Raw genomic sequence first — 54,933 nt, 5'->3', positions numbered from 1 at the left:
TGAGGCCCACCGCATCCGTTCGCCGCGCATGCCCCGCTCGTGGTGGCATTCCCGGCGTGAGCCTACTATATTTGGGCCATGCCGATCCGCATGTTGCCCGACACGCTCGTCAACCGCATCGCCGCCGGCGAGGTGATCGAGCGGCCCGCCGCCGCCGTCAAGGAACTGGTGGAGAACGCCATCGATGCCGGGGCCACCCGCATCGACGTGGTGGTGCGCGACGGCGGCAAATCGCTCATCACCATCACCGACGACGGCTGCGGCATGGCGCCGGACGAGCTGGCGCTCGCCGTGGAGCGGCACGCCACCTCCAAACTGCCATCCGACGACCTGCTGGACATCCGCTCGCTGGGTTTCCGCGGGGAGGCGCTGCCCTCCATCGGGGCGGTCAGCCGCCTGACCCTGACCAGCCGCCCGCGCGGCGCCGACAGCGCCTGGGCGCTGACCGTGGACGCCGGCCTGAAGGGCGCGCCGCAGCCGGCCGCGCTGGCCCAGGGCACCCGCGTCGAGGTGCGCGACCTGTTCGCCGCCGTTCCCGCCCGGCTTAAGTTCCTGAAGGCCGCCCGGACCGAGTTCGATCACATCGGCGACTGCATCGAACGGCTCGCCATGGCCCACCCCGGCGTGGCCTTCACGCTGGACGGCGACAACCGCTCGACGCTGCGCCTGTCGGCGGCGCAGGGCGACCTGCTCGACGCCCGGCTGACCCGGCTGGGCGCCCTGATGGGCCGCGATTTCCAGGACAACGCCGTGCCGGTGCAGGCGGCGCGCGAGGGGGTGACGCTCGCCGGCTGGATCGGCCTGCCCACCCTGCACCGCCCTACGGCCCGCCACCAGCATCTGTTCGTCAACGGCCGCCCGGTGCGGGACAAGCTGATGGTCGGCGCGGTGCGGGCCGCCTACGCCGATTTCCTGCCGCGCGACCGCCACCCCATGCTGGCGCTGTTCCTCGACCTCGACCCGCAGGAGGTGGACGTGAACGTCCACCCCGCCAAGGCGGAGGTGCGCTTCCGCGACCAGGGGCTGGTGCGCGGGCTGATTGTCGGCGCGCTGAAGCACGCGCTGGCCGAGGCCGGACACCGCGCCTCGACCACCGTGGGGCTGGCGACGCTGGGCGCGCTGCGCCCGGAGAGCAGCGAAGTTGACGCGGACGGAACCATTCCGTCACCCTCTCCCTTGCCCCACCGCAGCCCGGGGCACCAGCCGGCGCAGTCCTGGGGCGGCGGCTACGGCTCCGTCGTGCCGCGCGGGCTGGCCGACCGGGCGACCGCCTTCCAGGCGCCCCATCAGGCACCGCTCCCCCCCTTGCAAGGCCGCCTCGCCGGCTGGCAGACCGCGCCCGCCGCGCGCCCGCCCGACTATTCGGCGCAGGCGGCAGCCGCTCCGCCGCTGGACAGCCACCCGCTGGGTGCGGCCCGCGCCCAGGTCCACAACACCTACATCGTCGCCCAGACCACCGAGGGCATCGTCATCGTCGACCAGCACGCCGCCCACGAGCGGCTGGTCTATGAGCGGATGAAGACCGCCCTTCTGGAGGGCGGCGTCAAGCGGCAGGCCCTCCTGATCCCGGAGCTGGTGGAGTTGGACGAGCCGTCCGCCAACCGCCTGCTGGGCCGCGCCGCGGAGTTGGCGGAACTAGGCCTGGCGGTGGAGGGCTTCGGTCCGGGCTGTGTCCTGGTGCGCGAAGTGCCGGCCCTGCTGGGGCAGAGCGACGTGAAGAGCCTCGTCCGCGACCTCGCCGAAGAGTTGGCGGAGTTGGGCGACGCCCTGTCCTTGAAGGAGCGGCTGGAGGACGTGTGCGGCACCATGGCCTGCCACGGCTCCGTCCGCGCCGGGCGCAGCTTGAGCGTGGAGGAGATGAACGCCCTGCTGCGCCAGATGGAAGCCACCCCCCACAGCGGCCAGTGCAACCACGGCCGCCCCACCTATGTGGAGCTGAAGCTGTCCGACATCGAGCGGCTGTTCGGGCGCCGGTGAGTGGCAGGCACGATTGATCGTCGCCTCGCTCAGCCCTGTCTCTTGCACCAGCCGCTCGCAGGTCCACCCGAGCTCCACCAGCATCCCGCGCCACCTGCCGCGTGCGGCACATCCGCACGTCCGGCTGATCCAGATGACACCGCCTTGTAGGCTTGTGCCTACATTACGAGTGGCGCACGCCGCCTTTATGTAGTATCGTAGCATCATCGTAGTGCATGGGGTGCATAGCATGGGCCGAATCATGTCCAGCAGAGAGTTCAATCAGAACCCAAGCGAAGCGAAGCGAGCAGCCGAGGATGGCCCGGTGATCGTCACCGATCGCGGCGAGCCGGCCTTCGTGCTTCTGCGTTACGACACCTATCAGCGCCTGTCGGGCGAACAGGGTGGCTCCATCGTCGAGCTGCTGCGCCAGGGCGACGCCGGGGCCGATTTCGACTTCGAGCCGCCGCGCATCGGCGACATCGCCCGACCGGCGGTGCTGGATTGATGTTCCTGCTCGACACCAATGCCATTTCCGAACTGCGGCGGCCGGCGCGGGCCAACCCCGGCCTTCTCGCCTGGGCGGGCGGCGTGCCGCCGGCCGACCTGTTCATCTCCGCCATCACCCTGTTCGAGATCGAGTTGGGCGCCGGGCAGGTCGGCCGCAGGGACGCCGCTCAAGGGGCGGTGCTGCGCAACTGGATCGACACCCAGGTGGTACCCGCCTTCAGGGGCCGTATCCTGCCGGTGAATGGTGAGGTGGCACAGCGCTGCGCGACGCTCCACGTTCCTGACCCTCGACCACAGGGCGACAGCCTGATCGCGGCCACCGCGCTGGTTCATCGCTTGACCGTGGTGACCCGCAACGTGCGTGATTTTGAGCCAATGGGTGTTCCGTTGCTCAATCCCTGGAGTACCAACTGACGCCCTTCCGCCTTTCCAGAAAACGCCCCTTAAGGCGTTGGCGCATAAAGCGAGGATCTGAGCCGGGCCGGTCTTGTTGTGGAAGTGCCGGAATTAGGTCAATCCTACTGTGGAAGCCGGGTCATGACCATTCAAGTCAACTCAGCCTTTTCAGCACGTTAATAGGATCAGTCTATCTGTGGCCTGGCATGAGTTGACCGGGCCCCATCGCTAGAAGGCCATTCCACACGCGCGGCGGCTCCTCTGCGCCACGGGGTGGATTCCAGGCACCGAGCGACGAGGTGTGGCGGGATCGGGACCGGCGGAACGGCTCCGACGGCGCGAGAGCGCGCGTCTCCCATCACTGTGGGTCGGCTGACGTCCATCCGCCGATATGCGCGTAAACGGAATCCCGCAGTTGCGCGATCTCACCGTTGAGCTTTGCCAAGGCGGCGGGTGACTCCCCGGAGGCGCGGAGCAAAGCATCGCCCAGGCAGCCGGCCTTGGAGCGCAGATCCGCTCCTTTCGCCGTCAGCGACACGATCACCTGCCTCTCGTTGGTCGGGTTGCGCGTGCGACGGATCAATTCCGCGGCCTCGAGGCGTTTGAGCAGAGGCGTCAGCGTGCTGGACTCAAGAGCAAGTTGCTGGGCGATGCCCCCCACCGTTTGCCCATCTTCCCGCCACAGGACGTTGAGGACGAGATACTGCGGATAGGTGAGACCAAGGGCGTCCAGCAGCGGCTTGTAGGCCCGCTGGATGGCGATGCCGGCCGAGTAGATCGCGAAGCAGAGCTGCTCCTCCAATGGCACCGGCGGGTTGTTCTCATCCGACATAGTTGGCTCCCTTCGCAGCGCATCTTCCGTCGACATATATCGCGATAAATTTCCCTGGACAAGAGGAGCCGCCGGCGATACACAAGGATATCGCGATAATAATTATCGCCAACTAATGGAGGCGAACATGAAAAGCACTCTTCAGGCCCTGATCCTGGCCGCGTCGGTCGTCACCCTGCCGCCGTCGGTTTTGCAGGCGCAGCCAACCAGCCATTCGGTCGATCAGGCGGCCGTTAAGAATGTCGTCCTTGTCCATGGCGCCTTTGCCGACGGATCGGGATGGCGGAAGGTCTATGAGGACCTGACCACCCGCGGATACCGGGTCACGATCGTCCAGAATCCGCTCACCTCTTTCGAAGACGATGTGGCGGCCACACAGCGCGCGCTCGACAGGCAGGATGGTCCCGCCGTTCTGGTCGGCCACAGCTGGGGCGGCACGGTCATCACCGAAGCCGGCGTCCATCCCAAGGTGCGCGGGCTGGTCTATGTGTCCGCCCTGTCGCCCGACGCCGGCGAGACCACGGCGCAGCAATATGACGGCTATACGACACCGCCCGAGTTCGTCATCGAGACGAGCGAGGACGGCTTCGGCTTCGTCAAGCCCGACAATTTCGCTGCCGGTTTTGCGGCGGACGCGACGAAGGCCGACGTCGATTTCCTGAAGGCGTCGCAGGTTCCGATCAATATGGCGAGCTTCGGCGTGAAGCTCCGGCATGCCGCCTGGCGGACCAAGCCCAGCTGGGCGGTAATCGCGACGCAGGACAAGGCGTTCGATCAGCGGATGCTCCAGGACATGGCGAAACGCATCGGCGCCAAGGTCACGAACGTCCCGGCCAGCCATGCCGTCTACTTCACGCAGCCGGAAATCGTCGCGACGGTGATCGACGAGGCGGCCCAACAGTCGGGCACGGTTTCGCCCTAGACGCCGGCTTCGTCGGATCACTCTCTTCGCTCACCCAAAGGTCCATGACATGAACCATCCCATCTCCGGCGGCTCCGAGGAGTTCGACCGACGCATCCGTGACAACCAGACGCAAAGACTCTCCAACCTCAAGCCTGCTTATGACTTCATCGTCTGCGGTGCCGGCGCGTCGGGATCCGTGATCGCGCGCCGCTTGGCTGACAATGCCGACTGCTCCGTGCTCCTCATCGAAGCGGGGGGCAGCGACGAGGATGAGGCGGTGCTGAATCCGGCATTGTGGCCCACGAATCTCGGCAGTCGACGCGACTGGGGCTTCCAGGCCGAACCGAACCCGCATCTGGACGGCCGCGCGCTTCCCATGTCCATGGGCAAGGGGCTCGGCGGCGGGTCGAGCATCAATGTCATGGTGTGGGCACGGGGCCATCGCGCCGACTGGGATTATTTTGCGGAACAATCCGGCGATGCCGGCTGGAGCCATGAGGCGGTTCTCGGCATCTACCGACGCATCGAAAACTGGCAGGGTGCGCCGGACCCGCATTACCGCGGCAGTTCCGGGCCGGTGTGGGTTCAGCCCGCACAGAACCCGAGCCCGATCGCCGACGCTCTGCTCAGCGCGGCCGGCTCCCTCGGCATCCCGCGCTACGACAGCCCCAATGGCAGGATGATGGAAACCGCGGGGGGCGTGGCCTATGCCGACACGCTCGTGCGGGACGGACGGCGCAACTCGCTCTACCGCGCCTACGTCCATCCTGTGGCCGACAGACCGAACCTCACGATCCTGACCGATGCGCTCGTGCGCCGCGTGCTCCTCGACGGGACGACGGCGACCGGCGTCGAGGTCGAGCGGGGCGGCGCGATTCTGTCGTTCACGGCAGGCTCGGAGGTCATCCTGTCCACCGGCGCCATCAACACGCCCAAGCTGCTCATGCTGTCCGGGATCGGCGACCGGAGCCAACTGGAACGGCACGGCATTCCGGTTGTACGTCACCTGCCCGGCGTCGGCAGCGGCCTGCAGGATCATGTGTCGTTCGGCTGCACCTGGGAGTATCGGCAGCCGATCGCTCCACGCGCCAGCGGCAGCGAGGCGACCCTCTACTGGAAAAGCCGTCACGAACTGGAGGCGCCGGACCTTCTGTTCTGCCAGGTCGAGTTCCCCGTTCCCAGCGAGCGCACGGCGGCGCGCGGCGTCCCCGATCACGGGTGGACGATGTTCGCAGGCCTGGCGCAGCCCCACAGCCGTGGCGAGGTGCGGCTGCAGTCGGCGGACCCGGCCGCGGCGCCCCTGGTCGATCCCAACATGCTGTCCGATCCGCGGGACCTGGAAACGGCACGGGCCTGCGTTCGGCTGTGCCGCGAGATCGGGAACGATGCGGCTTTCGCGCCCTATGTCCGGCGCGAGACCATCCCCGGGGTGGGAGCGGTGGTCGACGATCAGTTCCTCCGCGACGCGGCGGTAACCTATTGGCACCAATGCGGGACGGCTCGGATGGGCTTGGATGACCTGTCGGTCGTCGACGCGTCGCTGGCGGTTCACGGCATCGACCGGCTGCGCGTCGCGGACGGCTCGATCCTCCCGAGGGTGACGACGGGCAACACGCAAGCGCCGTGCGCGATCGTGGGCGAGCGAGCGGCTGACATCCTGCGACGGCGGCACAGCTTGTAGACGCCTTTCATCAAACCCCGGGCTGCGCTGGACAGCGCGCAGAATGCCGGTTCGGCGGCAGGCCAGGGCCGCCTTCGTCCGGCGCATGGGATGCGGCCTGCCGGTCTCCGGGGCGACACCGATCTCGCCGACCCACCGATCAACCAAAGCGGGCATGTTGGCGCATTCGCCGACTGAAGGCGGATACGGTTATCAAGAGCATCACGCTTTCCAGGATCCGAGCAGCACCTCCAGAAAGCGCGCCGCCATCGGTGAGAGGATGGCGCCGTGCCGTCGGACGACGCCGATCGTCCGGGAAATCCTCGGGTGGCTCAGCGGGATGGTCCGGATGATCGGGTGGCCGGAGGCGGGGGTGGCAAGCTTGGGCAGCACAGCGACGCCGAGACCCGCCTCCACGAGCCCGAGCGAACTGGCGAGATGCGTGATCTCGTAGGACCAGCTGAGCTTCAGGCCGTGCTGCGCCAGGGCGTTGTCGATCAGCGCCCGGTTGCCGCTGGTCCGGCCCACGGTGATGACCCGATGGGCGGTCAACTCCTCCCACGTGGCGGCTTCCTGGGAGGCCAGCGGATGATCGTGCCGGCAGGCGACGACGAACGGGTCCTCGGCCAGCGGCGTGAACTCGATGTCGGGGTGCGACGTGCCGATGAAGTTGATGCCGAAATCGGCCTCGCCGCGGGCCACCGCCTCCAGCCCCTCGTTGGCGCCGAGGTCGAGGATGCGGATGCGGATGCGCGGGAACGCGACGCTGAAGCGGCTGATCGCGTTCGGCAGGAAGTAGAACACCGCCGTCGGGACCGAGGCGATGGTGATCTGCCCGCCGCTCCGCGCCCCCAGGTCGCTGATCCCCAGCAGCGATGATTCGAACTCGTCCAGGAAGCGCCGGACCTTGGGGATGAAGTCGCGTCCGACCATGGTCAGGGCGACATGGCGGGTCGAGCGCTCGAACAGGGCGACGCCCAGCGTGTCCTCCAGCTTCTGGATGCGGCGGCTGAGCGCCGGCTGCGAAAGGTTCAGCAATTCAGCGGCGCGGTTGAAGCTGCCCAGTTCGGCCACGGCTACGAAGGCTTTCAGATCGACCAGTTCGAAATTCATGCCCGACTCCCCATGGCAGCGCTCATTGATGCGTGAAACGCAATAATATCCAGAATCATTGCATTTAACAAATACGGTTCGAGGTCGGAATATCGGTTCATCGGCTTTCTTCGCCGCGACGGCGAGACCAAGAGACAGCAAGCGCCATGAACCACCTGACCAGCCGCCAGATCGGCATTCCCTGCGTGATGATGCGCGGCGGGACCTCCCGCGGGCCCTTCTTCCTGGCCTCCGACCTGCCCGCCGCTCCGGCGGAGCGTGACGCCCTTCTGCTCTCCGTCATGGGGGCGGGGAACGACCTGGGGATCGACGGCATCGGCGGCGGCAATCCCTTGACCAGCAAGGTCGCAATCGTCGGTCCCGCCACGCTCGCCGGCGCGGATGTGGATTATCTGTTCGCCCAGGTTCGGGTGCAGGAGGGGATCGTCGACACCTCGCCCAACTGCGGCAACATGCTGGCCGCGGTCGCCCCCTTCGCCATCGAGGCCGGGCTGGTCCCAGCGACGGACGGCGTGACGGTGGTTCGCATCCACAACGTCAACACCGGCAAGCTGATCGAGGCGCGCGTCCAGACCCCGGACGCCCGCGTGACCTACGAGGGCGAGGCCGTCATCGACGGCGTGCCCGGCACCGCGGCGCCCATCCATCTCGCCTTCCTCGACGCGGCAGGCGCCAACACCGGCCGGCTGCTGCCCACCGGGGCGCCGCTCGACCGCATCGGCGGGGTCGATGGAATCGGCGGGATCGAGGTGTCCTGCATCGACGCCGCCATCCCGGTGATGCTGGTCCGCGCCGCCGACCTCGGCAAGACGGGGCACGAGCCGATGGACAGCTACCGGCTCGACCGGAGCTTCATGGCCCGGCTGGAGGCGTTGCGCGTTGAGGCCGGCCGCCGGATGGGCTTCGCCAACGCCGCCGGCATGGTGATCCCCAAGCCCGTCCTGCTGGCGCCGCCGACCCGCGGCGGCACGCTGGCCGTCCGCTATTTCATGCCGCACGACTGCCACCGGGCGATGGCCATCACCGGGGCCGTCGCCACCGCAACCGCCTGCACGATTCCGGGAACCGTGGCCTCCGCGCTGGCCGGACATTTGGCCCTGCCCGGCGACGTCACCTTCGAGCACCCGGCCGGCCGGCTGACCGTCCACCTCGATCCGGGAGCCGGTCGATCCGCCCCCACCGCCAGCATCCTGCGCACGTCACGACGCCTGTTCGAAGGAACCGTGTTCGCCCGGCCATTGGACCCGCCGCGGGCCGCCATGGCCGCCTGACCCACAACGCACCGAGGAGGAAACGCCATGCGCCTACAAACGGGAGAGCAAACCCCGGCGCCGACCACGCCCAAGGCCTTTTACAAAGCTCTCTATTTCCAGGTCGTCGTCGGCCTGACCCTGGGCATCCTGGCCGGTCATTTCTGGCCGGACCTCGGGGCCTCGCTGAAGCCGCTCGGCGACGGCTTCGTCAAGCTGGTCAAGATGATGATCGCGCCGGTCGTCTTCTGCACCATCGTCAGCGGCATCACCAGCCTCAACGACACCCGCGAGATCGGCAAGACGCTGGTCAAGTCGATGGCGCTGTTCTACGCGCTGACGGTTGCGGCGCTGCTCATCGGGCTGGCCGCGGTCATGATCATCGAGCCCGGCGTCGGCATGCACGTCTCGCCGTCGTCGCTCGACCCCGCGGTGGCGGCGCGCTACGCCAAGCAGGCGGCCCCGGTCGGCTTCACCGACTTCGTGCTGCACATCATCCCGCATTCCTTCTTCGGCGCCTTCGCCGAGGGCGAGGTGCTGCCGGTGCTGCTCATCTCCGTCCTGGTCGGCTTCGGGCTGACGCGGGTCGGCAAGGCCGGCGAACCGGTGGTCCAGGGCATCGAATCCTTCTCCCACGTGCTGTTTGCCGCCTTCGGCTTCATCATGAAGCTGGCCCCGATCGGCGCCTTCGGCGCGATGGCCTTCACCGTCGGCAAGTACGGCATCGACAGCATCGGTTCGCTCGGCCTGCTGATCCTCACCTTCTACGTCGCCTGCGGCGTTTTCCTGACGGTGGTCATCGGCACGCTGGCGCGGCTGCACGGCTTCAGCCTGTGGAAGGTGCTGCGCTACTTCCGCGAGGAACTGCTGATCGTGCTCGGCACCTCCTCCTCCGAACCGGTCCTGCCGCGCGTGCTGCAGAAGCTGGAGGCGCTGGGCTGCAAGAAGGGCGTCTCCGGCCTGGTGCTGCCCATGGGCTATTCCTTCAACCTGGACGGCACGGCGATCTACCTGACGCTGGCCTCCCTGTTCATCGCCCAGGCCTGCGACATCCACCTGTCGGGTGGCCAGATCTTCGCCATGCTCGGCGTCATGCTGCTGACCTCGAAGGGGGCGGCCGGCGTCACCGGCAGCGGCTTCGTCGCCCTGGTCGCCACGCTGACGGTGATGCCGGACCTTCCCGTGGCGGGCGTCGCCCTGCTCGTCGGCATCGACCGCTTCATGTCCGAGGCCCGCGCCCTGACCAGCATCATCAGCAACTGCGTCGCCAGCATCGTCGTCTCGATCTGGGAGGGCGCCTGCGACCGCGAGGTCCTGCAGCGGGAGCTGAACCAGAGCTACGCCAGCACCGAGCGGACCCTGGACGAGAAGGGCGACATCGCCGTCCTGCCGCTGACCGCCCCCGTCCAGCCGTCGCACTGATCCGGCGCAGGCCGCCCAACGCATCGAGGACGCCACCATGACCGCCTCCCCCATGACCGTTTCCGCCACAAGCGCGAAGGACTGGATCGGCCGGAGCGAGACCGTGTCCGACACCGTCACCCCGACCCCCTACGCCGCGCTGTCGGCCACGCTGGACCGGCCCGCCGAGCGCCCCGCCGCCGGCACCCCGCTCCCGCCGCTGTGGCACTGGCTGTACTTCCTGCCGCTGCACCGCCAGTCGGAGATCGGGCCGGACGGGCATGCCAAGCGCGGCGGCTTCCTGCCCCCGGTGCCGTTGCCCCGCCGGATGTGGGCCGGCAGCCAATTCGAGTTCCACAGCCCCCTGCGCGTCGGCGACGCCCTGACCCGGACCTCGACCATCCATGACGTGACCGAGAAATCCGGGCGCACCGGCCCGCTGGTCTTCGTCAAGGTCCGCCACGAGGTCCGCCGCGCCGGCGAGACCGCCGTCGCGCTGACCGAGTTCCACGACATCGTCTACCGCGAGGCGGCCAATCCGGACGATGCGCCGCCGGAACCGCAGCCGGCGCCGGCGGACGCGGCCTGGGAGACGCGCTGGGTTCCCGACGACGTGCTGCTGTTCCGCTACTCGGCGCTGACCTTCAACGGCCACCGCATCCACTACGACCGGCGCTACGTGACGGAGGTGGAGGGGTATCCGGGGCTGATCGTGCACGGCCCGCTGATCGCCACCCTGCTGCTCGACCTGCTGCGCCACCGGCTGCCGGAAGCCGAGGTCGCCTCCTTCCGCTTCAAGGCGGTGCGGCCGACCTTCGACATCAACCCCTTCTCGGTGTGCGGCAGGCCGCTGGCCGATGGCAAGACGGTCCACCTGTGGGCCAAGGACCATGAAGGCTGGCTGACCATGGACGCCACCGCGGTCCTGACGTGAGGACGCCCCCTATGAAACCGCTGTCTGGAATCACCGTCGTCACCCTGGAACACGCCATCGCCGCCCCCTTCGCGACGCGGCAGCTCGCCGACCTCGGCGCCCGCGTCATCAAGGTGGAGCGTCCCGGCGTCGGCGACTTCGCCCGCGGCTACGACGAGCGGGTGCGCGGCGTCGCCTCGCACTTCGTGTGGACCAACCGCTCGAAGGAAAGCCTGACGCTCGACGTCAAGCACCCGGAGGCGCAGGCGATCCTCAAGCGCCTGATCCGCGAGCAGGCCGACGTGGTGGTGCAGAACCTCGCGCCCGGCGCCGCGGCCCGCCTCGGCCTGTCCTACGAGGCGCTGTCCGCCGGGAAGCCGGGGATCATCGTCTGCGACATCTCCGGCTACGGCGACGACGGTCCCTACCGGGACAAGAAGGCCTACGACCTGCTGATCCAGGGCGAGTCCGGCTTCCTCTCGGTGACCGGCACGCCGGAGACGCCCGCCAAGGCCGGCCCGTCCATCGCCGACATCTCCGCCGGTATGTACGCCTATAGCAACATCCTGGCCGCGCTCCTGCAACGCCGGCAGACGGGGCGCGGCTGCCGCATCGACGTCTCCATGCTGGAATCGCTGGTGGAGTGGATGAGCTACCCGCTCTATTACGCCTTCGACGGCGCGCCGCCGCCGGCCCGCACCGGTGCCAGCCACGCCACCATCTACCCCTACGGCCCGTTTCCGGCCGGCGACGGCAAGACGGTGCTGCTCGGCCTGCAGAACGAGCGCGAATGGGCGGCCTTCTGCGAGACGGTGCTGCAACGCCCCGAGCTGGCGCGGGAGGAGCGCTTCTCCAGCAACTCCCGCCGCAACGCGGCGCGCGACGAGTTGCGCGGGATCATCGTGGCGGCCTTCGCCGGCCTGACCGCCGAGCAGGTGGTCGCCCGGCTGGAGCAGGCCGCCATCGCCAACGCCCAGGCCAACGCCATGCAGGACGTCTGGGACCACCCGCAACTGGCGGCCCGCGACCGATGGCGCACGGTGGAGACCCAGAACGGGCCGGTGCCGGCCCTGCTGCCGCCGGGCATGGCAAGCAACGGGGATGCGCGCATGGACCCGGTTCCGGCGCTCGGCCAGCACACCGACCGCATCCTTGCCGAGCTGGGCTACGCGCCCGGCGACATCGCACGGCTGCGCGACGCGAAGGCGGTCTGAGCCGCGCCGCGAACGGAACGACATTTTCTGGGAGGAGCAGCACCATGCCGTCCACGATCATCGACTCCGCCATCTTCGGCGACATCTTCAGCACCCCGGCCATGCGCGCCGTCTGGTCGGACGAGAACCGAACCCGCAAATACCTGGACATCGAGGCCGCACTCGCCCGCGTCCAGGGCCGCCTGGGCATCATCCCGCAGGAGGCCGCCGACGAGATCGTCGCCAACTGCTCCCTCGACAAGATCGACATGGCGACGCTGAAGGCGCAGACAGAGCGCATCGGCTACCCCGTGCTGGGCGTCGTCTCGCAGCTCAACGCGCTGTGCCGCGACCGGCTCGGCGAATATTGCCACTGGGGCGCCACCACGCAGGACATCACCGACACCGCCACGGTCCTGCAGATGCGCGAGGCGCTGGCCCTCGTGGACGAGGATCTCGCGGGCCTGTCGGCAGCCCTGGCGACCCTCGCCAAGCGCCACCGGGACACGCCGATGATCGGCCGCAGCAACCTGCAGCAGGCGGTGCCGGTGACCTTCGGCTACAAGATGGCCGGGCTGCTGTCGGCGGTCGAACGCCATCGGGAGCGGCTGGCGCAGCTCCGTCCGCGCGTGCTGATGGGCGAATTCGCCGGAGCGTCCGGCACGTTGGCCTCCCTGGAGCATGGCGCCATGGAGACCCAGGCCGGGCTGATGGAGGAGTTGGGCCTCGCCCAGCCGGTGATCGCCTGGCACACCATCCGCGACACCATCGCCGAGGTCGGCTGCTTCCTGGGCCTGGTCGGCGGCACGCTCGGCAAGCTGTCGATGGACGTGAAGCTGATGATGCAGACGGAGGTCGGCGAGGTCTACGAGCCCTTCGCCCATGGCCGCGGGTCGAGCAGCACCATGCCGCAGAAGCGCAACCCGATCTCCAGCTGCTACATCCACGCGTCGATCTCCGTGCTGCGCCAGCACACGGCGGCCCTGCTCGACGCGATGGTGGCCGACCACGAACGGTCGACCGGCCCGTGGGAGATCGAGTGGATCGTCCTGCCGGAGGCCTTCTGCCTGCTGGCCGGCGCCCTGAAACAGGCGCGGTTCGTGGTGAGCGGGCTGGAGGTGGACGCCGAACGGATGCGCGCGAACCTGGAGATGACCAACGGGCTGGTGGCGTCCGAGGCGGTGATGATGGGGCTCGGCCGCCACATCGGCCGCGAATACGCCCACGACCTGGTCTACGACCTCTGCCGCGAGGCGGTGCGCCAGAACCGGCCGCTGCTCGACCTGCTGGCCGAAACGCCGGAGATCAGCGCCTGCCTCAGCCGTGCCGAACTGGCCAGACTCTGCGATCCGGCCAATTACCTCGGACAGTCCGGGGTCATGGTCGATCGAGTGCTGGCCCGCATGAACGGCTGATCGGGCCGTTCAGGACAGGTCACGTGCGCCAAAAGCAGGTCTTCGGACCAGAAGCACTTCCCGGCCGTTCACCGTGTGGCCGAAGGGGATTGTGACCTGTTCCCCTGAAACTCCTCCACCCTTGAGTTGGAGTGTGTTGAGCAGGAAGGCGGACATGAGGCAGAACCGGGACGGCTTCATGCCGGATGCATGACCGGATCGCCGGCCGCCGATGAGGGGCCGTTCGCCTCTGCCTTTCATCGGCGGTATCCCTCTCTTCGATGCTGGCTCCGGCCTTTCATGTGTGGTTCGATCCCAACGGGGTCTGGTTTGCACGGGGGTCTGGTTTGCACGGGGGTCTGGTTTGCACGAAACGGCCGTCTCGCCAACCGTGGGCTTCAGACTCCGTCAGCGTCCCGGCAAGCCATTTCCATGGCAACTCGCATCCCTCGCAGTCAGGATGATGGACCGAGCCGGCCAAAACAGCTCAACGGGAGGGTGGCAAGGATGAACTACCGCAAGCTCGGCCGCAGTGGTGTGAAGGTGTCGCCGCTGTGCCTTGGCGCCATGATGTTCGGCGGCCCCACCGACGAGCCGACGGCGGTGCGCATCATCGCGCACGCCGCGGAGGCCGGGATCAACTTCATCGACACCGCCGACGTCTACAACGAAGGCCGGTCGGAGGAAGTCGTCGGCCGCGCCGTGAGGAGCGAGCGCGAGCGCTGGGTGGTGGCGACCAAGGTCGGCAATCCCACGGGACCGGGCCCGAACCAGCGGGGCCTCTCGCGGCGTCGGCTGACCGTGGCGTGCGACGCGAGCCTTCGGCGCCTGGGCACGGATTGGATCGACCTGTACTACCTGCATCGCGAGGACCCCGACACCCCACTGGAGGAGACCGTTGCCACGCTGGGCGACCTGATCCGCAGCGGCAAGATCCGCGCGTTCGGCGTGTCGAACTTCCGGTCCTGGCGCATCGCCGAGATCTGCCGCCTCTGCGACCATCTGGGCATTGACCGGCCGGTGGCCTGCCAGCCCTACTACAACGCCCTCAACCGCATGCCCGAGGTCGAGATCCTGCCCGCCTGCGGCCACTACGGTTTGGGCGTGGTCCCCTACAGCCCGCTCGCCCGCGGCGTGCTCACCGGTAAATATCGCCTTGGGGATGAGCCGCCCGCCGACACCCGCGCCGGCCGCAAGGACCGGCGCATGATGAACACGGAATGGCGCCCGGAAAGTCTGGAAATCGCCCAGGAGATCAAGAGCCATGCCGAGTCGCGCGGGATCACGGCTGGCCAATTCGCCGTTGCCTGGGTGCTCAACAACCGCCTTGTGACCGCTCCGATCGCCGGGCCGCGCACGGAAGAGCAATGGCGCGCTTACCTCGGCGCGCTGGATTACGCCTTCACCGCCGAGGACGAGGCGCTGATCGACCGGCTGGTGACGACCGGACATCCCTCGTCTCCCGGTTACAACGACCCCGCCTACCCCATCGAGGGGCGGCCCGTGCGAACCACCTCACCGGCCGGTCCTTAAGGCCACGCCGGAGAACCATCCTCCATTCCCGAAAGGACCGTTTCGGACAACCCATCGCCTTTGCGGCAGACTGAACCGCCCGACGACGGCCCCTGAGGCGTTTGCGCACACGGCGAAGACCCGATCGCCGCCTCGGCTTCCTCATCATCCCTCTCGTCAGGCTGTTGGGACGACCGCTCGAATCCGCTTGGTTTCCTCGCATGGGTTGCGGCAATTGGCCCGGGCCGGTGCGCTTGCCAACCGGAACCCTTTGAAAGCGGTTGCATAGCCCGAGGCTCTTCTTAAGATAGAGCACCCTATGGAAAGCTCCTACCCTGAGAGGATTCGTGAACCGCACCGCCGCATTAACGCTGATTGCCACAATCATCACTGCTAATTTTCCGGCACTGGCCCGCGATGAGCGCCTCATGTTCCCGGTGGGGGCTGCCCTCAACACAGCCGCAGCTCAGGATAAGTTGGACAGGGGCGTGAGGCTGTATTTCGGTGAGCAGAAGCACCCCAAGCCCGTCGCCAACCTCGGCGAATGGGCGACCAACAAGAAGACCAACGCCTTCAACAAGTCCGACCAGGAAGCCTGCGAGTGGGTCTTCCTCAGCGCCGTTCTGGAGCTTCAGGAGCGCGCCCGCAAACAGGGCGGCGATGCGGTGATCAACATCAAAAGCAACTACAAGAACACGGAAACAAACAGCACCACGGAATACATGTGCGGCGCTGGCAATATCATGGCCGGCGTGGCGCTCAAGGGAACCGTCGTCAAATTGGGTGCCAAGTAGAGCGGCCGTCATGGGCCTTGCGGCCGCAGCGATGCCTGGACGGATACGGAAGACGAGGAGCGAGCGATGCGGCGTCGGCTGTTGCTGGCCGTGGCCTTTGCAGCGGCGGCGCTGACCGGCGCCTGCACCGCTGATCCGCCGTCCCCATCGCCAGCCGTGACCGCTACGCCGGTGCTGACGGGCGAGGCAATGATCGCCGATGACGGCACGCCGATACCGCTTCACACGTGGCCGGCGGAGAGCGAGCTGCGCGCGGTGATCGTTGCCGTCCACGGCATGAACGATTACGGGCTTGCGTTCGACCGGCCGGCGCGGCTGTGGGCGGGGGCCGGCATCACCACCTACGCCGTCGACCAGCGTGGCTTCGGAAAGGCCATGGAGCGCGGTCATTGGTACGGCGGCGAGCGCATGGCCGACGATGTCGTCGCGCTGTCCAGGCTGGTGCGCGAGCGCCATCCCGGCGTGCCCGTCTATCTGCTTGGCGAAAGCATGGGCGGTGCGGTCGTCGTTCTGGCGGCGGCGCGGGCGGAGCGGGGACTGCTGTCCGGCATCGTTCTGTCCGCTCCGGCGGTCTGGGGCACCGGCTTTCGGGCGACGGTGACGCTGGATGCCGCCATGATCCTCGGCTCGCTGGTGCCGGACATGACGGTGCCGCCGCTTCGGGTGGCCACCCCCTCCACCGACGATCCCATGGTGCTGCGGCGCATGCGCGAGGACCCTCTGATCATCCATCGGACGCGCTTCCAGACGCTGGCCGGCATCGTCGACCTGATGCACGACGCCCGCTTCGAGGCGCGCAAGGTGAGCGTTCCGGTGCTTCTGATGCTGGGCGACCTGGATGTGCATGTGCCGCGCGACGGGGTGGCGGCATTGGCCAGGTCTCTGCCGCCGGACACGCGCATTGCGCTCTATCCCAAAGGGCGGCACCTGCTGATGCGCACGCTGGACGGCGACCGGGTGACTCAGGACGTGGCCGCATGGGTGTCCGACACACGGCGCGCCCTGCCAAGCGGCGCCGACGCGCGCGCCCAGGCATGCCCGGCCCTGATGACCAGGCAGCACCGCGGCTGCCCCCCGCCCCGGGCGGTGGCCGCCCCACGCCCTCCCAAGCCGGCCATCGACGGCAAGACCGGCAACCGCCTGCCCACGCCGGCCACCGCACCGCAGAATTGATGCAGGCCTCTATCCACAACGTGACCCTGTCATGATAGGGTCCCGACTCGCCCCCACGGCGTCCGGAAACGGCAGGACATGACTTTGAAGACCGGTATCCGCGCGCTTTTCCTGATTCTGGCGACGGTCGCCGTGCTCGGCGGCTGCAGCCGCCGGCAACCCATCTACAGGGTAACCGACCACCCCATCCCGGCGGCATCGCGCGACCTGCCCGCCGCGGCCCTCCAGCGGACGATCATGGAGGCGGCGACCGACCGCGGCTGGTCCGCGGAGTGGAAGGCGCCCGGTGAGATTCTGGCGACGAAGGCATGGAAGGACCACGAGGCGGTCGTTGAAATCCGGTATTCGCAGGAAAGTTACACCATCGATCACGTGTCCACGACCAACCTGCGGGAGCATGGTGAAACCGTTCATCACGCTTACAACAAGTTGGTGCGCGCGTTGGAAGACGAGATCGAACGGCGCCTGCGCCAAGCCAAACACTGAGCCCGGCCCGCACCATGACTGAGACCCTGCGTGTCGCCATCCGCGGCTGGTGTGCCTGGGCACCGGACCGCAGCACTCGGGCCGCGTGGCAGGCCTGGGCGGGTGCGTCCGCCATGCCCGACGACGCCCCGCCGCCGGCGCTCCCCATGATGCTGCGCCGTCGCACCTCGCCCATCGGGCAGAAGCTGATCGCCGCCGCGCTGGCCTGCGGCGACGCGGCGCACACGGCGCGCTACGTCCTCGCCTCCGGCCACGGGGAACTGGCGCGGACCGTCGGCATCATCGATTCGCTGCGGCAGGGCGAACTGCCATCGCCGGCCGAGTTCAGCTTGTCCGTTCATCACGGCCTGGTCGGGTTGCTGTCCATCCACACCGGCAATCGCCGCGGCCACACGGCGATTGCCGCCGGTCCCGACAGCTTCGGCTTCGGACTCCTGGAGGCCGCCGCCAGCGTGATCGAAACCCCCGCGGAGCCGGTGCTGCTGCTCTACGCCGACGCGCCGATGCCGGAGGACTACGCACCGTTCCGCACCGCCGCCGACGAAGCCCTGCCGCTGGCGGTTGCCCTGGTGCTCGGCCCCGCGGATGGAGAGGGCGAAGAACTCGCACTGCGGTGCGCGCCGTCGGACGGCGAGCCGCCTGCGGAGTCCACGGCGCTGGATTTCCTGCACTTCCTGCTGTCGGGAGCATCCCAGGCAACCTCGCGCGGGGCGCGGCTCGACTGGGTGTGGCACCGTGCCGACTAGCTGTCTGGACCGTCTGTGGCGGCGCGCGGCCACCGGCTTCGCCTTCGCCTTCCTGTTCGGTGGCGGCGCGATCCTGGCGCCCACCGTTTTCCCGCTGGTGGCGCTGACCAGCCCGGCGGGCGCGGTGCGGCGCCGGCGCTGCCAACACCTCGTCCATCTCATTTTCCGCTTCTACATCCGCATGCTGCGCGTGCTGCGCGTCATCGACCTGAAGGTCGAGGGCGCCGAGCGCCTGCGCGACGGGCGTGGCAAGCTGGTGGTGGCGAACCACCCCTCGCTGCTCGACGTGGTGCTTCTGATGGCGCTGATGCCGCGCGCCCAGTGCATCGTGAAGAAGGAGTTGTGGGAGAGCCGCTGGCTGGGCGGCATGGTGCGCGGCGCCGGCTACATCCGCAACGACCTCGACCCCGAGGCGCTGCTCGACGCCTGCCGCGCCGCGCTGGAAGCGGGTGACGGGATCATCATCTTCCCCGAAGGCACGCGCACCGTTCCCGGCGAGCCGATCCGCTTCCGCCGCGGATTCGCCAATCTGGCGACCCTGCTGGAAGCCGAGGTGCAACCGGTCACGATAACCTGCGATCCGCCCACGCTCATTAAGGGCGAAAAATGGTGGATGATCCCGCCGCGCCGACCGATTTTTCGCGTCATGGTAGGGGATCGTCTGGACGTTACGGGGTTGCTCGGCTATCAGTACCGCTCGCTGGCGGCCAGGAAGTTGGTGCGCAGCCTCGAGGATTATTTTGCGGAACGGTTGGCCGATGGAAAAGCTTGAACGTGAGTTGAAGACCTTGATTGTTGACGCGCTCAAGCTGGAAGACATTGCCCCAGAAGAGATTGACAGCGAGGAACCGCTCTTCAACGACGGGCTGGGCCTCGATTCCATCGACGCTTTGGAATTGGGTGTCGCGCTGCGCAAGGCTTACGGCATCAAGATCGAATCCGTGACCGACGACGTGAAGCAGCACTTCGCCAACGTGCGCTCCCTCGCCCGCTTCATTCAATCCCAGCGTGCGGAGTAAGGGCCATGCTGACGCCGGATGAGATTTACGCACGTCTGCAGAGCTATCTCGAAGACATGTTCGAGGTGCCGCCCGAGAAGATTTCCCGCGAGGCGCGGCTGTTCGAGGATCTCGACCTCGACAGCATCGACGCGGTCGACCTCGTGGTGAAGCTGCAGGAACTGACCGGCCGCAAGTTCAAGCCCGAGGAGTTCAAGAGCGTCCGCACGGTCGGCGATGTTCTCGACCGTGTGCATGCCCTCCTCCAGGAATAGGCCGATCCCCTTCGGCATCGCGGCCCTGGTCGTCGCCGGAGCCCTCTATCCCGTGCTGGTCTATGGCGGGCGGGCTCTGGTGCCGCCGCTGGCCTTCGTGGCGGTGGCCCTGGCGCTGATCGGCGCGCGCTTCGCCATTTGCTCCTCGCCTGCGGCGCGGGTCTGGCGCCTGCCGCTGGCGGTGGCGGCGGCCGTGGTCGGCGGGCTCGCCGCGCTCGATGGCGCGCTGGCGGCCAAGGCCTATCCGGTCGCGCTCAGCCTCGGCACCGCGGCGGTGTTCGGCGCCTCGCTGCTGCGCCCGCCCAGCCTCGTCGAGCGGTTCGCCCGCCTCCATGAGCCCGACCTGCCGCCGGCCGGTCAGGCCTACTGCCGCACCGTCACCGTGGTGTGGACGGTCTGGCTGGTGTCGAACGCCGCCGTCGCCGGCGCTCTGGCCCTGTGGGGCAGCGACGAGGCGTGGGCGCTGTGGACCGGGCTCGTCGCCTACATCGTCATGGGCCTGTTGTTCGGCGGCGAATTTCTGGTCCGCCGCTCCATGCGCCGGAGGCACGCCGGGGCATGACCGCCATCCCGCTTTCCCGTCTGTTCGCCGTGGGGCGGCCGGACGACGCGCCGGTTGCCGACGGCGTCACCTTCGCCCGCTTCCGCGCCGACGTGGCCGGCAACGCGGCACGGCTGAAGGGGTGCCGGCGCGGGCTTCTGGTCGCGGCGGACGGTTACTGGGGAGCGGTGGGGTTGTTGGCGCTGCTGCACGCCGGCGCCGAGGTGACGATACCGCCCAACGCCCAGCCGGGAACGCTGGCCGCCCTGACCGCGGACGGGGCCGTGCCGGTCGGCGGCGACCTGCGGCCGGGCTGGGAGAGCATGACGTTGTCGCCGCTCGACCCCGAGACGCCTTTGACCTTCTTCACCTCCGGCTCGACCGGCGAGCCGAAGCGGGTGGTTCGCACCCTCGGCATGCTGGAGGCTGAAGCGCTGGCGACCGAGGCCGTGCTCGGACGGCTCGCCGGGCCAACCGCTCGCGTGCACGCCACGGTCCCCCACCAGCACGTCTACGGTCTGAACTTCCGCCTGCTGTGGCCGCTGGTCACCGGCCGCCCCTTCGCCAGCGCCATGCACGAGTTGTGGGAGACCGCGCTGGCCGCGCTCGACGCGGGGTCCGTGCTGGTCACCAGCCCGGCGCACCTGACCCGGCTGGCCGGCATCGCGCCGCTGCCGCCGTCGCGGCGTCCGGCGCTGGTGCTGTCGGCCGGAGCCCCGCTTCCGGAGCCCGCTGCGCGCGAGGCGGCGGCCCTCTTAGGCACGCCGGTCACCGAGATCTTCGGCAGCACCGAAACCGGAGCCATCGCCCACCGCCGCCGCGAGGCCGGTGATCCGTCCTGGCGCCCGCTGCCCGGCGTCGTTGCCGGCCGCACCCCGGACGGTCGCCTGCGGGTCGGGGCGACGCATGTCGAGGGTGGGGAGCATGTCGGCTCGGACCTCGTGGAGATGGCCGAGGACGGCGGCTTCCGCGTCCTCGGCCGCGCCGACCGGATCGCGAAGGTGGAGGGCAAGCGCGTCAGCCTGCCCGAGGTGGAGGCGCAGCTGCGCCGGTCCCCCCTGGTGGCCGACGCCGCTGTTTTGACGCTGGAGCAGCTCTGTGCCGTCGTGGTGCCGAGCGCCGAGGGCGGGGCGCGCCTGGCGGACCTCGGCGCCTTCCGCTTCGGCCGCCTGCTGCGGCGGGAGTTGTCCGCCGTTCAGGAGCCCGCCGGCCTGCCGCGCCGCTGGCGTTTCGTGAGCCGTTTGCCGGATGGCGCGCTGGGCAAACGTCGGCATGCCGACATCGCCGCCCTGTTCGAGGAGAGCGCCCTGCCTGAGATCACCCTGCCTGAGATCGCCCTGCCTGAGATCGCCCTATCTGAGATCGCCACACATCGGCCGACCGCCCCCGACGTCCGCGCCGTCCGGCCGCTTGCCGACGGGGTGGAACTGGACCTCTTCATCCCTGGGGACCTTGCGCAGCTCGATGGTCATTTCCCCGGCATGCCGATCGTGCCGGGTGTCGCGCAGATCGATTGGGCGGTGATGTTCGCCAACACGCATCTCGGGCTCGGGATCGAGTCGGCGCAGTCGTTCCAGGTGAAGTTTCGGCGCGTCACCGTTCCGGACACGCTGGTGACGCTGGCGTTGCGCCACGCCCCGGCACGGCGGCGCCTGTCCTTCGAGTACCGCTGCGGGGACGCGACGCTGTCCTCCGGCTCCATCGGCGTGGAGGGGACCGCCCCATGATTTCGGCAGAGGTCAGCACCCGCGCGCAGTTCTACGACCTGGACCCCATGCAGGTGGTCTGGCACGGCAACTACGCCCGGTATCTTGAGCAGGCGCGCTGCGCGCTGCTCGACCGCATCGGCTACAACTATCCGGAGATGGCGTCGTCGGGATACGTGTTCCCCATCGTCGACCTCCACGTGAAGTACGTGCGGCCGATCCGCTTCGGCCAGTCGATCCGGATCACGGCCACGCTGGTCGAGTATGAGAACCGCATCCGCATCGACTACCGCATCCACGACGAGCCGAGCGGCGAATTGCTGACCAAGGCGCGCACCGTGCAGCTCGCGGTGAAGGAGGACGGGGCGGAGCTGTGCTTCGAATGCCCCGCGGTGTTCACGGACAAGGTGAGGGCTCTGCTGTGACGCGCATCGTCGTCTTCCTCCTGGCGCTGCTGGCCGCCTTCCCGGCACTGGCCGCCGAGACGTTGAGCGAGGGGCAGGTGCTGCGCGGCGCCTTCGTGCAGGAGCGTTTCCTCAAGGGCTTCCAGGCGCCGCTGAAGAGCGAGGGCCGCTTTGCCCTGGCGCCCGGCCGCGGGCTGATCTGGCACACCGAAACCCCCTTCGCCGTCACCACCGTCATGAGCCCCGCCGGTCTTGTTCAGGAGGTGAAGGGCAACGAGACCATGCGCCTGCCCGCCGCGCGCCTGCCCTTCATGTCGAAGCTCTACACCATGCTGGGCGGCGCGCTGACCGGAGACTGGAAGGCGCTGGAAGACATGTTCGCGGTGGAGCGCGGGGGCGGCGCCGACGCCTGGACCCTCCACCTGACGCCGCGCCGGGCCGACGACCCGACCATGCCGATCCGCGCCATCGACGTCCGCGGCGGGCGCTTCGTGGACGAGGTGGAGATCGTCAAGCCCGACGGCGACCGCGACCGCCTGACCTTCCGCGACCAAGTCCTGAAGGCGGAGCCGACGACGGCGGACGAGGCGGCGCTGCTGGCATCGGCGAGCCGTCCGTGAGACGGCTGGGGGCGCTGTTCTGGCTCGCGCTCGTCCTGCTGGCCAGCGGCTATCTCGCCCTGCGCCTCCACGACGGGCTGGGCTTCCGCACCGATCTGCTGGCCCTGCTGCCGCGCGAGGAGCAGGACCCCGTCCTGCAGCGCGCCAACGACGCGGTGACCAAGGCGCTGGGTCGCCGGGTGCTGGCGCTGGTCGGCCACGCCGACCGCGAAACCGCCCGCAAGGCGGCGACAGCGCTTGGCGACGCCCTCCTGGCCACGGGGCAGGTGGAACAGATCGGCGAGGGCATCGACGTCGACCGGCTGAAGCGGCTGGGGGCTCTCTACTTCCCCCATCGCCAAAGCCTGCTCAGCGATGGCGACCGGGCGCTGCTGGCGGCCGGCAAGGGGGAGGAGATCGCCACCCGCGCGCTTTCCCAGGCGTTCGGCTTCGCCGGGCTCGTGGACGCCGGGCTGCTGCGCACCGACCCGTTCCTGCTGCTGCCCTCCTTCCTCACCAACCTGCCCTTCCCGCTGTCGCGCCTCACCCCCGACGAGGGCATGCTCAGCGTCACCGAGGACGGCACGACCTGGGTGCTGGTCAGCGCCGTGCTCGCCGGCGAGCCGTTCGAATTGGACTTGCAGGACCGGCTGGTCGGCGCCTTCGACGCCGCCGTTCGGGACATGCCGGGCGTCACGGTGAAGCGGCTGGGCGCCGTGTTCTTCGCGCATGCCGGCTCCAAGACCGCGATCACCGAGGCGTCCACGCTCGGCACGCTGTCGTTGTCGGGCACCATGCTGCTGGTGGGGCTGGCGTTCCGCCGGCCGGGGCCGCTGCTGCACAATCTGCTGGCCCTGGGCGTCGGGATGACGGTCGGCCTGTGCGGCAGCCTGCTGCTGTTCGGCGAACTGCATGTGGCGGCGCTGCTGTTCGGGTCCAGCCTGATCGGGGTGGCCGTGGACTACAGCCTGCATTACAGCGCCAGCCTGTTCGACCCCTTGTCGGGAAGCCCGCGCGACCGGCTGCGCCACGTGCTGCCGGGCATCGCGCTGGGGCTGGTCACCACGTTGATCGGCTACGCGGCGCTGATGCTGGCACCCTTTCCGGGGCTCCGGCAGATCGCCGCCTTCTCGATCATCGGGTTGGTGGGCGCCTTCCTGACGGTGGTGCTGTGGCTGCCGGCGCTCGACCGGGCGGGACGGTTGACGCACGGCGCCTGGATGCTGCGCGCCGCGGCGGGCCTGTGGAGCTTCTGGGAGGCGCGGCGCTGGCGCGGCGTGCGCCTCGTTCTTGTGCTGGGCTGCGCGCTGGCCGGAGCGGTCGGGCTGGCGCGGCTGTCGGCGGACGACGACGTCCGGCGGTTGCAGGCGGTCTCGGCGGAGCTGAGGCACGAGCAGGACGAGATCCAACGGTTGATCGGCGCCACCACCGCCGCGCAGTTCCTGCTGGTGCAGGCCGCGGACGACGAGGCGGCGCTGCGGCTGCAGGAGAACCTCGCCGCCACGCTGGCCGGGCTGAAGGCGAAGGGAAGCATCGCCGGCTACCAGATGCCGGCCGCCTTCGTGCCGTCCGCCCGGACGCAGCGGGAAAACCGCGCGCTGGTCGCCAGGGCGCTCGACGGTCCGCTGCTGGCGGCGCAGCGCGCCAGCCTCGGCCTGCCGCCGGCCGATCCGAATGATAAGGGGCCGAACAGCAAGGCGCCGGAGGGGGTGCTGACTCTGGGCGATGCGCTGGCGGCGGACAGCGTGCCGTTCCTGCGCGACCTCGTGCTCGGGCCGGGGCTGCACGTGGTAGCCTTGCAGGGCCTGAACGATGCGGACGCCGTGCGCGCCGCGGTGGCCGGCACGGCCGGCGTCCGGCTGGTCAATCCGACGGCGGACTTCTCGGCGCTGCTCGCCAAGTACCGGCACCGGGCGCTGCTGCTGACCGGGCTGGCGGGGTTGCTGATGCTGCCCGTGCTGATGTGGCGCTACGGCTGGCGAGGGGGGCTGTGGGCGCTGCTGCCGCCCGCGGCGGCGCTCATCCTGGCGCCGGCGGCGGTGGGGCTGATGGGCCAGGACTTCACTTTCTTCCATGCCATGGCACTGGTGCTGATCCTGTCCATCGGCGTGGACTACGCCGTCTTCTGCGCGGAGAGCGGCGTGGAGCAGCAGCCGGTGACCATGCTGGCGGTGTGGCTGGCGACGCTGACGACCCTGCTGTCTTTTGGAATGCTGGCCTTCAGCGCCGTTCCGGCGGTGCACAGCTTCGGCGTGACCATGCTGGTCGGAATCTCCATTGCCTTTCTTTTCGCACCGCTGGCCGCGCGCGGCACACGCCATAATGAAACCACAAACAATGCGCGGCTACTCTGATTGGTGTATGCTCTACGTCAGATTCGCTTCTGGGAAATCGCCTCACGTCATGACCATGCATAAGGGGTGGGTCGCGCTCCTGTTCCTGCTCGGAGCGTGCGCCTCCGTGCCCGGCAGCGCCCCGGCGGACCCAAGCACGCCGCTGCTCGCCCCCGGCGAGCCGCTCGCCCTGCCGCGCCCCTCCGATCTCGGGCAGAGCGTCGAGGCGGCGCAGCTCATCACCGCCAGCCGCGACGGGCAGACCTTCGTCTTCGAGGGCCGGATCAGCGTCACGCCGGAGCGCTTCCTGCTGGTCGGGGTGGACAGCCTGGGCCGCCGCGCCATGACCGTCACCTGGAGCGATGCCGGGCTGGAGGTGGAGACCGCCCCCTGGCTGCCTCCGGCCCTGCGGCCGGGCAGCATGCTGGCCGACATCGTCGTGCTGTACTGGCCCGAGGCGGTCGTGCGGCAGGCGCTCGCCCCCGCGGGCGGCACGCTGAGCGCCGACGCGCACCGGCGCAGCGTGCGCATCGGCGGCAAGGAGGTGCTGCACGCCGAACGCAGCTGGGCCGACGGCGCGCCGTGGACCGGCACGCTGCGCTACGCCAACCTCGCCTGGGGCTACGAGATCGAGGTGCAGTCGATGGCGGCATCCACGGCGGCATCCACGGCGGCCTCCACGGCGGCGGCGCGATGAGCCGCCCGCTCGCACTTGCCGCCCTGGGCCTCGCCACCCCCATCGGAACCGGGGCGGGCGCGGTCGCCGACGCCTTGTTCGCCGGCACCCGCGACGGCCTGCGCCCACGCTCCGGCTTCGTGCCCGGCCGCGCGGTGCATGTCGGTTCGGTGGACGCGCCGCTGCCGCCGGTGCCGGCGGGGCTGGAGACCTACGACTGCCGCAACAACCGCCTGCTGTTGCTGGCCCTGGAGCAGATCCGCGACGCCGTCGAAACGGCGGCAGCACGCCACGGCCGGCACCGGATCGCCGTGATCATCGGCACCAGCACCTCGGGCATGGCCGAGGCGGAGGCCGGCTTCGCGGCGATGCGCCGCGACGGCGCGTGGACGGGTCCGTTCCATTACGACCAGCTTGCCACCGGCGGACCAGCGGAGTTCGCGGCGCGCGCGCTCGACCTGCCGGGGCCGGCCTACACGGTGGCGACGGCCTGCTCCTCCAGCGGCAAGGTGTTCGCATCCGCCCGGCGGCTGATCCGCGCCGGGTTGTGCGACGCCGCTGTCGTCGGTGGCGCCGACACGCTGTGCGGCACCACGCTCGGCGGCTTCAGCGCGCTGGAGGCGGTGTCGGCGGGCCTCTGCAACCCCTTCAGCGCCAATCGCGACGGCATCAACATCGGCGAGGCGGCGGCGGTCTTCCTGCTGACCGCGGAGGACGCCGCGGTGCGGCTGCTGGGCGTGGGCGAAAGCTCCGACGCGCACCATGTCAGCGCCCCCGACCCGGAGGGCCACGGCGCCCTCGCCGCCATGCGGGCGGCGCTGGACGACGCCGGGCTGACGCCGGCGGACATCGCCTACGTCAACCTGCACGGCACCGCGACGGCGCTGAACGATTCCATGGAGGGCAAGGCGGTGCACGCGCTGTTCGGCGGCGCGACCCCGTGCAGTTCCACCAAGGCGATGACCGGCCACACGCTGGGCGCCGCCGGGGCCTGCGAGGCGGCGTTCCTCTGGCTGACGCTGAACCCGGCCCACAACCCGGACGGCCGGCTGCCCCCGCATCTGTGGGACGGTGCGCCCGACCCGGAAATCCCGCCGCTGAACCTGATCGGCCCCGGCGCCACCTTCTCCGGCGGGCTTCCCGCCGGGCCGGCGGCGATGCTCAGCAACTCCTTCGCGTTCGGCGGCAGCAACGTGGCCCTGGTGCTGGGCCGGGGGGAATGGCGATGAGCGCGTGTCCGTGGCCCATCGAGGATCTGCTGCCGCACGCACGCCCGATGATCCTGCTGGACGAGGCGGTCGGACGGGTGGACGGCCGCTTCGTGTCGGCGCTGACCGTGCGGGAGGGGGCGCCCTTCGTGGTGGCGGGGCGCGGCGCCCCGGCCCATGTCGCCGTGGAGTGGATGGCGCAGACCTGCGGCGCCCAGGTCGGCGCCGAAGCCAGGGAGGCCGGCGGCGACGTCCGCCTCGGGCTGCTGCTGGGCACGCGCGACTTCCGCGCCTCCGTCCCCTGGTTCGCCGTCGGCGAGCGGCTGGAGGTGTCGGTGGCGCCGGTCTTCCGGGACGAGAACATCGGGTCTTTCGATTGTGTGGTGACGCGCGCGGGCACCGGGGAGGAGCTGGCGAAGGCGCAGCTCACCGTCTACCAGCCCGAGGACACGGCCGCGCTGCTCGCCAGTCAAGGGGTACAGGTCAAACCATGAAGAAGACGATCCTGGTCACCGGCGCCAGCAAGGGCATCGGCCGCGCGGTCGCGGAACGGCTGGCCGCCGACGGTTTCGCCGTGGTGGTGCATTACGGCCGCGACGCGGCCGGCGGCGAGGCGACGCTAGCCGACGTCCGCAAGGCCGGCGGCGAGGGCCGGCTGCTCGGCTTCGACATCGCTGACCGCGACGCCGCCCGCGCCGCGCTGGAGGCCGACATGGAGGCGCACGGCCCTTACTGGGGCGCCGTCCTGAACGCCGGCATCGCCCGCGACGCCGCCTTCCCGGCCATGGCGGACGACGATTGGGATTCGGTCCTCAACACCAACCTCGACGGCTTCTACAACGTGCTGAAGCCGCTGGTGATGCCGATGGTCTCGGCCCGCAGGGGCGGACGGATCGTGACGCTGTCGTCGGTGTCGGGGCTGATCGGCAACCGCGGGCAGGTCAACTACAGCGCCGCGAAGGCGGGCATCATCGGAGCCACCAAGGCGCTGGCGATCGAGCTGGCGAAGCGGAACATCACGGTGAACTGCGTGGCGCCCGGCATCATCGAGACGCAGATGACCGACGGGCTGCCCATGGAGGAAGCCCTGAAGCTGGTCCCCATGCGCCGCGCCGGCCAACCGGAGGAGGTGGCGGCGGTGGTGTCCTTCCTGTGCTCCGACGGGGCGGCGTACGTGACGCGGCAGGTGATCGCGGTGAACGGGGGTATGGTGTGATGCGCAGGGTTGTCGTCACGGGCATGGGCGGGGTGAGCGCGCTGGGCGAGGACTGGCCGACCATCCGCGCCCGCATGGCGAAGGGCGAAACCGCCGTCCGCACCATGGCGGAGTGGGACCGCTTCCACGGAATCAACACGCGCCTCGCCGCCCCGGTGACCGGCTTCTCGGTGGACGACCGCTACCCGCGCAAGAAAACGCGGACCATGGGGCCGGTCTCCCGGATGGCGGTCTACGCCACCGAGAAGGCGCTGAACGACGCGGCGCTGCTGAACGACCCGTTCGTCCGCGGCGGGCGCGTGGGCATCGCCTACGGATCGTCGTTCGGCAGCCCCGCCCCGGTGATCGCCTTCGCCGAGCTGATGACCCAGGGCGCGTCGAAGACGCTCAACGCCACCAGCTACATCCAGATGATGAGCCACACGGCGGCGGTGAACATCGGGCTGTACTACGGCGTGACCGGCCGCATCATCCCGACCAGCAGCGCCTGCACCTCCGGCAGCCAAGCCATCGGCTACGCCTACGAGGCGATCAAGTGGGGCAAGGCCGACGCCATGATCGCCGGTGGCGCCGAGGAGCTGGACGTGACCGAATCGGCGGTCTTCGACACGCTGTTCGCCACCTCCACCCGCAACGACCGCCCGCACACCAGCCCGCGCCCCTACGACCGCGACCGCGACGGGCTGGTGATCGGCGAAGGCGCCACCACCCTGGTCCTGGAGGAACGCGAGCGCGCTCTCGCCCGCGGCGCCAACATCCACGCGGAGATCGTCGGCTTCGCCTGCAACTCCGACGGCAACCACGTCACCCAGCCGCAGGCCGGGACCATGGAGATCGCCCTGCGCCTGGCCTTGGAGGACGCCGGGGTGTCGGCGGACGCCATCGGCTTCGTCAACGGCCACGGCACCGCCACCGAATGGGGCGACATCGCCGAGACCGCCGCGACCCACGCCGTCTTCGGCCCGCGCGCGCCCATCCATTCCCTGAAAAGCTATTTCGGCCATTCATTGGGCGCCTGCGGCGCCCTGGAGGCGTGGCTGGGCATCGAGATGATGCGCGAGGGCTGGTTCGCCCCCACCGCCAACCTGGAGAATGTGGACGAACGCTGCGCCGAGCTGGACTACATCATGGGCGAGGGCCGGCGGATCGACGCCGAATTCCTGATGTCCAACAATTTCGCCTTCGGCGGCATCAACACGTCGCTGGTGTTCCGGCGCGGGTAGGCGGGCAAGCCTACTCCGCCGCCTCGGCCTCCGCCGGGATCCCCGTCGCCAGGTTCGCCGCGCTCACGCCGGAGATCACCACCGCCTCGACGCCGGGACCGCTTTGGCAGCCGGCGCCGACCAGCATGAGCCCCGGCAGCGGCGTCTTGTTCGGCGGGCACCATTGGCCGCGGGCGGCGCCGTAGATGGCGCCATTGTCGGCGAGCGCGTAGCGGGTGAAGGTCGTCGGGCTGGCCGTCTGGCGGTAGAGGATGCGCCCCCGCAGTCCGGGAAGCACGCTCTCCGCCGCGCTGACCAGACGGTCGGCGAAGGCTTCCTTGCGCCGGCGGTTGGCGGCCTTGTCGGCGGCGAACCACTCCGCGGCCTCCGGTTCGGGCCGCAGGCAGAGCATGGTGACGGCGGCGTGGCCCTCCGGGGCCAGGGACGGATCGACCGCGCTCGGGTTGCCGATTCCGAAATGCAGGCCGTCCGCCCCGACGAACACGCGGGCCGGCAGGTCCGGGACGCCCTCAACCGCGAGGCTGACCAGCACCGCCGTGGGGCCGCGCTTCAGACCCTTCACACGCTGGGCGTAGCGCCTGGGCAGCAGGGCCGGATCCACCAGCCGCGTCAAGGTGCCGACCACGTCGGAATTGGCCAGCACCAGCGGCGCCCGATGCACCGTCCCGTCGGCGGTGGCGATGCCCGCGGCCCGGCCGTCCTCGGTCAGGATGCGTTCGGCGCGGGTGCGCAGATGGACGGCGCCGCCCTGCTCCCGCACCACCGCGCACAGCAGCTCCGCCAACCGCTGGGAGCCGCCGGCCGGGTACCAGCCGCCTTCCAGATAGTAGCCGAACAGCGGTGCCATCTCACGCACGGGCAGCAGCTCGGGGCGGTCGGTGACGTACTCGCTGATGGTGGTCAGCAGGGCCTTCAGCCGCGGGTCGCGCAGATGGGCGTCCAGCATCTCGGCGTAGGGACGGTGCATCCAATGCCACGCATCGGGCCGGCGGGCGGTCCAGGACCGCATCTCCTCCAGCGTGGCGGGCGGCATCGGCACGCCGCCGGTCTCGTCCACATCGGCGTAGAGATCGGCGTAGACGCGCCCCATCTCCGCGAAGAAGGCGGCGATCCCCGGAGCCTCTTGCGGGAACAGCGCCTGGAGGCGCGTCACCAGATCCGCCGGCTGGTCCGGCACATCCAGGCACAGTCCGTCCTGCACATAGCGGTGGCGGACCCGGCGCCAATCCATGCGCTGCGCCACACCCAGGCCGTCCAGCAGCCGCCGCAGCGGACCGCGCGGTCCCAGCCCGCTGAAATCCTGCACCCCGGCGTCGAAGACGTAGCGCCCCACCGAACCGTCCCGGCCGCGGACCTTGCGCAGCCAGGAGGAGCAGTAGCCCCCCGGCCGGTCGTGCGCCTCCACCACCAGCACCTTCAGCCCGCGCGCCGCCAGCGTCGCCGCCGCCGACAAGCCGCCGATCCCGGCGCCGACCACCACCGCATGGTGCTCGTGCTCCCCGGCCGGCCAATCGCCGAACGTCGGCATCGGCCACGCCGAGGACTGACCGGACGAGGAACGATGCGTCATGGAAGGAAAGCCGGGCCGTGCAGGACGAGGGTCGCATACTGTGTGCGCTCCGCCCTCCGCGACTCCATCTTAGGCTGTATCATTGCGTGGGGAGGTCTCACCGCTGTCCGGCCTTCGGGTCGGCCCAGAAGTCGAAGAAGTTGTACCATTGCAACGGGTCTCGCAGGCAATGGTGTTCCAGCCTTGCGGCATAGCGCGCGGCGAGCGCGGCGAGCGCCTCGTCCTTCCCGCGGCGGGGCAAATCGATGCGCTCGGCGAAGGGCTCGAAGGTGACGCGGTGGCCCTGTCCCTCGCGCAGGCAGAACAGGAGGTAGACCGGGCAGCCCATCAACGCCGCCAGCACGTAGGGTCCCTGCGAGAAGGCGGCTTCCCGGCCGAGGAACGGAACCCGGCTGACCCGGCCGTTGAACTCCACCGGAGTGCGGTCTCCGGCGATGGCGATCCACTCGCCACGCTCCACCCTCTCCTTGAGATCGATGGCGGTCTGCGGGCCGATGTCGGTGACCTGTATGGTGTGGTCCGCGGCGTCGGGACGGACGGAGCGGATCATCCGGTTGTAGCGGACGGCGTGCCGCGTGTGCAGCAGCACGTTGATGTCCTTCTCGAACCGGGTCCCCAGGCAGGCACGCGACAACTCCGCGTTGCCCAGATGCGAAACGATCAGCAGCGCCCCCCGCCCCTCCGCGGCGAGACGGCCCAGCGGCTCCGCGCCGTCGACGGCGATGGGACCGGTGCGCTCCGGGGCAGCCCAGGCGATGAAGGTGTCGAGCGCCTTGACGGCGAAGCTCATGTGGTGGCGCAGCCCGTCCCGCCAGGAAGGCGCGGGCCGGCCTTTCGCCGCGTTGGCTTGCGCCAGGAAGTCCAGCGAATGCCGCCGCCCCGCGGCGTTGGTCGCGTAGAAGTAGCTGACCACAGGCCACAGGAGCGCGATGCAGCCCGGCCGGCCGAGCAACCGGTAGACCAGCGTCACCAGCCTCATGCCCCACCAGGCGCCCCGCTCCCCCACGGTCGACCAGTGCGCCTCGGCTCCCGTTTTCGGCGGACGGTTGCGCAGCACCGCGGGCAGCCGCAGCAGCATGGTCAGCACGAGGCGCGTGTGCATGCGCGTCAGCAGCAGGTTGTCCCGCAGGAGATTGAAGTTGGAGGTGTTTCCCTCGGGATAGATCACCCGCACGGGGATGTGGATCAGCGGAACGCCGCGCCAGAACAGGCGGACGACGATCTCCGGGTCGAAGTCCATGCGGGTGCCGATCCGCTCGCTGTCCAGCACCGCCATGGTGGGGGCCAGCGGGTAGACGCGGAAGCCGCACATGCTGTCCTTCACCCGCAGCGACAGCGTCTCCACCCAAATCCACACATGGGTGGCCCAGCGCGCGATCAGCCGCGAGCGGGGGACGGAGTGGTCATAGACCGGCCGGCCGCTGACCAGCGCATCGGGATGCGCCGCCGCGGTGGACAGGAGGTCGGCGACGGCCGCAAGGTCATGCTGCCCGTCGGCGTCCACCTGCACCGCGTGGGTGAAGCCGCGCTCATGAGCGCGCCGGAGACCGGCCATGACGGCGCCGCCCTTGCCCCGGTTCACCTCAAGCCGCAGCACCTCGACTCCGTCCGCAGGGGCGTGCAGCGCCGCGATCGCGGTGCGGGCCGGCTCGCCGCTGCCGTCATCGATCAGGATGACCTCCAGCCCATGCCCCCGCAGCGCCGCGACGATTCCGCCGAGCGCCGTGTGGTGGTTGTGGCTGGGGATGATGGCGCAGGTCCGGATGCTCATGCCGTCTCCATGAGGCTTGCCGGTCGGAGAAGCGACCTCCTACCCCTGTTGCCGGCGCAACGTCAAGCGACCGAACTCAGCGGCGGGCGGCGATCTGGTCCAGCCTGGCCGCAATGTCGCGTTCGAGGTTGCCGACCCAGCGGTTGTAGGCCCGTTCCACCCCGTCGTTGCTGCGCTCCATGTTCTTGGCGCTGACATACTGGATGCGGTAGCTCCGGTTCGAGAACAGCACATCGGCCTCGGCCACCCACGGCCACTTGGTGTAGGTGGCGCGGACCTGTCCATCCGCAAGGTGCTGGAAACGCCAGCCGCGCCGGGCGCCGGCTTCGACGATGGCGAGTTCGATGGCGTTCAGCGGCAGGGCCTGCGCCCCAGGGGGCACAGGGTGCTCCTGGGTCGTCGTGATCGGCCGGGTCTGGCAGGCGGCCAGAAGGAGAATGGCGGCAGCCGCCAGAATATTGCGCACAGGCCGGTCCTTTTCGGTGTGGCGAAGCTGCGGCATACTTCCTTTTCGGGTGGTTTCCGTCAATGCCCATACTTAAGATTTTAGTTTTTCCCTCCCTTTTCTTCACGTATATGCTCGTCCAAGTGGCAACAGCGCGCGCGAACACGCATGCAAAGGCCGATTCACGAACCGAAGGAACCGCAGGGATGCGAAAGGCCGCGTTGGGGGCTCTGATGGCAGCAAGTTTGCTGGGCGCATGCTCGACCCATCAGGTGCCGATGACCTACAGTCCGGCCGCCGTCCAGAAACCGCCCTTGGCGAAGCCGGATGTCGAGGTGCTCACCGTCACCGACGCGCGCAAGTACACCGGCAAGCATCTGGGCGCCATCCGCGGCGGTTATGGCAACGCCTTGAAGACCATCGAAGCGTCAGGCCCCGTCAAGGACGTGGTCCACAAGGCTTTCGAGGACGCTCTCAACGCGCGCGGCCTTCTCGCCTCGACCGATGGCGGGAGCTACGGTCTGGACATCACGGTCGAGAAGCTCGATTGCAGTCAGTTGGTCCGCAAGGAGGCGCACGCGCGGTTCCGCGTCGCGGTTCTGAATAAGAACACGGGCCAGCCGGTCTACAGCAAAGTCGTGGAAGACAACCGCGAGGACACGGGAAACCCGTTCGCAACCGGCGTCTTCGGCTCGGTTGATGAGTTGAGCAAACTGGCCAACAACAGCATGCAGGCGGCCATTGACCAAGCCCTCGACAACCCCGCCTTCCTCACCGTTGTCAGAGCACGCTGAACGGCCGTGGAAACCGGCAGCAGCCATAAATGGCGCGGCCTCAGGCAACTGGTTGCATCTCAACTGACCAGGGCTTTTCCGCCCTCATGACAGACAGTCCCCTGGAATCGTTTGGTTCCAGGGGTTCTGATCAGGTCCCTGCTTCCCCGTCGCCGGGTTCGCCTTTCATCCTGGGCGAACCGAGCTCACCCGACTGTTCGGGAAAAAGGGTCCTGTTCTGCCATCATCACGCGCGCACACGACGAGTTTGCGACCGAGCCGTCCAGTCCATCCGGCCTCATGTTGGTGAGGTCACCGGAACCGGGGTGGGAATGCCGTAGGTCTGGGCGAGTTGGCTGAAGGAGTCGATGGTCGTCTGGTCGATGGGAATTCCGAGCGTCCTGCGGCGCTCCGCCTCCGCCCATTCGCGGTCGCCGGGCGCCATGACCGTTCGGCCCGGCACGGCCTGGGACCCGCGAAGAGCATCCAGATAGCGCGCCATGTTGTTCTCGAAGTCTTCCCGCGGCAGAAAGGCGTCCGGACGGATCGCCATCACGAAGGCGCCCATGCCGCGCGGCGTGCTCATATCCGGTCCCGGCATCGGCAGGATTTCGAAGCTCAGCTTCATGCCGGTCAGAACGGCGCTCAGGATCTCCACGAAGCCCGCAAGCCCGGCCCCCTTGAAGCCGAACTCCCCGCCCAGCGGCGCCAGCATCTCGGCCCGTTCGGGATCGGTGGTGTCGCGCCCCTCGGGGTCCGATGCGGTGGCTTCGGGAAGCGCAAGCCCGAGGCTGCGGTAGAGCTGGACGCGGTTGTAGGGGATGGCGCTGGTGGCCATGTCGAACAGCCACGGATCGCCGTCCTTCACCGGAACGGCGATGGCGATCGGGTTGGTGCCGTGGAAGCGCTCGGCGCCGTCGTGCAGCCTCATGAAGCTGTCGGAGTTGCAGAAGGCCATGCCGATGCAGCCCGCCTCCGCCGCGGCGAGGGCGAAGGCGCCGGCCGGACCGAAGTGGGAGTTGTTGCGGATGGCGACCGCGCCGATGCCGAACCGGCCGGCCAGCTCGACCGCCTTTTCCTGCGCGCGGTAGGCGCCGAGCGCGCCGTGGGCGTGGTCGGCGTCCAGCGTGGCGACAGCCCCGAACTCGGACAGGATGCGCGGGGCGGGCCGCGGGTTCACCCGTCCCTGGCTCATGGTGGCCACATAGTGCCCAAGCAGCCGCACACCATGGCTGTCGACCCCGAGCCTGGAGCCGTGCATCATCGCGCGGGTGGCCGCGTCCGCCGTCGCCTCGTCCGCTCCCGCGGCCACAAACACCGCGCGGCAGAAGGAGTCCAGGGCATCCGCGCCGTAGCGCGCGGTCGGCTGAGCCGGTCCGGTCACAGCGTCTGTCCCCCGTCGGCGACGAGCAGGCTGCCCGTCATGAAGCCGGATTCGTCGCTGGCCAGATACACCGCGGCGGCGGCCATCTCCTCGACGGTGCCCAGGCGGCCCATCGGCTGGCGGGCGATGAACTGCGCCCGCATCCCCTCCGGGTCGGCGCTCGACTGGATGCGCTCCTCCAGCGACGGCGAGTGGGTGGTGCCCGGGCACAGCGCGTTGCAGCGGACGCCGACGCCGATGAAATCGCGGGCCACGGCCTTGGTCAGGCCGATCACCGCCGCCTTGCTGGTCCCGTAGGCGGTGCGGTTGGCGACGCCGGTCAGGCTCGACGCCACCGAGGCGACGTTCACGATGGAGCCCCGGCGCCGCTCGATCATACCCGGAAGCACCGCGCGGATGGTGTGGAACATCGAAGTGACGTTCTGGTCCAGGCTGCGCGCCCAGTCCTCGTCGCTGCAATCCAGGATGGTGCCGTTGTGGACCCACCCGGCGTTGTTGACGAGGATGTCGAGCGGCCCGGCCTCGGCGACGACGCGCCGGACCGCCGCCGGATCGGTCACGTCGAGCGCGACCGGGGTGATCCGGGAATCGATGCGGGGCAGATCCTCCATCTTCGACAGCGTGCGGCTGGCCGCGACGACGCTGGCCCCCTCCCTGGCGAAGGCGAGCGCGATGGCCCGTCCCATGCCCTGTCCCGCGCCGGTCACCAGCGCGCGTTTTCCGTCTAGTCTGCCGGTCATCGTGTTTGGAACTCCACCGGTCGGCGCCACACGGGGCGCCGGATTGGACGCAAGGATTCGGTGTGCCCGCGGGCGGGGCGGGCGGCGTCTCCGCCACCCGCGCCCGCCGCGCCGCCATCATCCGAAGAGCAGGTTCGGGATCAGGAGGATCAGTTCGGGCACGAAGATCAGAAGCAGGGTCGTCAGCCCGATGGCGATCATCAGAGGCAGGGACTCCCGCACATAGGCGCCCACCGACACCCTCAGGATCGAGCAGACGGTGAACATCGCCGCCCCGACCGGAGGCGTGAAGTTGCCGATCGTCGCCGCGACGATGAAGACCACGCCGAAATGCACCGGATCGCCGCCCATCGCCCGCACGGCGGGCAGGAAGATCGGCGTCATCATGATGATGATGACCGTCGCGTCGATGAACAGGCCCGCCACCAGAACCAGGAGGACGATCAGGACCATCACCAGCTGGACGTTGTCGGTGAGGCTGGTCAGGGACGACGCGATGACTTCCGGAATGCGCTCGAAGACGATGCCGTAGCTGAAGATCGCCGACAGGCTGATGAGGAACATCGCGGAGCCGACGTCGGCAAGACTGATCTCCAGCGCCTCGATGAAGCTCTTCGTCTTGAGCCTGCGGTAGACCACGAAACCGATGAACAGCGCGTACAGCACCGCAAAGGCGCCGATCTCCGAGGGTGTGAAGATGCCCATGCGCAACCCGACGAGCAGGATGACCGGGAAAAGCAGCGCCCAGACGCCGCCCCTGAGAGCGCTGCCGACTTCGGCCAAGGACGCCCGTTTCGCCCGCTCGGGAGGGTACCCGCGCTTGTTGGAGGTGTACCAGACGGCGATGCTCATGGCGATGCCGAGCAGAAGCGCCGGGGCGAAGCCCGCCGCGAACATGCGTCCGATCGACACCTGGCCGATGGTCCCGTAGAGGATCATGCCGATGCCCGGCGGGATCAGCGGGGTGAGGAGCGAGGTGAAGGAGATCACGCCGGCGGTGAATCCGCGCGACATGCCCCGTTTCGTCATCTCCTCGCCGAGGATGCGCGACTGCATCGCCGCGTCCGCGATGGCTGATCCCGACACGCCGCCCATCAGCGCCGACAGGACAATGGAAATCTGGGCGAGCCCGCCCTTGAAGTGACCGGTGGCCACCGACGCCAGATTCAGCAGGCTTTCGGTGATGCCCGACCGGTTCATGTAGTTGCCCGCCATGATGAACAGGGGAACGGCGAGCAGGGCGAAGTTCTGGGTCTGGGAGACCGTCACCTGAAGCGGGATGGTGAAGGGCAGTTCCGGGTGCTGAAGGAAGAACAGCACCCCCGAGATGCCGATCGCGAAGGCGACGGGCATGCCGATGAGGAGGAAGACCGCGAAGGCCAGAACGACAAGCAGCATGGTCAGGCGACCTCCCCGCTGGCGGCGGCGGTGCACGGGACGCCGTCGGACCGCATCAGGGCCCGGATCTTGAGAATGGTGGTGATGAGCATGAGGGCTGCGCCGACGGCGATGCTGGCGGTGACCCAGGAATAGCTGACGCCGGGAATGCCGTTGAAGGTCCGGGACCGGCTGGTCCAGGCGAGCAAGGTGCCGCCGTAGATCGCATAGCAGAGGAACAGCGCGATCACCGCGTAGTTCACGAACAGCAGGGCCCGCTGGTACCGCTCGGACAGCTTCGCGGTCACCAGATCGAGGGACATGAGCATGTCCTTGCGCCAGGCGATGTCAGCGCACAGGAACACCGCCCAGGCGAAGAAGCAGGTCGCCAGATCGATGGTCCAGTTGAGCGGGTGCTGCATCATCCGCGCCACACCGCCGAGCAGAAGCAATCCCACCATCAGCATCAGGAACAAGCCGGCGAGGATCGCCTCCAGCTTCAGTACATAGTCGTAAAGAGTCTTCATAAGGCAGGCCTCGCCGGCTTCGGGTGACTTAGCGACCCATTTCCTTGTAGACAGCCGCGCGCACCTCGGTCAGGCCGAGCGCCTTGTAGGCGGCGTCACCGGCCTTGCGGAAGGCCTCCAGATCGACATTGTCGGTCACCTTCATGCCGCCCTTGACCAGCGCGGCCTTCTCGCTCTCGGCGGCGTCGGCGAGCACCTTCGAGACTTTCTGGCCGGCGGCGCTGCATTCCTCGACCAGAGCGGTCTGGTAGTCGGCGGGAAGCTTCTTGAACCAGGCCGCGCTCACGACCTCGAAGTTGATCAGCGTGATATGGCCGGTCTCGCTGACGTTCTTGATGACCTCCTGGAGGTTGGAGGGGCGGATGTTGGCGTAGGTCAGTTCCGCGCCGTCGACGGCCCGCTGCTGGAGGCCGGGGTAGATGTCGCCGAAGCTCATCGCCGTCGGGGCCGCGCCGATGGCGCGCACCGATTCCTGCCAGATGGGGGCCGGCGGGGTGCGGATGCGCAGGCCGGACAGGTCGCCCGGGTTGCGGACCGGCTTGTTGGCGAAGACATGGCGCTTGCCCTGCACGAAGTCGAAGCAGACGACCTGGAGACCGTGCTTGTCCGCCAGCTCCGTCTTCCACTTCTTGACGATGTCGAGCTTCGACAGCGCGAAGGCCTCGTCGAGCGTATCGACGAAGTATGGGCCGTTCAGGACCGCGATCTCGCGAACATAGTTGCCGAGGCGCGCCGCGTCGGTGTTCTGGCCGATGTTGGCGCCCTGGCGGATCTGCTCGATGATGTCTTCCTCGTTGCCGAGCTGGGCGCTGTGGAACACCTCGATCTTGAGGCCGCCGTTGGTCCGCTCTCCGACGCGTTTGGCCCACTCCTGGAACGCCGAATGATAGGCTTCGACCGGGCTGTGGACGTGGTTCATGCGCAGGATGTGCTTTTCCTGGGCCTGGGCCACGCCCATACCAGCGATCAGCGACAGCGCAGTGGCTCCGAGAAAAGCGCCAAGGCGCTTGGACATGTTGGTCACTTCCTACTCCCTAGAATTTCTTATCGGTTCGGAGATAAGGGGCACCCGTTGCCTTGAGCGCGGAGCCTGGTACTTCCCTTATACCATTGGTTTTCTGTTCGCCCCTGCGGAGCGGACAGACGATGCGCGGATGGTGAACGGCTCAGCCCACGCAACGTTCGGTTATCTTGCACACTTGTATCCAAGGATGCAAGGTGCTACGGATCATCCATAAAGCGTTTTGATTGGTGTCCAATCGAACCCGTGTTCGGGCGGGATTCCGCCGGGCGGGGGCGACCTGGCGGAAGGAAGGCGCAACCAATAATGTCAAAGTGTTCGTCCGGCTGTACCAGACATCGGTTCGGCTCCGTCCCCGTTCCGAACGGTGTTGGGCGCCGCCGCGACCTTGCGCGGGCCAGTACGAACCGGCGATAATCACGATTCTGGGCTCGGGACGGGCGATATCCGCTTACGCAGGAGCTGGGAGAATACGGTGAAGAACGAACGGCTGGTGTTGGAGCGCAACACACTGGACAGCGTGATCTACAAGGAACTGCGGAAGAGGATCATTTCGCTGTCGCTCCATCCCGGCTCGATGATCTACGAAAACGCCGTCGCCGACGAATACGGCGTCAGCCGGACACCGGTCCGTCAGGCCTTCTCCCGTCTGGCGAACGAAGGCTTGTTGAGCATCCTGCCGCAGCGCGGCGCTCAGGTTTCGCACCTGTCCGTGGCCAAGGTGAAGGAGGCCCAGTTCATCCGGGAAGCGCTGGAGGTGTCGGCGTTCGGTGAGGTGGCGCGCATCTGGAACAAAACCGCCGATCACAGCGCGGCGCAAAGCAAGGCGCTGTCGCTGATCGAGCAGCAAAGACAGGTCGTGCGGGAGAAGGACTATGTCGGTTTCACCGAACTGGATGTGGCGTTCCACGACACCGTCATCGGGGTGCTGGGGAACGCCATGCTGCTGGAAATGCTGAGCGACGTGAGGACGCATCTGACACGGGTGCGCTTCCTCGAGTTGCAGGAGGCCCATCATGAGGACGATGCGATCGCCGACCACGTCAAGCTGATGCGCTCCATCATGGCGAACGACGTCGCGGGAACCCAATCGCTGCTGCTGGCCCATCTGAAAATGATCGAGGCGATGCGCGACGACATCCTCAAGCGTCACGACATTCTCTTCGAATAGACGCCGTCCGGGAGCCCTGCCGGGGGCATCGCCGGACGCTTGATCCAAACATCGCTGACGGGCGCAGGCCCGAGCCGGTCGGACAACCGGCGGGAACGGGGCTGCTTGCCCTCCGCGAACCGACAGCAAGACCAACACCCCCGCACGTGGGGCACAATCGGGAGGAGACGAGATGAACAGACGGTCGATCCACAGCTACACCTGGATTCCGAAGTGGTCCACCGCGGACGGCGCCTACGCGGCCGAGCGCGCCGCGGCCTTCGGCTATGGCCAGTTGGTCGTGCCGATCCGCGACCATGACAGCATCGAACCGGCGGCCATCGCCGCTCTGTGCGAGCGGGCCGGAGTCCGCCCCGTCGCGACCTCGCCGCTTCAGGTGGACAACGACATTTCGAGCACCGACCCGGAGGTGCACCGCCGCGGGATCGAGCGGCATTGCGCGGCGCTCGCCCTGGCGCGCGACATGGGCGCCGACCGCATGGGCGGCATCCTCTACAGCGCCTTCGGCAAGGCGTCGAAGGTGCCGGGCGACGCCAACGTCCAGGCGGCGGCGGACGGCTTGCGGATCGTCGCCGAACGGGCCGCGTCCTACGGGATGCTGCTGGCGCTCGAAGTGGTCAACCGGTACGAGAGCAACCTGATCAACACGGCGGAACAGGCCGTCCGGATGGTCAAGCTGATCGGCGCCGACAACGTCCGCATCCATCTCGACACCTTCCACATGAACATCGAGGAGAACGACCTGCTGGGCGCGCTTGAGCTGGCGATGCCCTATCTCGGATATTTCGAGATCGACCAGAACCACCGGGGCCGCCTGACGGAGGGGTCCATCGACTTCGCCCCGATGCTGCGCCGCTTGAAGGCGGCCAACTATCAGGGGCTGATCGGCGTCGAAGCCTTCTCCTCCGCCGTGTCGCACCCGGACATCACCGCGGGCGTCGCGTCCTGGCGCAACCTGTTCGACCATGGCGACGACGTGGCGCGCGACGGGCAGCTGCTGCTCGATCAACACGGCCTCTAACGACGCCCGCCGCCACCGGCGCCCCCCGGCCAACGGGTCGCGGGTGTGCGCCGGGCGGCTCTGGTGATGAGACCCTGACCTCCCACCCAATGCACGCCCAGACCACAAGCCCCGTGCTAATGTCGGATCGGCTCAACAATGAAAGGGTCCAGGCCGGTCATGGCTCGACGATGGTCTTTCGCTGTGCTGACGATCCTTTGCGGGGTTTGGATCACCGGTGACGCGACGGCGGCCGACTCGGTTCCCCGGTCGGCACCCTCGGCGTCCGGCGCGGTTCCGACGGATTTCAGCACGGTGGCCTTGCAGCCGCCGATGACGTCCCTCTCGGCACAGCCGATCGGCAGCTACGCCAACGGCTGCATTCGCGGCGCGCAGACGCTGCCTCCGGAGGGCACCGGCTATCAGGCGGTCAACCTGTCGCGGAACCGCAACCACGGCCATCCCGACACCGTCGCGTTCGTCCAGGACCTTGCCCGCCGCGCACAGGCCGAGCGGCTCGGGAGGCTGGCCGTCGGCGACATTTCCAAGCCCTTCGGCGGACGCATGGAAAGCGGACACGCCAGCCACCAGATCGGCCTCGACGTCGACGTGTGGTTCGATCTCGACCAGCCGCCTCTCGCGCGGGACGCGCGGGAGCGAACGGATTTCCCGACCATGGTGAACCGGCAGACGCAGCGCGTTCTCCCGGAACGGTTCGGCCCCCGTCAGGCCCGCCTTCTGCGACTGGCGGCGACGAGCCCGAAGGTCGCGCGGGTGTTCGTGAACCCGGCGATCAAGCTGGCGCTGTGCCAGAGCGAGCACGGCGACCGCTCCTGGCTGAACACCGTTCGCCCCTGGGCCGGGCACGACTCGCACTTCCATGTGCGGATGAACTGCCCGGCCGGATCGACGGCCTGCGTTCCGCAAGCCCCCATTCCGCCGGGCGACGGCTGCGGCCAGGACCTTCTGAGCTGGTTCGAACCCCCGAAGGAAGCGCCGGGGTCCCGGCCACCCAAGGCCATCCCCGAGCCCCCGGCAGCCTGCCTGGAGGTTCTGGCGGGGCATTGAGCCTCCGCCGGCAAACGGATGTCGGCCCCTTTGCCCTTCGGGCCGGTTCTATTGATAGACGGCGTTTCTGACTTCGGCCGGAAACGCCCCAGCCATGCCCTCGAACGCGGTGTTCGTCAGAGCAACCACCGAGAGGCCGTTCCTGCGATCGATGAACCAGTGATGGCCGTAGGCGCCGCCCCACTGCAGCGTGCCGGCGGCCTGCGGCGTGCCCGTCGGCGCCGGATCGGCCAGCACCGCCCAGCCATAGCCGAAGCCCCAACCCGGCCCCTGCGTTTCGGCCCGCGTGCCGACATGGTCCCTGGCCATCAGTAAGACCGTTTCGGGTTTCAGGATCGGCGAACCGCCGGTGCGGATCGCTTCGAGAAACCGAAGAACGTCCGAAGCCGTCCCAGCCATGCCCGCCCCGCCCGATTGGTAGGAACTGGCGTCGAGAATTCGCGACGGTGCGAACGTCGCGGCAAGCCCCATCAGCGGGACGGTCAGCCCGTCCGTCATCGGCACCGGCTCCGGATCGCCGTCCGCATAGGCCTTGGCAAGCCGGGACGCATCGCGGACCGAGAAGTCGGTGTCGTCGATGCCGAGCGGTGCCGTGACCGTGTCGCGGACGATGTCGGAGAGGCTCCGCCCCTCGATCGCTTCCAGCACGCCGCCGAGCACATCGATGCCCAGTGAATAGCGCCACCCCGTGCCGGGGGCGAACGCCAATGGAGCGGCCGACAGGCGGGCGAGGTTCTCACCCAGTGAAAGGCCCGGCTGGTCGAGTCCGTCCGAGACGTTCAGCCTGTGATAGGGACCGTCCGCCGGTTCGAGGAACGCATAGCCCAGCCCCGATGTATGGGTCAGCAGTTGCCGGATGGTGATGTCCGGGGTCGAACCGTCCGGCAAGGCGGGGCGGAAGTCCGGCAGCCAGCGCGCGACCGGCGCGTCGAGATCCAGCCGCCCGTCCTCGACCAGCCGCATGGCGGCCGCGGTCACGAACGGTTTGGTGACGGAGGCGAGGCGGAAGATCGCGTCCTCGCGCATCACGGTGCCGGCCTCCCGGTCGGCATGGCCGGCGGCGCGGTGGTAGACGATCCTGCCATCCTTCGCGACCAGGACGACCGCGCCGACGATCCGCTTTTCGGACAGCGCCCGGTCGATCACCGGATCGAGGCGAGCCCCGATCACAGGGTCGATGGCCGGTTCGGCGAAGGCTGTGCCGGCAACGGTCAGCGCAGCGGCGACAAGAGGGATGCGCATGGCGGTGGAACCCCGTATATATGGAGCGATCACTCCTGAATAACGCAACCTGGGGACTATTTCCAGAGTGACCGTTGTGAAAAACAGCAACCCCGCGCCGCGGCCGCGCGGCCGGCCGCGCGCTTTCGACCGCGACGAGGCGCTGGCCAAAGCGGCGATAACCTTCTGGCGGCTGGGCTATGAAGGCGCCTCCATCGCCGATCTGACGGCGGCGATGGGCATCACGCCGCAAAGCCTCTACGCCGCGTTCGCGTCGAAGGCCGATCTCTACCGCGAGGCGCTGGACTGGTATCAGGCCACGGTCGGCGCCTCGACGGCGGCGGCCCTCGAAGAGGACGATGCGCTGGTTGCGCTGACGCGGGTCCTTCGGGAATCGGCGCGGGAATTCACCAAACGGGACCGCCCGCATGGCTGCATGGTGTCGACGGCCGTGCTGACCTGCGCGGCGGAGAACGAACCTGTGGCCCGTCATGTCGCCGGTTTGCGCACCGCGACGCTGGACCTCATCCGGGCGCGCATCGAGCGCGGCATGGCCGAGGGACAGGTGAAACGGGAAACCGATGCCGAGGCCCTCGCACGCTTCGTCGGCGCGATGATCCAGGGCATGTCCGTGCAGGCGCAGGACGGCGCGTCCGCCGAGGCGCTGTCATCACTCGCCGCCCATGCGATCGCCGAGATCGAGCGGCATCGCGCGTAGCGCTTCCGCCATGCCGACGCTACGCCAGTCGCGCGCCCGGCCCGATCCCAGGGCCGAGGGGGTTCGGCGGCGCGGGTGGCTCCCTACCGCTCCCACCGGCGGACGATGGCGTCGATGGTGCCGTCCCGCTTGAGCTTCTCGTAGGCCGCCTGCAAGCGCTCGGCCTTGTCCGCCCGCATCTTGGGGACGGATATGTAGCGCGGCACCATGGCCAGCGGCGTGGGCAGGATCTTGACCGACCCCGTCCGGCCCTCGCTGTCAGCCAAGTATCGAAGCACCTGCAAGTCGCCGGCGATGGCATCGACGCGGCCGAGAAGCAGGCGGCGGAAGGACACGACGTTGCTGCTGCTGCGGACCCGCTCGAACAGGGGGGATTTGTCGAACTCGGGGGTGTACTCGAAGCCGTCGACGACGCCGATCCGCAGACCCTGCAAATCGTCGATGCGCGCGTAGGTGATCTCCGAATTGCTGCGGACCATGAGCACGGTCGCGCCGACACGGTAGGGTCCGATCAGATGGCCACGCTCCAATCGGCGCGGCGACGTGAAGAACTGGAAGGCGACGTCCACCTCGTTCTCGTCGTGGGCGCGCACCACCTCCGGCCAGGCCATGGGGCGGTGAACCGGGTAGACGCCGATGTCCTTCAGCATGGCGTCGACGATCTCCGTGTCCATTCCCGTCCGCTTGCCGCGCTCGGTGAAGTTGTACGGCGGGAAATAGTCCTCGGACGCGACCGTCCAGTTTTCCGCGCGCGCCGGGGCCGAAGCCAGAACCAAGGCGACGACCAGCAACCGCGCCACCCCCGCCAAACACACGCGCACCGCCGTCCTCATCAACCTTCTCCGCTCACATCCCGACATCGCCTGTCGCCGGGCACCGCGTACAGGGCAATCCGGTCGTCCTCAATGGGAAAAGAGCGGGCGGGTGTGATATCGCACCGGAGACGGCGCTCAAGGGTTCCTGCCGGGTGAGTGTTGGGGGACCGGCTCCGCCCGCGAACAGGGGAACCGGTCCCACTCACCAGCCCGCGCCGGTCAGGCGGCGGCGCGCAGCCGCATCGCCCCGACCAGATCCTCGATGGTCACCACCGGCATGCCGTGGCGCTCGGCGAAGGCGACCAGTTCGGGCAGGCGGGCCATGGTGCCGTCCGGGTTCATCACCTCGCACAGCACCCCCGCCGGACGGCGCCCGGCCAGGGTGGTCAGCTCGATGGTCGCCTCGGTGTGGCCGCGCCGCGCTGCCAAGCCCCCGGCGTGCGCGCGGATCGGGAAAACGTGGCCCGGCCGGGCGAGGTCCTCCGGCCGGCAGCCGTCGGCGATGGCGGTGCGGATGGTGGTCACCCGGTCCGCCGCCGACACGCCCGTCGTCACGCCCTCCCGCGCTTCGATGGAGACGGTAAAGGCGGTGCCGAAGCGCGCCGTGTTGCTGCCGACCATGGGCGGCAGGTCGAGGCGGCGCGCGTCGGCGTCGGTCAGGATCAGGCAGACGATCCCCGACCCCTCGCGGATCAGCAGGGCCATCTGTTCGGCGGTGATGGTTTCGGCGGCGTAGATCACGTCGCCTTCGTTCTCGCGGTCCTCGTCATCCACGACGACGACGCCGCCACCCTGGCGGATGGCGTCCACGGCGCGGATCACCCGTTCCTCGGCGGTGCCGAAGCGGTCGAGAAGGCCGGTGGAGAGGTGGGTGCTGGCAAAGGTCTGATTCACGGTTCTCACTCCGGTTGGGGCGAGCCTGAATCAGGGCGCAAAGAGACATCCGGCGGCGCACGGGATGCCCCGCGCGGACCGCCGTCGCAGGCCAGCGCACGCGGACCACGCGTCACGCCATGCGCGACGTGCGGACCACGGTCGATGACCGGCTCGTCCTCTTCCATCCGGACTGTCACCGTCGGCTCCGGCCTTGAACCGGATCTGCTGACCTCCCGGCCTGACGGCCGGGAGCGCTCGCGGGCTCCCCCTCGTGCGAGGGGCTACCGCCGGTCGGGATTTTCACCCTGCCCTGAGAACAAGCGTCTGTTGCGCCGCCCCCGGCCCGCTGGGGGACGCTGAGGGACGGCACCGCCAGCGTCCCCCAGCGGACCGGGCAAAGTCAAGACCGCTTCGCCCCGCCGACCGGCCCCTCCGTCCGGCGCAGCAGATAGTCCAGCCCGCCCAGCCGGTACCAGCGGTAGCCGTAGGGCTCCAGCACCAGGCGATGCCGCCCGTCCTCCTCGGGGTCGTTGTGGTCCTCGGCCAGCAGGTTGACCAGCCGCGGCGATTCCCCCTGGCCATCGACCGCCAGCGCGACCTCGTGGGGACGGTCGTCGAGGTTGTGGACGACAAGCACCGAGTTGTTGCGCCAGTCGTAGCGGATCGCCAGCACGGCGTTCGATCCGGTGGGCAGAACCTGGAAGTCGCCCCAGCCGATTTCCGGGCATTCCTTGCGCATGCGGATGATGCGCTCGGTCCAGTTCAACAGGGACGACGGCTCGCGGCGCTGGTGGGCGGCGTTGATCCGCTCGTAGCCGTAGGCGCCGCCGCTGATGACCGGATGCACGGGGTCGTCCGCCTTGGTGAAGCCGCCCTGCGGCTCGTCCGACCACTGCATGGGGGTGCGGGCGCACTCGCGCTCCGGCAGGGACAGGTCGTCGCCCATGCCGATCTCGTCGCCGTAGCGCAGGACCGGCGTGCCGGGCAGAGTGAACAGCAGGCTGTAGGCCAGCTCCAGCCAGCGCCGGTCGCCGCGCAGCATCGGGGCAAGCCGCCGCCGGATGCCGCGGTCGTAGAGCTGCATGTCCTTGTCCGGCCCGAACGTGTCGAAGACGCGCTTGCGCTGCGCCTCGGTCAGGCGGCCGAGGTCCAGCTCGTCGTGGTTGCGCAGGAACAGGCCCCACTGGTTGGTGCTGGGGCGCGGCACCCGGGTGACGTCCAGCGCCTTGGCCAGCGGCCGCGTGTCCGCCGTCGCCAGCGCGTAGAACAGGGTCTGGTTGACCTGGAAATTGAAGACCATCTGCATGCGGTCGCCGTCGTCGCCGAAATACTCCTGGTCGACGGTCGGCAGCACGTTGGCCTCGGCCAGCAGAACGGCGTCGCCGCACCGCCACTGCACGAACTCCCGGAAGGTGCGCAGCATGTCGAACTGCTCCTTCGGCTTCTTCACGTCCGGCCCCTTGGTCGCGATGACGAAGGGCACGGCGTCCATGCGGAAGCCCGACACGCCCAGCTCGATCCAGAAGCCCATCACCTTCAGCAGTTCGGCCTGCACCTCCGGGTTGGCGGTGTTCAGGTCGGGCTGGAATTCGTAGAAGCGGTGGAAGTAGTAGGCGCGGGCCTCCTTGTCCCAGCTCCAAGTGGTCTTCTGCACGCCGGGAAAGACGACGCCCTGGTCGGCGTCGTCCGGCTTTTTGTCCGACCAGACGTACCAGTCCCGATAGGGGGACTCCGCATCCTTGCGCGCCGCCTGGAACCAGGGATGCTGGTCCGACGTGTGGTTGACCACGAGGTCGATGATGAGGCGGATGCCGCGCTGCTTGCAGGCGTGGCTGAACTCCACGAAGTCGCCCAGCGTGCCGTAGCGCGGATCGACGTTGTAGTAGTCGGCCACGTCGTAGCCGTGGTCGCGCATCGGCGACGGCTGGAACGGGCCCAGCCAGAGGCAGGTCACGCCCAGCCCCTGCAGATAGTCCAGCCGGCGCTGCAAGCCTTGGAAATCGCCGATCCCGTCGCCGTTGGCGTCCATGAAGGTGCCGACCGACAGGTTGTAGATGACCGCGTTCTTGTACCAGAGATCCTTGATCATGGCCCGCCCTGCCCTGGACGCGGCGCCCGCCGCCGCTCGTCCTAGGCCTTAACAGGGCCGACCGGCCGAGGTCCCGTCACTCCGCCGAGCCAACCGTAAGGGGGTGTCCTACGCCCTTAGGAAAAAGGTTAATGTATAGTTAAAGTCACAAGAAAGCCTTCAATCCTGCCCGCATGATGTCCCCCAAGACGCACAGAACCAGGGGAATCGTGCCATGAAGCGTGCCATGCGCCAGAATGCCGCCCGGAACGGGGCCGCCCAGAGCCCCGCCACCCAGACCACCACGACGCAGGCCGTCAGCTACAGCTATGGGAACAACGCCGGCACCCTGGCGGCGGCTCCCGCGGCGCCGGTTCCCACCAGCTTCGCCCCGGTGACCATCAACTACGCGGAGACGCGGGCGGATGGCGGGTTCGGATGGGACGTGAAGTACGATCTCGCCTTCGACGGCACGGCCTTCACCGTGCAGACCCGCATCCACCTGACCGGCGACGACGCCGGTTCGCTGAAACAGGTCTGGGAGCAGGGGATCGAGGGGATCTGGGGCGACAAGTACAGCCTGTCGGACGGCACCAACAGCTACGCCATCCGCTTCGACGTGCAATTCGTGGCGGCCGGAACCCAGCATTACGACGTGAACGTCAGCAACAGCTACGGGCGCTGCGACATGCTGAACTGGTGCACCCAGACCGACTGGGGCCCCGATTACCAGGACGAGCTGGCGGCCCACGAGTTTGGGCACATGATCGGCGCCTTCGACGAATATGCGGGCGGAGCCACCTACGGCAACTTCGCCGCCACCGGCACCATCATGTCGGACCTGACCCCGACGCTGCGTCCCAACTACATGAACTCCATCGACTATTACGCCGAGCAGTTCACCGGCAAGACCTTCCAGATCGTCGAGATCCCGAAGAACCTGACGCTGACCGGCAACACCTGGGCCGACAGCCTCTATGGCGGGGCGGGCAACGACACGCTGAGCGGGCTGAGCGGCAACGACCAGCTGTTCGGCGGTGCCGGCAACGACCTGCTGTGGGGCGACGCCGGAAACGACACGCTGCGTGGGCAGGCCGGGAACGACGCGCTGCATGGCGGCGCGGGCGCCGACCTGCTGATGGGGGATGAGGGGAACGACACGCTGTGGGGCGATGCCGGCAACGACACGCTGTGGGGCGGCGCCGGGGCGGACCTGTTCGTCTTCACGCGCGGCGGCGGCCAGGACCGCATCGCCGACTTCAGCCGCGCGCAGAACGACCGCATCCAGATCGCCTCCAACATGACCTACCGCCTGGGATCGGACGGCACGGGGAGCGCGGTGCTCGACTTCGGCGGCGGTGACCGGCTGACCTTGGCCGGGGTCGCCCCGATCCAGGTCGCATCGTCCCTCTTCACCTACGGCTGAGGCGACGCGTAACGCAGGAACTGGACGCGGGTGTCGCCGTAGCGGCGCTCGTCCAGCGCCGCGAAGCCGGGCGGCAGGGGCAGCGGATCGCGCCCGGCGACCTCGACCACCAGGACGGCGCCGGGAGCCAACCAGCCGGCCTTGGCCAGCCCGGCCAGCGCCCGCGGCGCCAGATCCTGGCCGTAGGGCGGGTCGAGGAAGGCCAGCGTGCAGGGGCGGCCCGGCGGAGGCGGCGGGCGGGTGGCGTCGGCGCGCAGGACCGCGGCGTTCGCCCCCTCCCCCAGCGCCGCGACGTTGGCCCGCACGGCGTCCAGGGCGGCGCGGCCCATGTCGAGGAAGCTGGCGTGGGCGGCCCCGCGGGACAGCGACTCCAGCCCCAGGGCGCCGGTTCCGCAGAAGGCGTCCACGACGACGGCGCCCTCCAGCAGGTCGGCCCCGTCCGGCCCCCAGTCGGCGTGGGACAGGATGTTGAACAGGGATTCGCGGGTGCGGTCGGTGGTCGGCCGCGTGTCGCTCCCCCCCGGGGCGGCCAGCCGCCGCCCGCGGTGCTTACCGCCGACGATCCGCACGGGTCCGCTCCGGCCCCCGGCCGCCGCCCTCGGACGACGCGCCGCCGCGCGGCTTCGGCCCCGGCTTTCCACCACCGCCGGGCTTTCCGCCCTTCAGCGTCAGCGTGCCGGGCTTGCCCGCCGGCTTGCCGTCCGGTCTGTTGGAAGCGGGCTTGCTGGAGGCGGCTTTGCCGGAAGCGGGCTTGGCGGACGCGTAGCCGCCCGAGGCCGGCTTGGCCGGGCCGCGCCGGTCGGACGCGGCCTTCGGCTCCGCCTTGGCCCAGCCGGCCTTGGCGTCGCGCGGCTTGGAGGCCTTCGCCGGGGCGGCGGAACGTCCCTTGGCGCCTTCGGCACCGGCGCTCTCATTTCTGGCGACGGCCTTGGCGGCAGCGGTCCTGCCGGCACCCTTGGCCTTGCCCTCCTCCGCCGGATCGGCGCCGGTGAAGAAGCGGGACACCTGCTCGCGCACGACGCGCTTCGGCACCTCCTCGACGGCGCTCTCCTCCAGCTTGCCGAGCTGGAAGGGGCCGTAGGCGACGCGGATCAGCCGGTTCACCTGGAGGTCCAGCGCCTCCATCACCTTGCGGATCTCGCGGTTCTTGCCTTCCTTCAGGCTGACGGTCAGCCAGGCGTTGCGGCCCTGGATGCGGTCCAGAACGGCTTCGATGGGACCGTACTTGACCCCGTCGATGGTCGGCCCCTTCGCCAGTTCGGCCAGCTTCACTTCGTTCACCTCGCCGAACACGCGCACGCGGTAGCGGCGGGTCCAGCCGGTGGCCGGCAGTTCCAGGAAGCGGGCCAGCTCGCCGTCGTTGGTCAGCAGCAGCAGACCTTCGGTCGTCAGGTCGAGCCGACCGACCGAGATGACGCGGGGCATGTCCGGCGGCAGCCGTTCGAAGACGGTGGTGCGTCCCTTCTCGTCGCGGGCGGTGGTGACCAGCCCGGACGGCTTGTAATAGCGCCACAGCCGCGCCGGCTCCGGCTCGGGGATGACCTTGCCGTCCACCTGCACGACGTCGCCGGACCGCACGACGCAGGCCGGGCTGTCCAGGGTCGTGCCGTTGACGGCCACGCGGCCGTCGGTGATCCAGCGCTCGGCGTCGCGGCGCGAGCACAGGCCCGCGCGCGCCAGCCGCTTGGCGATGCGCTCACCGGCATCGGGCTCGCCCGCGTCCGCATCGGCGGCGCCGGGCATGGCTTTTGAAGGGTCGAAATCGGGGGTGTCCATGGGCACGGACCATAGGGCTTGCAAGCCCCGCCCGCAACCCACGGCACGGTGTCCCCGCCGTTATTCTTCGAGGCGGAAGCCGACCTTCATCACCACCTGGAAGTGGGCGACCTTCCCACCGCTGACATGGCCGCGGATCTCCCCCACCTCGAACCAGTCGACGTTCTTCAGCGTCTTGGACGCCCGCTCGATGCCGTTGCGGATGGCGTCGTCGATGGTGGTCTCGGCGGTGCCGACGATTTCCACCTTCTTGTAGACATGGTTGCTCATGAACTGTCCTCCCTGTTCCGTCCGATGCTTAACAACGCCGGAGGGCGTTCCGCAGCTTGACGAAAACAGGGACCGCCGGGCAGGGTGCCCCGCATGAGCCGCCCCCCCTCCCCCATGGACATCGCCTTCGACGAGGCCGAAGCCGCCGCTTCCCGCGGGGAGGTGCCGGTGGGCGCCGTGGTGGTCGATCCGGTGACCGGGGCCGTGCTGGCCCGCGCCGGCAACCGGACCGAGGAGTTGAAGGACCCGACCGCCCACGCCGAGGTGCTGGCGATCCGCGCCGCCTGCGCGGCCTTGGGCGAGCCGCGCCTGCCGGGGCTGGACCTCTATGTGACGCTGGAGCCTTGCGCGCTGTGCGCCGCGGCGATCAGCTTCGCGCGCCTGCGGCGGGTCTATTTCGGCGCCTACGACCCGAAGGGCGGCGGGGTGGAGCATGGCCCCCGCTTCTACCACCAACCGACCTGCCACCACGCCCCGGACGTCTACGGCGGCATCGACGAGACGCGGGCGGGGGACATGCTGCGGGGGTTCTTCAGGGGGCGGCGTTAGTCTCTTTCAGACTCTCGTTCAGGATGGCCGCTATCACACGGCGGATCGCCTCGCGGATGTGTTTCAGATAAGCACGGTCTGCGGTCACAAGGATCGCGCCGACTGAAGAATTCCGTCGCGCATGTAAGGCGACAGGCCACGCTCCGTCACCACATCAACGGCAGCGGCGGTTCGTTCCTCCAAAGCGTGCTTCAATTCGATCAGGTCGAACAAATCCCGCCCTGGCTCCAACTCCACGAGAAGGTCCAGGTCGCTGCCGGGCCGTGCTCTCCCCGTGGCACGGGAGCCGAAGACGCGCAGGTTGCCGGCCACAAAGCGGGAAGCCAGAGCCTTGATGTCTTCGGCTGACACGCCAGCCGGCAGTTGGAGCGCCGTCAGCGCCCCAGCGCCCGCCAACCGATGTCGCGGCGGCAGAAGCCGTCCGGCCAGTCCAGCGCGTCCACGCCCTGGTAGGCGCGCTTCTGAGCCTCGGCCACGGTCGGGGCCTTGGCGGTCACGCCCAGCACGCGCCCGCCGGTGGACAGCACCCGCCCACCGTCCGCCAGCTTCGTGCCGGCGTGGAAGACGGTCACGCCCTCCACCGCGTTGGCGGCGTCGAAGCCCTTGATCTCGGTGTTCTTCACGTAATCGCCGGGATAGCCGTTCGCCGCCATGACGACGCACAGCGCCGTCTCGTCGTGCCAGCGCAGGTCGATGTTCTTCAACTGGCCGTCCGCCGCCGCGATCAGCGCGGCCAGCGCGTCGGACTTCAGACGCATCATCAGCGTCTGGCATTCCGGGTCGCCGAAGCGGACGTTGAACTCCAGCGTCTTCGGCACCGGATTTCCATCCGCGTCCTTGCCGATCATCAGGCCGGCGAACAGCACGCCCTTGAAGGGACGCCCCTCCGCCGCCATGCCCTTGACGGTCGGCTCGACGATCTCGCGCATCACGCGGGCCTGGAGGTCCGGGGTCAGCGCCGGGGCCGGGGAATAGGCGCCCATGCCGCCGGTGTTCGGGCCGGTGTCGCCGTCGCCCACCGCCTTGTGGTCCTGGGCCGAGGCCAGCGGCAGCGCCGACTCGCCGTCGCACAGAGCGAAGAAGCTGACCTCCTCGCCGTCCAGGAACTCCTCGACCACCACCTCGGCCCCGGCGGCGCCGAAGCGGCCCTCGACCAGGGCTTCGTCGATGGCGGCGAAGGCCTCCTCCTGGGTGCGGGCGACGGTCACCCCCTTGCCGGCGGCGAGGCCGTCGGCCTTGACCACGATGGGGGCGCCGTTCTTGCGGACGAAATCCTTGGCGGCCTCGACATCCTTGAAGCGGCCATAGGCGGCGGTCGGTACGCCGTACTTGGCCAGGATGTCCTTCATGAAGCCCTTGGAGCCCTCCAGCTCCGCAGCCGCGGCGCTGGGGCCGAAGGCCTTGATGCCGATGGCGGTCAGCTTGTCGACGAGGCCGAGCACCAGCGGCCCTTCCGGCCCGACGACCACGAAGTCGATGGCCTTGTCCTGGGCGAAGCGGACCAGGGCGTCCACGTCCTCCGCGCCGATGGCGACGCATTCGGCCACGTCCGCGATGCCCGCGTTGCCCGGCGCGCAGTAGAGCGTGTCGCACAGCGGCGAGTTCTGAATGGCCCAGCACAGCGCATGCTCGCGCCCACCCGACCCGACCACCAGGACTTTCATGGCACCTCGTCCTTCCACGCTTGTTGCCGACACCGCGCCTTGTATCATGGTGCCGCAATGACTCAAGACCTTGATATGACCTCTCCGCTGATCGCCCCCGAGCCGCGCCCCGGCTCGAACCTGCCGGAATTCTCGGTGGGCGACCTCGCCCGTCGCCTGAAGCGCAGCATCGAGGAGGAGTTCGGCTTCGTCCGCGTGCGCGGCGAGATCTCCCAGCCCAAGCGCCACAGCTCCGGCCACTGCTACCTCCGCCTGAAGGACGACACGGCGGTGATCGAGGCGGTGTGCTGGCGCGGCACCGCGTCGAAGCTGGCCGTCCAGCCGGCGGAGGGGCTGGAGGTCATCGTCACCGGACGCATGACGACCTACCCCGGTCGCTCGCAATACCAGCTCATCATCGAGTCGATGGAGCTGGCCGGCGAGGGCGCCCTGCTGAAGATGCTGGAGGAGCGCAAGAAGCGCCTCGCGGCGGAAGGGCTGTTCGACGCCGGGCGCAAGAAGCCCATCCCCTTCCTGCCCGACGTGATCGGCGTCGTCACCTCCCCCACCGGAGCGGTCATCCGCGACATCCTGCACCGGCTGCACGACCGTTTCCCGCGCCGGGTCCTGCTCTGGCCGGTCGCCGTGCAGGGCGAGCGGGCGGCGGCGGAGGTCACCGCGGCGATCGAGGGCTTCAACCGCATCCCCCCCGGCGGCCCGGTGCCGCGCCCCGACCTGCTGATCGTGGCGCGCGGCGGCGGCTCGCTGGAGGACCTGATGGCCTTCAACGAGGAGAACGTCGTCCGCGCGGCGGCGGCCAGCCGCATCCCGCTGATCTCGGCGGTCGGGCACGAGACGGATACCACACTGATCGACTTCGCGTCCGACCGCCGCGCCCCCACCCCCACCGCGGCGGCGGAGATGGCCGTGCCTGTGCGGGCGGAACTGCTCGCCCAGGTGCTGGACGACGAGCGGCGCATGGTCGGCGCCACCACCCGCATGCTGGCCGAGCGGCGGACGCGGGTGGAGGGGCTGGCCCGCGGCCTCGGCGACCCGCGCGCTCTGCTGGAAAGCCACGCCCAGCGGCTGGACGACCGGGCGGAGCGGCTGGCGCTCGCCGCCGTCTCGCTCCTCGACCGCCGCCGCACCCGCCTGAACGAACTGGGTGCCGCGCTGCGCCACCCGCGCGAGAAGCTGGCGGGAGCCGGGCAGCGGCTGGCCGCGGACTCCCGAGCGCGCGACGGAGCGCCGCGCCACGCCGGCGTCGCCGCGCGGGGGCAGCAAGAGAGGGGGAGAGGGCGGCCGCGGCGCG

General features: G+C 69.0%; 56 protein-coding genes and 1 riboswitch (1 of these 57 only partly in view). Of the genes, 37 read left to right on the top strand and 19 right to left on the bottom strand.

The annotated features are described in order from the left end of the window. From GBZ26_RS01125 to GBZ26_RS01110, 4 genes are all read left to right on the top strand, one after another. Positions 1-3, top strand: partial view of a hypothetical protein gene (locus GBZ26_RS01125; protein ID WP_174437214.1) — the 3' portion only. It extends 840 nt beyond the left edge of the window; 3 of the gene's 843 nt are visible here — the last part of the coding sequence; the start codon falls outside the window, past its left edge; it ends in the stop codon at positions 1-3. Between the two features lie 75 nt (positions 4-78). Beyond that, the gene (gene mutL, locus GBZ26_RS01120) at positions 79-1,977 is read left to right on the top strand and encodes a DNA mismatch repair endonuclease MutL (RefSeq protein ID WP_174437213.1); all 1,899 of its coding nucleotides are present in this window, start codon (positions 79-81) and stop codon (positions 1,975-1,977) included. A 229-nt stretch (positions 1,978-2,206) separates the two neighbouring features. After that, entirely contained in the window at positions 2,207-2,464 is a 258-nt protein-coding gene (locus tag GBZ26_RS01115) for a type II toxin-antitoxin system prevent-host-death family antitoxin (RefSeq protein ID WP_174437212.1), read from the top strand. Further along, complete coding sequence (locus tag GBZ26_RS01110; RefSeq protein WP_174437211.1) at positions 2,464-2,880, top strand: type II toxin-antitoxin system VapC family toxin; 417 nt, start codon at positions 2,464-2,466, stop codon at positions 2,878-2,880. The genes GBZ26_RS01115 and GBZ26_RS01110 overlap by 1 nt, the downstream gene beginning before the upstream one ends. Positions 2,881-3,220: 340 nt before the next feature. On the opposite strand, the gene GBZ26_RS01105 is transcribed toward GBZ26_RS01110, so the two are convergent. After that, positions 3,221-3,694 carry a MarR family winged helix-turn-helix transcriptional regulator gene (locus tag GBZ26_RS01105; protein ID WP_174437210.1) on the bottom strand — a complete coding sequence of 158 codons (474 nt, stop codon included), beginning with the start codon at positions 3,692-3,694 and terminating at the stop codon, positions 3,221-3,223. A gap of 115 nt (positions 3,695-3,809) precedes the next feature. Here GBZ26_RS01105 and GBZ26_RS01100 point away from each other — a divergent pair, with 115 nt between their 5' ends. Further along, the gene (locus GBZ26_RS01100) at positions 3,810-4,616 is read left to right on the top strand and encodes an alpha/beta fold hydrolase (RefSeq protein ID WP_174437209.1); all 807 of its coding nucleotides are present in this window, start codon (positions 3,810-3,812) and stop codon (positions 4,614-4,616) included. A 49-nt stretch (positions 4,617-4,665) separates the two neighbouring features. Beyond that, positions 4,666-6,279: a GMC family oxidoreductase gene (locus GBZ26_RS01095; protein ID WP_174437208.1), complete on the top strand. Its 1,614-nt coding sequence runs from the start codon at positions 4,666-4,668 to the stop codon at positions 6,277-6,279. Between the two features lie 201 nt (positions 6,280-6,480). Here the strand turns inward: GBZ26_RS01095 and GBZ26_RS01090 are convergent, their stop codons facing one another. Further along, on the bottom strand, positions 6,481-7,371 hold the full coding sequence (locus tag GBZ26_RS01090) for a LysR family transcriptional regulator (RefSeq protein ID WP_174437207.1): 891 nt from the start codon (positions 7,369-7,371) through the stop codon (positions 6,481-6,483). Between the two features lie 146 nt (positions 7,372-7,517). On the opposite strand from GBZ26_RS01090, the gene GBZ26_RS01085 reads away from it, so the two are divergent. From GBZ26_RS01085 to GBZ26_RS00975, 23 genes are all read left to right on the top strand, one after another. Further along, positions 7,518-8,642: a 4-oxalomesaconate tautomerase gene (locus GBZ26_RS01085; protein WP_174437206.1), complete on the top strand. Its 1,125-nt coding sequence runs from the start codon at positions 7,518-7,520 to the stop codon at positions 8,640-8,642. Positions 8,643-8,669: 27 nt separating this feature from the next. Then, positions 8,670-10,043: a C4-dicarboxylate transporter DctA gene (gene dctA / locus GBZ26_RS01080; RefSeq protein ID WP_174437205.1), complete on the top strand. Its 1,374-nt coding sequence runs from the start codon at positions 8,670-8,672 to the stop codon at positions 10,041-10,043. Positions 10,044-10,080: 37 nt separating this feature from the next. After that, the gene (locus GBZ26_RS01075) at positions 10,081-10,956 is read left to right on the top strand and encodes an HTD2 family dehydratase (protein ID WP_174437204.1); all 876 of its coding nucleotides are present in this window, start codon (positions 10,081-10,083) and stop codon (positions 10,954-10,956) included. Between the two features lie 11 nt (positions 10,957-10,967). Continuing rightward, positions 10,968-12,149, top strand: coding sequence for a CaiB/BaiF CoA transferase family protein (locus tag GBZ26_RS01070; protein WP_174437203.1), 1,182 nt, complete (start codon positions 10,968-10,970; stop codon positions 12,147-12,149). Between the two features lie 44 nt (positions 12,150-12,193). Continuing rightward, on the top strand, positions 12,194-13,543 hold the full coding sequence (pcaB, locus tag GBZ26_RS01065) for a 3-carboxy-cis,cis-muconate cycloisomerase (protein ID WP_174437202.1): 1,350 nt from the start codon (positions 12,194-12,196) through the stop codon (positions 13,541-13,543). A 486-nt stretch (positions 13,544-14,029) separates the two neighbouring features. After that, the gene (locus GBZ26_RS01060; RefSeq protein WP_174437201.1) at positions 14,030-15,055 is read left to right on the top strand and encodes an aldo/keto reductase; all 1,026 of its coding nucleotides are present in this window, start codon (positions 14,030-14,032) and stop codon (positions 15,053-15,055) included. Positions 15,056-15,381: 326 nt separating this feature from the next. Then, on the top strand, positions 15,382-15,828 hold the full coding sequence (locus GBZ26_RS01055) for an excinuclease ABC subunit A (RefSeq protein WP_174437200.1): 447 nt from the start codon (positions 15,382-15,384) through the stop codon (positions 15,826-15,828). 66 nt (positions 15,829-15,894) lie between these two features. Continuing rightward, entirely contained in the window at positions 15,895-17,001 is a 1,107-nt protein-coding gene (locus tag GBZ26_RS01050; protein WP_174437199.1) for an alpha/beta fold hydrolase, read from the top strand. Positions 17,002-17,079: 78 nt separating this feature from the next. Continuing rightward, entirely contained in the window at positions 17,080-17,487 is a 408-nt protein-coding gene (locus GBZ26_RS01045; RefSeq protein WP_174437198.1) for a hypothetical protein, read from the top strand. A gap of 14 nt (positions 17,488-17,501) precedes the next feature. Then, complete coding sequence (locus GBZ26_RS01040) at positions 17,502-18,233, top strand: beta-ketoacyl synthase chain length factor (RefSeq protein ID WP_174437197.1); 732 nt, start codon at positions 17,502-17,504, stop codon at positions 18,231-18,233. Continuing rightward, entirely contained in the window at positions 18,223-19,005 is a 783-nt protein-coding gene (locus GBZ26_RS01035) for a 1-acyl-sn-glycerol-3-phosphate acyltransferase (protein WP_174437196.1), read from the top strand. Before GBZ26_RS01040 ends, GBZ26_RS01035 begins: the two co-directional genes overlap by 11 nt. Beyond that, the gene (locus GBZ26_RS01030) at positions 18,992-19,252 is read left to right on the top strand and encodes a phosphopantetheine-binding protein (RefSeq protein ID WP_014239598.1); all 261 of its coding nucleotides are present in this window, start codon (positions 18,992-18,994) and stop codon (positions 19,250-19,252) included. The genes GBZ26_RS01035 and GBZ26_RS01030 overlap by 14 nt, the downstream gene beginning before the upstream one ends. A 5-nt stretch (positions 19,253-19,257) precedes the next feature. Beyond that, positions 19,258-19,506 carry an acyl carrier protein gene (locus GBZ26_RS01025; RefSeq protein WP_104675341.1) on the top strand — a complete coding sequence of 83 codons (249 nt, stop codon included), beginning with the start codon at positions 19,258-19,260 and terminating at the stop codon, positions 19,504-19,506. Continuing rightward, positions 19,487-20,068, top strand: coding sequence for a COG4648 family protein (locus GBZ26_RS01020; protein ID WP_174437195.1), 582 nt, complete (start codon positions 19,487-19,489; stop codon positions 20,066-20,068). The genes GBZ26_RS01025 and GBZ26_RS01020 overlap by 20 nt, the downstream gene beginning before the upstream one ends. Then, on the top strand, positions 20,065-21,774 hold the full coding sequence (locus GBZ26_RS01015; protein WP_174437194.1) for an ApeI family dehydratase: 1,710 nt from the start codon (positions 20,065-20,067) through the stop codon (positions 21,772-21,774). Before GBZ26_RS01020 ends, GBZ26_RS01015 begins: the two co-directional genes overlap by 4 nt. After that, the gene (locus GBZ26_RS01010) at positions 21,771-22,178 is read left to right on the top strand and encodes an acyl-CoA thioesterase (RefSeq protein ID WP_038529199.1); all 408 of its coding nucleotides are present in this window, start codon (positions 21,771-21,773) and stop codon (positions 22,176-22,178) included. Before GBZ26_RS01015 ends, GBZ26_RS01010 begins: the two co-directional genes overlap by 4 nt. Next, positions 22,175-22,777 (top strand): LolA-related protein, encoded by a 603-nt coding sequence (locus GBZ26_RS01005; RefSeq protein WP_174437193.1) that lies wholly within the window; start codon positions 22,175-22,177, stop codon positions 22,775-22,777. The genes GBZ26_RS01010 and GBZ26_RS01005 overlap by 4 nt, the downstream gene beginning before the upstream one ends. Then, a complete protein-coding gene (locus GBZ26_RS01000; protein ID WP_174437192.1) occupies positions 22,774-25,110 on the top strand; it encodes an MMPL family transporter in 2,337 nt (778 codons plus the stop codon). The genes GBZ26_RS01005 and GBZ26_RS01000 overlap by 4 nt, the downstream gene beginning before the upstream one ends. 49 nt (positions 25,111-25,159) lie before the next feature. Continuing rightward, entirely contained in the window at positions 25,160-25,786 is a 627-nt protein-coding gene (locus GBZ26_RS00995; protein WP_174437191.1) for a DUF3261 domain-containing protein, read from the top strand. Beyond that, on the top strand, positions 25,783-26,994 hold the full coding sequence (locus tag GBZ26_RS00990; RefSeq protein WP_174437190.1) for a beta-ketoacyl-[acyl-carrier-protein] synthase family protein: 1,212 nt from the start codon (positions 25,783-25,785) through the stop codon (positions 26,992-26,994). Before GBZ26_RS00995 ends, GBZ26_RS00990 begins: the two co-directional genes overlap by 4 nt. Then, the gene (locus GBZ26_RS00985) at positions 26,991-27,467 is read left to right on the top strand and encodes a hotdog family protein (protein ID WP_174437189.1); all 477 of its coding nucleotides are present in this window, start codon (positions 26,991-26,993) and stop codon (positions 27,465-27,467) included. Before GBZ26_RS00990 ends, GBZ26_RS00985 begins: the two co-directional genes overlap by 4 nt. Then, the gene (locus GBZ26_RS00980; RefSeq protein WP_174437188.1) at positions 27,464-28,189 is read left to right on the top strand and encodes a 3-ketoacyl-ACP reductase FabG2; all 726 of its coding nucleotides are present in this window, start codon (positions 27,464-27,466) and stop codon (positions 28,187-28,189) included. Before GBZ26_RS00985 ends, GBZ26_RS00980 begins: the two co-directional genes overlap by 4 nt. Then, the gene (locus tag GBZ26_RS00975) at positions 28,189-29,412 is read left to right on the top strand and encodes a beta-ketoacyl-ACP synthase (RefSeq protein WP_174437187.1); all 1,224 of its coding nucleotides are present in this window, start codon (positions 28,189-28,191) and stop codon (positions 29,410-29,412) included. Before GBZ26_RS00980 ends, GBZ26_RS00975 begins: the two co-directional genes overlap by 1 nt. Before the next feature lie 10 nt (positions 29,413-29,422). On the opposite strand, the gene GBZ26_RS00970 is transcribed toward GBZ26_RS00975, so the two are convergent. The 3 genes from GBZ26_RS00970 to GBZ26_RS00960 all read right to left on the bottom strand — a co-directional run bounded on the left by GBZ26_RS00970 (position 29,423) and on the right by GBZ26_RS00960 (position 33,255). After that, positions 29,423-30,940 (bottom strand): phytoene desaturase family protein, encoded by a 1,518-nt coding sequence (locus GBZ26_RS00970; protein ID WP_174437186.1) that lies wholly within the window; start codon positions 30,938-30,940, stop codon positions 29,423-29,425. Positions 30,941-31,079: 139 nt separating this feature from the next. After that, entirely contained in the window at positions 31,080-32,753 is a 1,674-nt protein-coding gene (locus tag GBZ26_RS00965) for a glycosyltransferase family 2 protein (protein ID WP_174437185.1), read from the bottom strand. 76 nt (positions 32,754-32,829) lie between these two features. After that, positions 32,830-33,255 carry a hypothetical protein gene (locus GBZ26_RS00960; protein ID WP_174437184.1) on the bottom strand — a complete coding sequence of 142 codons (426 nt, stop codon included), beginning with the start codon at positions 33,253-33,255 and terminating at the stop codon, positions 32,830-32,832. A gap of 149 nt (positions 33,256-33,404) precedes the next feature. Here GBZ26_RS00960 and GBZ26_RS00955 point away from each other — a divergent pair, with 149 nt between their 5' ends. Then, positions 33,405-33,992, top strand: coding sequence for a YajG family lipoprotein (locus GBZ26_RS00955; RefSeq protein WP_174437183.1), 588 nt, complete (start codon positions 33,405-33,407; stop codon positions 33,990-33,992). Positions 33,993-34,269: 277 nt separating this feature from the next. Here GBZ26_RS00955 and GBZ26_RS00950 read toward each other — a convergent pair whose 3' ends face one another. From GBZ26_RS00950 to GBZ26_RS00930, 5 genes are all read right to left on the bottom strand, one after another. Then, the gene (locus GBZ26_RS00950) at positions 34,270-35,355 is read right to left on the bottom strand and encodes an Ldh family oxidoreductase (protein ID WP_174437182.1); all 1,086 of its coding nucleotides are present in this window, start codon (positions 35,353-35,355) and stop codon (positions 34,270-34,272) included. Continuing rightward, a complete protein-coding gene (locus tag GBZ26_RS00945; protein WP_174437181.1) occupies positions 35,352-36,095 on the bottom strand; it encodes an SDR family oxidoreductase in 744 nt (247 codons plus the stop codon). Before GBZ26_RS00945 ends, GBZ26_RS00950 begins: the two co-directional genes overlap by 4 nt. A 117-nt stretch (positions 36,096-36,212) precedes the next feature. Then, on the bottom strand, positions 36,213-37,493 hold the full coding sequence (locus tag GBZ26_RS00940) for a TRAP transporter large permease (RefSeq protein ID WP_174437180.1): 1,281 nt from the start codon (positions 37,491-37,493) through the stop codon (positions 36,213-36,215). Positions 37,494-37,495: 2 nt separating this feature from the next. Continuing rightward, positions 37,496-37,999 carry a TRAP transporter small permease gene (locus GBZ26_RS00935; protein ID WP_174437179.1) on the bottom strand — a complete coding sequence of 168 codons (504 nt, stop codon included), beginning with the start codon at positions 37,997-37,999 and terminating at the stop codon, positions 37,496-37,498. Between the two features lie 28 nt (positions 38,000-38,027). Then, a complete protein-coding gene (locus GBZ26_RS00930) occupies positions 38,028-39,014 on the bottom strand; it encodes a C4-dicarboxylate TRAP transporter substrate-binding protein (RefSeq protein WP_174437178.1) in 987 nt (328 codons plus the stop codon). 481 nt (positions 39,015-39,495) lie between these two features. On the opposite strand from GBZ26_RS00930, the gene GBZ26_RS00925 reads away from it, so the two are divergent. The 3 genes from GBZ26_RS00925 (at position 39,496) to mepA (ending at position 42,259) form a co-directional block, all read left to right on the top strand. After that, positions 39,496-40,191 carry a GntR family transcriptional regulator gene (locus GBZ26_RS00925; RefSeq protein ID WP_174437177.1) on the top strand — a complete coding sequence of 232 codons (696 nt, stop codon included), beginning with the start codon at positions 39,496-39,498 and terminating at the stop codon, positions 40,189-40,191. Positions 40,192-40,363: 172 nt separating this feature from the next. Next, entirely contained in the window at positions 40,364-41,212 is an 849-nt protein-coding gene (locus GBZ26_RS00920) for a sugar phosphate isomerase/epimerase family protein (RefSeq protein ID WP_174437176.1), read from the top strand. A 312-nt stretch (positions 41,213-41,524) separates the two neighbouring features. Continuing rightward, positions 41,525-42,259, top strand: coding sequence for a penicillin-insensitive murein endopeptidase (gene mepA, locus GBZ26_RS00915; RefSeq protein ID WP_174437175.1), 735 nt, complete (start codon positions 41,525-41,527; stop codon positions 42,257-42,259). Between the two features lie 48 nt (positions 42,260-42,307). Here mepA and GBZ26_RS00910 read toward each other — a convergent pair whose 3' ends face one another. Further along, positions 42,308-43,501, bottom strand: a complete 1,194-nt coding sequence (locus GBZ26_RS00910) for a serine hydrolase domain-containing protein (protein ID WP_174437174.1) — start codon at positions 43,499-43,501, stop codon at positions 42,308-42,310. A 67-nt stretch (positions 43,502-43,568) separates the two neighbouring features. On the opposite strand from GBZ26_RS00910, the gene GBZ26_RS00905 reads away from it, so the two are divergent. Beyond that, positions 43,569-44,198, top strand: coding sequence for a TetR family transcriptional regulator C-terminal domain-containing protein (locus GBZ26_RS00905; protein WP_174437173.1), 630 nt, complete (start codon positions 43,569-43,571; stop codon positions 44,196-44,198). A gap of 83 nt (positions 44,199-44,281) precedes the next feature. Here GBZ26_RS00905 and GBZ26_RS00900 read toward each other — a convergent pair whose 3' ends face one another. The 3 genes from GBZ26_RS00900 to GBZ26_RS00890 all read right to left on the bottom strand — a co-directional run bounded on the left by GBZ26_RS00900 (position 44,282) and on the right by GBZ26_RS00890 (position 47,978). Beyond that, the gene (locus GBZ26_RS00900; RefSeq protein ID WP_174437172.1) at positions 44,282-45,031 is read right to left on the bottom strand and encodes a substrate-binding periplasmic protein; all 750 of its coding nucleotides are present in this window, start codon (positions 45,029-45,031) and stop codon (positions 44,282-44,284) included. 201 nt (positions 45,032-45,232) lie between these two features. Next, positions 45,233-45,907, bottom strand: coding sequence for a 3,4-dihydroxy-2-butanone-4-phosphate synthase (gene ribB, locus GBZ26_RS00895; protein ID WP_174437171.1), 675 nt, complete (start codon positions 45,905-45,907; stop codon positions 45,233-45,235). A gap of 151 nt (positions 45,908-46,058) precedes the next feature. Continuing rightward, positions 46,059-46,211: riboswitch (FMN riboswitch) on the bottom strand. A 78-nt stretch (positions 46,212-46,289) separates the two neighbouring features. Further along, on the bottom strand, positions 46,290-47,978 hold the full coding sequence (locus tag GBZ26_RS00890) for an alpha-amylase family protein (RefSeq protein ID WP_174437170.1): 1,689 nt from the start codon (positions 47,976-47,978) through the stop codon (positions 46,290-46,292). A gap of 214 nt (positions 47,979-48,192) precedes the next feature. Between GBZ26_RS00890 and GBZ26_RS00885 the strand changes: the two genes are divergently transcribed. Continuing rightward, the gene (locus GBZ26_RS00885) at positions 48,193-49,383 is read left to right on the top strand and encodes a calcium-binding protein (RefSeq protein ID WP_174437169.1); all 1,191 of its coding nucleotides are present in this window, start codon (positions 48,193-48,195) and stop codon (positions 49,381-49,383) included. On the opposite strand, the gene rsmD is transcribed toward GBZ26_RS00885, so the two are convergent. The 3 genes from rsmD to GBZ26_RS00870 are packed head-to-tail and all read right to left on the bottom strand — an operon-like array spanning position 49,374 to position 51,429. Continuing rightward, positions 49,374-49,952, bottom strand: coding sequence for a 16S rRNA (guanine(966)-N(2))-methyltransferase RsmD (gene rsmD, locus GBZ26_RS00880; RefSeq protein ID WP_174437168.1), 579 nt, complete (start codon positions 49,950-49,952; stop codon positions 49,374-49,376). The genes GBZ26_RS00885 and rsmD overlap by 10 nt on opposite strands. Continuing rightward, complete coding sequence (locus GBZ26_RS30820; protein WP_343207179.1) at positions 49,933-51,159, bottom strand: pseudouridine synthase; 1,227 nt, start codon at positions 51,157-51,159, stop codon at positions 49,933-49,935. The genes rsmD and GBZ26_RS30820 overlap by 20 nt, the downstream gene beginning before the upstream one ends. A gap of 60 nt (positions 51,160-51,219) precedes the next feature. Then, positions 51,220-51,429: a dodecin gene (locus tag GBZ26_RS00870; protein ID WP_014239544.1), complete on the bottom strand. Its 210-nt coding sequence runs from the start codon at positions 51,427-51,429 to the stop codon at positions 51,220-51,222. Positions 51,430-51,543: 114 nt separating this feature from the next. On the opposite strand from GBZ26_RS00870, the gene GBZ26_RS00865 reads away from it, so the two are divergent. Continuing rightward, positions 51,544-51,978: a nucleoside deaminase gene (locus GBZ26_RS00865; RefSeq protein ID WP_174437219.1), complete on the top strand. Its 435-nt coding sequence runs from the start codon at positions 51,544-51,546 to the stop codon at positions 51,976-51,978. Positions 51,979-52,062: 84 nt separating this feature from the next. Here the strand turns inward: GBZ26_RS00865 and GBZ26_RS00860 are convergent, their stop codons facing one another. Both GBZ26_RS00860 and purD read right to left on the bottom strand, forming a co-directional pair. Next, the gene (locus GBZ26_RS00860; RefSeq protein WP_211104517.1) at positions 52,063-52,329 is read right to left on the bottom strand and encodes a nucleotidyltransferase family protein; all 267 of its coding nucleotides are present in this window, start codon (positions 52,327-52,329) and stop codon (positions 52,063-52,065) included. Positions 52,330-52,352: 23 nt separating this feature from the next. Further along, the gene (purD, locus tag GBZ26_RS00855; protein ID WP_174437167.1) at positions 52,353-53,642 is read right to left on the bottom strand and encodes a phosphoribosylamine--glycine ligase; all 1,290 of its coding nucleotides are present in this window, start codon (positions 53,640-53,642) and stop codon (positions 52,353-52,355) included. Positions 53,643-53,717: 75 nt separating this feature from the next. Here purD and xseA point away from each other — a divergent pair. Beyond that, a partial coding sequence (gene xseA / locus GBZ26_RS00850) for an exodeoxyribonuclease VII large subunit (RefSeq protein WP_247884743.1) occupies positions 53,718-54,933 on the top strand: 1,216 nt, incomplete at its 3' end.

The organism is Azospirillum formosense (genome assembly GCF_013340925.1).
In the GTDB taxonomy this organism is placed as follows: Bacteria; Pseudomonadota; Alphaproteobacteria; order Azospirillales; family Azospirillaceae; genus Azospirillum; species Azospirillum formosense.
The sequence above is the reverse complement of the archived record's forward strand: the minus strand, read 5'-3'. Positions and strand labels throughout refer to the sequence as shown.

Excerpts from the sequence above, each read along its gene's own strand:
- GBZ26_RS01105 (WP_174437210.1), bottom strand. The coding sequence starts at position 3,694 with ATGTCGGATGAGAACAACCCGCCGGTGCCATTGGAGGAGCAGCTCTGC.
- GBZ26_RS00975 (WP_174437187.1), top strand. The coding sequence starts at position 28,189 with ATGCGCAGGGTTGTCGTCACGGGCATGGGCGGGGTGAGCGCGCTGGGC.
- GBZ26_RS00985 (WP_174437189.1), top strand. The coding sequence starts at position 26,991 with ATGAGCGCGTGTCCGTGGCCCATCGAGGATCTGCTGCCGCACGCACGC.
- GBZ26_RS30820 (WP_343207179.1), bottom strand. The coding sequence starts at position 51,159 with ATGGACACCCCCGATTTCGACCCTTCAAAAGCCATGCCCGGCGCCGCC.
- pcaB (WP_174437202.1), top strand. The coding sequence starts at position 12,194 with ATGCCGTCCACGATCATCGACTCCGCCATCTTCGGCGACATCTTCAGC.
- GBZ26_RS01090 (WP_174437207.1), bottom strand. The coding sequence starts at position 7,371 with ATGAATTTCGAACTGGTCGATCTGAAAGCCTTCGTAGCCGTGGCCGAA.
- GBZ26_RS00885 (WP_174437169.1), top strand. The coding sequence starts at position 48,193 with ATGAAGCGTGCCATGCGCCAGAATGCCGCCCGGAACGGGGCCGCCCAG.
- GBZ26_RS00995 (WP_174437191.1), top strand. The coding sequence starts at position 25,160 with ATGACCATGCATAAGGGGTGGGTCGCGCTCCTGTTCCTGCTCGGAGCG.
- GBZ26_RS00930 (WP_174437178.1), bottom strand. The coding sequence starts at position 39,014 with ATGTCCAAGCGCCTTGGCGCTTTTCTCGGAGCCACTGCGCTGTCGCTG.
- GBZ26_RS00960 (WP_174437184.1), bottom strand. The coding sequence starts at position 33,255 with ATGCCGCAGCTTCGCCACACCGAAAAGGACCGGCCTGTGCGCAATATT.
- GBZ26_RS00910 (WP_174437174.1), bottom strand. The coding sequence starts at position 43,501 with ATGCGCATCCCTCTTGTCGCCGCTGCGCTGACCGTTGCCGGCACAGCC.
- GBZ26_RS00865 (WP_174437219.1), top strand. The coding sequence starts at position 51,544 with ATGGACATCGCCTTCGACGAGGCCGAAGCCGCCGCTTCCCGCGGGGAG.
- GBZ26_RS01115 (WP_174437212.1), top strand. The coding sequence starts at position 2,207 with ATGGGCCGAATCATGTCCAGCAGAGAGTTCAATCAGAACCCAAGCGAA.
- GBZ26_RS01095 (WP_174437208.1), top strand. The coding sequence starts at position 4,666 with ATGAACCATCCCATCTCCGGCGGCTCCGAGGAGTTCGACCGACGCATC.
- GBZ26_RS00935 (WP_174437179.1), bottom strand. The coding sequence starts at position 37,999 with ATGAAGACTCTTTACGACTATGTACTGAAGCTGGAGGCGATCCTCGCC.
- dctA (WP_174437205.1), top strand. The coding sequence starts at position 8,670 with ATGCGCCTACAAACGGGAGAGCAAACCCCGGCGCCGACCACGCCCAAG.
- GBZ26_RS01110 (WP_174437211.1), top strand. The coding sequence starts at position 2,464 with ATGTTCCTGCTCGACACCAATGCCATTTCCGAACTGCGGCGGCCGGCG.
- GBZ26_RS01010 (WP_038529199.1), top strand. The coding sequence starts at position 21,771 with ATGATTTCGGCAGAGGTCAGCACCCGCGCGCAGTTCTACGACCTGGAC.
- purD (WP_174437167.1), bottom strand. The coding sequence starts at position 53,642 with ATGAAAGTCCTGGTGGTCGGGTCGGGTGGGCGCGAGCATGCGCTGTGC.
- GBZ26_RS01045 (WP_174437198.1), top strand. The coding sequence starts at position 17,080 with ATGACTTTGAAGACCGGTATCCGCGCGCTTTTCCTGATTCTGGCGACG.
- GBZ26_RS00955 (WP_174437183.1), top strand. The coding sequence starts at position 33,405 with ATGCGAAAGGCCGCGTTGGGGGCTCTGATGGCAGCAAGTTTGCTGGGC.
- GBZ26_RS01025 (WP_104675341.1), top strand. The coding sequence starts at position 19,258 with ATGCTGACGCCGGATGAGATTTACGCACGTCTGCAGAGCTATCTCGAA.
- GBZ26_RS01070 (WP_174437203.1), top strand. The coding sequence starts at position 10,968 with ATGAAACCGCTGTCTGGAATCACCGTCGTCACCCTGGAACACGCCATC.
- GBZ26_RS00900 (WP_174437172.1), bottom strand. The coding sequence starts at position 45,031 with ATGAGGACGGCGGTGCGCGTGTGTTTGGCGGGGGTGGCGCGGTTGCTG.
- mepA (WP_174437175.1), top strand. The coding sequence starts at position 41,525 with ATGACGTCCCTCTCGGCACAGCCGATCGGCAGCTACGCCAACGGCTGC.
- GBZ26_RS00870 (WP_014239544.1), bottom strand. The coding sequence starts at position 51,429 with ATGAGCAACCATGTCTACAAGAAGGTGGAAATCGTCGGCACCGCCGAG.
- GBZ26_RS01100 (WP_174437209.1), top strand. The coding sequence starts at position 3,810 with ATGGAGGCGAACATGAAAAGCACTCTTCAGGCCCTGATCCTGGCCGCG.
- GBZ26_RS01015 (WP_174437194.1), top strand. The coding sequence starts at position 20,065 with ATGACCGCCATCCCGCTTTCCCGTCTGTTCGCCGTGGGGCGGCCGGAC.
- GBZ26_RS00940 (WP_174437180.1), bottom strand. The coding sequence starts at position 37,493 with ATGCTGCTTGTCGTTCTGGCCTTCGCGGTCTTCCTCCTCATCGGCATG.
- GBZ26_RS01060 (WP_174437201.1), top strand. The coding sequence starts at position 14,030 with ATGAACTACCGCAAGCTCGGCCGCAGTGGTGTGAAGGTGTCGCCGCTG.
- GBZ26_RS01050 (WP_174437199.1), top strand. The coding sequence starts at position 15,895 with ATGCGGCGTCGGCTGTTGCTGGCCGTGGCCTTTGCAGCGGCGGCGCTG.
- GBZ26_RS00920 (WP_174437176.1), top strand. The coding sequence starts at position 40,364 with ATGAACAGACGGTCGATCCACAGCTACACCTGGATTCCGAAGTGGTCC.
- mutL (WP_174437213.1), top strand. The coding sequence starts at position 79 with ATGCCGATCCGCATGTTGCCCGACACGCTCGTCAACCGCATCGCCGCC.
- GBZ26_RS00980 (WP_174437188.1), top strand. The coding sequence starts at position 27,464 with ATGAAGAAGACGATCCTGGTCACCGGCGCCAGCAAGGGCATCGGCCGC.
- GBZ26_RS00945 (WP_174437181.1), bottom strand. The coding sequence starts at position 36,095 with ATGACCGGCAGACTAGACGGAAAACGCGCGCTGGTGACCGGCGCGGGA.
- GBZ26_RS00890 (WP_174437170.1), bottom strand. The coding sequence starts at position 47,978 with ATGATCAAGGATCTCTGGTACAAGAACGCGGTCATCTACAACCTGTCG.
- GBZ26_RS01075 (WP_174437204.1), top strand. The coding sequence starts at position 10,081 with ATGACCGCCTCCCCCATGACCGTTTCCGCCACAAGCGCGAAGGACTGG.
- GBZ26_RS00965 (WP_174437185.1), bottom strand. The coding sequence starts at position 32,753 with ATGAGCATCCGGACCTGCGCCATCATCCCCAGCCACAACCACCACACG.
- GBZ26_RS01085 (WP_174437206.1), top strand. The coding sequence starts at position 7,518 with ATGAACCACCTGACCAGCCGCCAGATCGGCATTCCCTGCGTGATGATG.
- GBZ26_RS00970 (WP_174437186.1), bottom strand. The coding sequence starts at position 30,940 with ATGCCGACGTTCGGCGATTGGCCGGCCGGGGAGCACGAGCACCATGCG.
- GBZ26_RS01020 (WP_174437195.1), top strand. The coding sequence starts at position 19,487 with ATGCCCTCCTCCAGGAATAGGCCGATCCCCTTCGGCATCGCGGCCCTG.
- GBZ26_RS01030 (WP_014239598.1), top strand. The coding sequence starts at position 18,992 with ATGGAAAAGCTTGAACGTGAGTTGAAGACCTTGATTGTTGACGCGCTC.
- GBZ26_RS01040 (WP_174437197.1), top strand. The coding sequence starts at position 17,502 with ATGACTGAGACCCTGCGTGTCGCCATCCGCGGCTGGTGTGCCTGGGCA.
- GBZ26_RS00990 (WP_174437190.1), top strand. The coding sequence starts at position 25,783 with ATGAGCCGCCCGCTCGCACTTGCCGCCCTGGGCCTCGCCACCCCCATC.